The sequence below is a fragment of the Streptomyces sp. NPDC005435 genome (assembly GCF_040703155.1).
GTDB lineage: Bacteria > Actinomycetota > Actinomycetes > Streptomycetales > Streptomycetaceae > Streptomyces.
Window position 1 is genome coordinate 172,660 of sequence record NZ_JBEXEQ010000002.1, and the last position, 55,874, is coordinate 228,533.

Annotated in this window: 55 protein-coding genes and 1 riboswitch (1 of these 56 running past the window's edge); of the genes, 27 read left to right on the top strand and 28 right to left on the bottom strand. The window is 71.6% G+C overall.

The annotated features are described in order from the left end of the window. Positions 1–30: 30 nt before the first annotated feature. The 3 genes from AB0898_RS03810 to hisN form a co-directional block, all read right to left on the bottom strand. Complete coding sequence (locus tag AB0898_RS03810; protein WP_366801189.1) at positions 31–450, bottom strand: Fur family transcriptional regulator; 420 nt, start codon at positions 448–450, stop codon at positions 31–33. A 97-nt stretch (positions 451–547) separates the two neighbouring features. Further along, complete coding sequence (locus tag AB0898_RS03815; protein WP_366801190.1) at positions 548–946, bottom strand: CBS domain-containing protein; 399 nt, start codon at positions 944–946, stop codon at positions 548–550. 205 nt (positions 947–1,151) lie between these two features. After that, on the bottom strand, positions 1,152–1,952 hold the full coding sequence (hisN, locus tag AB0898_RS03820; protein ID WP_366801191.1) for a histidinol-phosphatase: 801 nt from the start codon (positions 1,950–1,952) through the stop codon (positions 1,152–1,154). Positions 1,953–2,197: 245 nt separating this feature from the next. On the opposite strand from hisN, the gene AB0898_RS03825 reads away from it, so the two are divergent. Further along, positions 2,198–2,803, top strand: coding sequence for a TetR/AcrR family transcriptional regulator (locus tag AB0898_RS03825; protein WP_366801192.1), 606 nt, complete (start codon positions 2,198–2,200; stop codon positions 2,801–2,803). Between the two features lies 1 nt (position 2,804). Here the strand turns inward: AB0898_RS03825 and AB0898_RS03830 are convergent, their stop codons facing one another. Beyond that, positions 2,805–4,502, bottom strand: a complete 1,698-nt coding sequence (locus AB0898_RS03830) for an ABC transporter family substrate-binding protein (protein ID WP_366801193.1) — start codon at positions 4,500–4,502, stop codon at positions 2,805–2,807. A 177-nt stretch (positions 4,503–4,679) separates the two neighbouring features. Here AB0898_RS03830 and AB0898_RS03835 point away from each other — a divergent pair, with 177 nt between their 5' ends. From AB0898_RS03835 to AB0898_RS03845, 3 genes are read left to right on the top strand one after another with little or no spacing between them, the layout of a single operon-like run. Next, complete coding sequence (locus AB0898_RS03835) at positions 4,680–5,663, top strand: ABC transporter permease (protein ID WP_366801194.1); 984 nt, start codon at positions 4,680–4,682, stop codon at positions 5,661–5,663. Continuing rightward, positions 5,660–6,559 (top strand): ABC transporter permease, encoded by a 900-nt coding sequence (locus AB0898_RS03840; RefSeq protein ID WP_366801195.1) that lies wholly within the window; start codon positions 5,660–5,662, stop codon positions 6,557–6,559. Before AB0898_RS03835 ends, AB0898_RS03840 begins: the two co-directional genes overlap by 4 nt. Next, on the top strand, positions 6,556–8,361 hold the full coding sequence (locus tag AB0898_RS03845; protein WP_366801196.1) for an ABC transporter ATP-binding protein: 1,806 nt from the start codon (positions 6,556–6,558) through the stop codon (positions 8,359–8,361). The genes AB0898_RS03840 and AB0898_RS03845 overlap by 4 nt, the downstream gene beginning before the upstream one ends. Positions 8,362–8,395: 34 nt before the next feature. On the opposite strand, the gene AB0898_RS03850 is transcribed toward AB0898_RS03845, so the two are convergent. From AB0898_RS03850 to AB0898_RS03865, 4 genes are all read right to left on the bottom strand, one after another. Next, positions 8,396–8,719 (bottom strand): multidrug efflux SMR transporter, encoded by a 324-nt coding sequence (locus AB0898_RS03850; protein WP_161181474.1) that lies wholly within the window; start codon positions 8,717–8,719, stop codon positions 8,396–8,398. An 84-nt stretch (positions 8,720–8,803) separates the two neighbouring features. Continuing rightward, on the bottom strand, positions 8,804–9,814 hold the full coding sequence (gene rsgA / locus AB0898_RS03855) for a ribosome small subunit-dependent GTPase A (protein WP_366801197.1): 1,011 nt from the start codon (positions 9,812–9,814) through the stop codon (positions 8,804–8,806). Between the two features lie 16 nt (positions 9,815–9,830). Then, the gene (gene aroA, locus AB0898_RS03860) at positions 9,831–11,138 is read right to left on the bottom strand and encodes a 3-phosphoshikimate 1-carboxyvinyltransferase (protein WP_366801198.1); all 1,308 of its coding nucleotides are present in this window, start codon (positions 11,136–11,138) and stop codon (positions 9,831–9,833) included. 110 nt (positions 11,139–11,248) lie between these two features. Beyond that, positions 11,249–11,965: a M50 family metallopeptidase gene (locus AB0898_RS03865; protein ID WP_366801199.1), complete on the bottom strand. Its 717-nt coding sequence runs from the start codon at positions 11,963–11,965 to the stop codon at positions 11,249–11,251. 156 nt (positions 11,966–12,121) lie between these two features. Here AB0898_RS03865 and AB0898_RS03870 point away from each other — a divergent pair, with 156 nt between their 5' ends. Then, positions 12,122–12,937, top strand: coding sequence for an SOS response-associated peptidase (locus AB0898_RS03870; RefSeq protein WP_366801200.1), 816 nt, complete (start codon positions 12,122–12,124; stop codon positions 12,935–12,937). A 40-nt stretch (positions 12,938–12,977) separates the two neighbouring features. On the opposite strand, the gene AB0898_RS03875 is transcribed toward AB0898_RS03870, so the two are convergent. Beyond that, the gene (locus AB0898_RS03875) at positions 12,978–14,201 is read right to left on the bottom strand and encodes a transposase (RefSeq protein WP_366801201.1); all 1,224 of its coding nucleotides are present in this window, start codon (positions 14,199–14,201) and stop codon (positions 12,978–12,980) included. A gap of 50 nt (positions 14,202–14,251) precedes the next feature. Here AB0898_RS03875 and AB0898_RS03880 point away from each other — a divergent pair, with 50 nt between their 5' ends. The 10 genes from AB0898_RS03880 (at position 14,252) to AB0898_RS03925 (ending at position 23,677) form a co-directional block, all read left to right on the top strand. After that, positions 14,252–14,410: an Arc family DNA-binding protein gene (locus tag AB0898_RS03880; protein WP_366801202.1), complete on the top strand. Its 159-nt coding sequence runs from the start codon at positions 14,252–14,254 to the stop codon at positions 14,408–14,410. A gap of 15 nt (positions 14,411–14,425) precedes the next feature. Further along, positions 14,426–15,052: an alpha/beta family hydrolase gene (locus tag AB0898_RS03885; protein WP_366801203.1), complete on the top strand. Its 627-nt coding sequence runs from the start codon at positions 14,426–14,428 to the stop codon at positions 15,050–15,052. Positions 15,053–15,310: 258 nt separating this feature from the next. Beyond that, the gene (locus AB0898_RS03890) at positions 15,311–16,015 is read left to right on the top strand and encodes a sigma-70 family RNA polymerase sigma factor (RefSeq protein WP_199584978.1); all 705 of its coding nucleotides are present in this window, start codon (positions 15,311–15,313) and stop codon (positions 16,013–16,015) included. Further along, positions 16,012–16,314: a mycothiol system anti-sigma-R factor gene (gene rsrA, locus AB0898_RS03895; protein ID WP_199584977.1), complete on the top strand. Its 303-nt coding sequence runs from the start codon at positions 16,012–16,014 to the stop codon at positions 16,312–16,314. The genes AB0898_RS03890 and rsrA overlap by 4 nt, the downstream gene beginning before the upstream one ends. Positions 16,315–16,467: 153 nt before the next feature. Further along, positions 16,468–17,838, top strand: a complete 1,371-nt coding sequence (locus tag AB0898_RS03900) for an HD-GYP domain-containing protein (protein ID WP_366801204.1) — start codon at positions 16,468–16,470, stop codon at positions 17,836–17,838. A 43-nt stretch (positions 17,839–17,881) separates the two neighbouring features. Continuing rightward, entirely contained in the window at positions 17,882–19,111 is a 1,230-nt protein-coding gene (locus tag AB0898_RS03905; protein WP_366801205.1) for an HD domain-containing protein, read from the top strand. Between the two features lie 111 nt (positions 19,112–19,222). Further along, on the top strand, positions 19,223–20,203 hold the full coding sequence (locus AB0898_RS03910) for a hypothetical protein (protein WP_361777295.1): 981 nt from the start codon (positions 19,223–19,225) through the stop codon (positions 20,201–20,203). 127 nt (positions 20,204–20,330) lie between these two features. Beyond that, positions 20,331–20,981, top strand: coding sequence for a peptide deformylase (gene def / locus AB0898_RS03915; RefSeq protein ID WP_366801206.1), 651 nt, complete (start codon positions 20,331–20,333; stop codon positions 20,979–20,981). Positions 20,982–21,227: 246 nt separating this feature from the next. After that, a complete protein-coding gene (gene cyc1, locus AB0898_RS03920) occupies positions 21,228–22,310 on the top strand; it encodes an epi-isozizaene synthase (protein WP_366801207.1) in 1,083 nt (360 codons plus the stop codon). Then, the gene (locus tag AB0898_RS03925) at positions 22,307–23,677 is read left to right on the top strand and encodes a cytochrome P450 (protein WP_366801208.1); all 1,371 of its coding nucleotides are present in this window, start codon (positions 22,307–22,309) and stop codon (positions 23,675–23,677) included. Before cyc1 ends, AB0898_RS03925 begins: the two co-directional genes overlap by 4 nt. 35 nt (positions 23,678–23,712) lie before the next feature. Here AB0898_RS03925 and AB0898_RS03930 read toward each other — a convergent pair whose 3' ends face one another. Then, complete coding sequence (locus tag AB0898_RS03930; protein WP_366801209.1) at positions 23,713–24,675, bottom strand: helix-turn-helix domain-containing protein; 963 nt, start codon at positions 24,673–24,675, stop codon at positions 23,713–23,715. A gap of 93 nt (positions 24,676–24,768) precedes the next feature. On the opposite strand from AB0898_RS03930, the gene AB0898_RS03935 reads away from it, so the two are divergent. Then, positions 24,769–25,029: a hypothetical protein gene (locus tag AB0898_RS03935; protein WP_366801210.1), complete on the top strand. Its 261-nt coding sequence runs from the start codon at positions 24,769–24,771 to the stop codon at positions 25,027–25,029. Here the strand turns inward: AB0898_RS03935 and AB0898_RS03940 are convergent. From AB0898_RS03940 to AB0898_RS03965, 6 genes are all read right to left on the bottom strand, one after another. Beyond that, positions 24,942–25,955 (bottom strand): ribonucleotide-diphosphate reductase subunit beta, encoded by a 1,014-nt coding sequence (locus AB0898_RS03940; RefSeq protein ID WP_366801211.1) that lies wholly within the window; start codon positions 25,953–25,955, stop codon positions 24,942–24,944. The two genes, AB0898_RS03935 and AB0898_RS03940, sit on opposite strands and share 88 nt — an antisense overlap. After that, positions 25,955–28,333, bottom strand: a complete 2,379-nt coding sequence (locus tag AB0898_RS03945) for a ribonucleoside-diphosphate reductase subunit alpha (RefSeq protein ID WP_366801212.1) — start codon at positions 28,331–28,333, stop codon at positions 25,955–25,957. Before AB0898_RS03945 ends, AB0898_RS03940 begins: the two co-directional genes overlap by 1 nt. 145 nt (positions 28,334–28,478) lie before the next feature. Next, a riboswitch (cobalamin riboswitch) is annotated at positions 28,479–28,558 on the bottom strand. Positions 28,559–28,646: 88 nt separating this feature from the next. Beyond that, positions 28,647–29,153, bottom strand: a complete 507-nt coding sequence (locus tag AB0898_RS03950; protein ID WP_366801213.1) for a GNAT family N-acetyltransferase — start codon at positions 29,151–29,153, stop codon at positions 28,647–28,649. Positions 29,154–29,232: 79 nt separating this feature from the next. Beyond that, on the bottom strand, positions 29,233–30,843 hold the full coding sequence (gene mctP, locus AB0898_RS03955) for a monocarboxylate uptake permease MctP (protein WP_366801214.1): 1,611 nt from the start codon (positions 30,841–30,843) through the stop codon (positions 29,233–29,235). Beyond that, a complete protein-coding gene (locus AB0898_RS03960) occupies positions 30,840–31,109 on the bottom strand; it encodes a DUF3311 domain-containing protein (RefSeq protein ID WP_366801215.1) in 270 nt (89 codons plus the stop codon). Before AB0898_RS03960 ends, mctP begins: the two co-directional genes overlap by 4 nt. A gap of 167 nt (positions 31,110–31,276) precedes the next feature. Next, positions 31,277–32,041, bottom strand: coding sequence for a GntR family transcriptional regulator (locus AB0898_RS03965; protein ID WP_366801216.1), 765 nt, complete (start codon positions 32,039–32,041; stop codon positions 31,277–31,279). Positions 32,042–32,450: 409 nt separating this feature from the next. On the opposite strand from AB0898_RS03965, the gene AB0898_RS03970 reads away from it, so the two are divergent. From AB0898_RS03970 to AB0898_RS03985, 4 genes are all read left to right on the top strand, one after another. Next, a complete protein-coding gene (locus tag AB0898_RS03970) occupies positions 32,451–33,731 on the top strand; it encodes an extracellular solute-binding protein (protein ID WP_366801217.1) in 1,281 nt (426 codons plus the stop codon). A gap of 338 nt (positions 33,732–34,069) precedes the next feature. After that, entirely contained in the window at positions 34,070–35,056 is a 987-nt protein-coding gene (locus AB0898_RS03975) for a sugar ABC transporter permease (RefSeq protein ID WP_366801218.1), read from the top strand. Next, positions 35,053–35,898 (top strand): carbohydrate ABC transporter permease, encoded by an 846-nt coding sequence (locus AB0898_RS03980; RefSeq protein WP_366801219.1) that lies wholly within the window; start codon positions 35,053–35,055, stop codon positions 35,896–35,898. Before AB0898_RS03975 ends, AB0898_RS03980 begins: the two co-directional genes overlap by 4 nt. Positions 35,899–35,906: 8 nt before the next feature. Continuing rightward, on the top strand, positions 35,907–37,391 hold the full coding sequence (locus AB0898_RS03985; RefSeq protein ID WP_366801220.1) for a glycoside hydrolase family 3 protein: 1,485 nt from the start codon (positions 35,907–35,909) through the stop codon (positions 37,389–37,391). A gap of 37 nt (positions 37,392–37,428) precedes the next feature. Here AB0898_RS03985 and nagB read toward each other — a convergent pair whose 3' ends face one another. Beyond that, positions 37,429–38,214, bottom strand: coding sequence for a glucosamine-6-phosphate deaminase (gene nagB, locus AB0898_RS03990; protein WP_366801221.1), 786 nt, complete (start codon positions 38,212–38,214; stop codon positions 37,429–37,431). A 598-nt stretch (positions 38,215–38,812) separates the two neighbouring features. On the opposite strand from nagB, the gene AB0898_RS03995 reads away from it, so the two are divergent. Then, the gene (locus AB0898_RS03995) at positions 38,813–40,279 is read left to right on the top strand and encodes a PAS domain-containing sensor histidine kinase (RefSeq protein WP_366801372.1); all 1,467 of its coding nucleotides are present in this window, start codon (positions 38,813–38,815) and stop codon (positions 40,277–40,279) included. Positions 40,280–40,554: 275 nt separating this feature from the next. On the opposite strand, the gene AB0898_RS04000 is transcribed toward AB0898_RS03995, so the two are convergent. Next, on the bottom strand, positions 40,555–40,812 hold the full coding sequence (locus AB0898_RS04000; RefSeq protein ID WP_003992873.1) for a WhiB family transcriptional regulator: 258 nt from the start codon (positions 40,810–40,812) through the stop codon (positions 40,555–40,557). Positions 40,813–41,139: 327 nt separating this feature from the next. Beyond that, positions 41,140–42,108 (bottom strand): diacylglycerol kinase family protein, encoded by a 969-nt coding sequence (locus AB0898_RS04005; RefSeq protein WP_366801222.1) that lies wholly within the window; start codon positions 42,106–42,108, stop codon positions 41,140–41,142. Positions 42,109–42,233: 125 nt separating this feature from the next. Between AB0898_RS04005 and AB0898_RS04010 the strand changes: the two genes are divergently transcribed. Further along, entirely contained in the window at positions 42,234–42,686 is a 453-nt protein-coding gene (locus AB0898_RS04010; RefSeq protein ID WP_366801223.1) for a hypothetical protein, read from the top strand. 119 nt (positions 42,687–42,805) lie between these two features. Here the strand turns inward: AB0898_RS04010 and AB0898_RS04015 are convergent, their stop codons facing one another. The 3 genes from AB0898_RS04015 to AB0898_RS04025 all read right to left on the bottom strand — a co-directional run bounded on the left by AB0898_RS04015 (position 42,806) and on the right by AB0898_RS04025 (position 45,014). Next, on the bottom strand, positions 42,806–43,945 hold the full coding sequence (locus AB0898_RS04015) for an RNA polymerase sigma factor SigF (RefSeq protein ID WP_366801224.1): 1,140 nt from the start codon (positions 43,943–43,945) through the stop codon (positions 42,806–42,808). Then, entirely contained in the window at positions 43,942–44,358 is a 417-nt protein-coding gene (locus AB0898_RS04020; protein WP_018544439.1) for an anti-sigma regulatory factor, read from the bottom strand. Before AB0898_RS04020 ends, AB0898_RS04015 begins: the two co-directional genes overlap by 4 nt. Positions 44,359–44,753: 395 nt before the next feature. After that, positions 44,754–45,014 (bottom strand): UBP-type zinc finger domain-containing protein, encoded by a 261-nt coding sequence (locus AB0898_RS04025; protein WP_018544440.1) that lies wholly within the window; start codon positions 45,012–45,014, stop codon positions 44,754–44,756. 62 nt (positions 45,015–45,076) lie between these two features. On the opposite strand from AB0898_RS04025, the gene AB0898_RS04030 reads away from it, so the two are divergent. After that, entirely contained in the window at positions 45,077–46,672 is a 1,596-nt protein-coding gene (locus AB0898_RS04030) for a Na+/H+ antiporter (protein WP_366801225.1), read from the top strand. A 1-nt stretch (position 46,673) separates the two neighbouring features. On the opposite strand, the gene AB0898_RS04035 is transcribed toward AB0898_RS04030, so the two are convergent. Then, positions 46,674–47,561: a pyridoxal-phosphate dependent enzyme gene (locus AB0898_RS04035; protein WP_366801226.1), complete on the bottom strand. Its 888-nt coding sequence runs from the start codon at positions 47,559–47,561 to the stop codon at positions 46,674–46,676. A 65-nt stretch (positions 47,562–47,626) separates the two neighbouring features. Then, complete coding sequence (locus AB0898_RS04040) at positions 47,627–48,220, bottom strand: N-acetylmuramoyl-L-alanine amidase (protein ID WP_366801227.1); 594 nt, start codon at positions 48,218–48,220, stop codon at positions 47,627–47,629. 334 nt (positions 48,221–48,554) lie between these two features. Between AB0898_RS04040 and AB0898_RS04045 the strand changes: the two genes are divergently transcribed. Then, a complete protein-coding gene (locus AB0898_RS04045) occupies positions 48,555–49,961 on the top strand; it encodes a family 2B encapsulin nanocompartment shell protein (protein WP_366801228.1) in 1,407 nt (468 codons plus the stop codon). A gap of 440 nt (positions 49,962–50,401) precedes the next feature. Then, entirely contained in the window at positions 50,402–51,457 is a 1,056-nt protein-coding gene (locus AB0898_RS04050) for a family 2 encapsulin nanocompartment cargo protein polyprenyl transferase (protein ID WP_366801373.1), read from the top strand. A 113-nt stretch (positions 51,458–51,570) separates the two neighbouring features. On the opposite strand, the gene AB0898_RS04055 is transcribed toward AB0898_RS04050, so the two are convergent. Next, on the bottom strand, positions 51,571–52,530 hold the full coding sequence (locus AB0898_RS04055) for a beta-ketoacyl-ACP synthase III (protein WP_366801229.1): 960 nt from the start codon (positions 52,528–52,530) through the stop codon (positions 51,571–51,573). Positions 52,531–52,622: 92 nt separating this feature from the next. On the opposite strand from AB0898_RS04055, the gene AB0898_RS04060 reads away from it, so the two are divergent. Beyond that, a complete protein-coding gene (locus AB0898_RS04060; RefSeq protein ID WP_366801230.1) occupies positions 52,623–53,234 on the top strand; it encodes a TetR/AcrR family transcriptional regulator in 612 nt (203 codons plus the stop codon). Between the two features lie 8 nt (positions 53,235–53,242). Here the strand turns inward: AB0898_RS04060 and AB0898_RS04065 are convergent, their stop codons facing one another. From AB0898_RS04065 to AB0898_RS04075, 3 genes are all read right to left on the bottom strand, one after another. Beyond that, entirely contained in the window at positions 53,243–53,446 is a 204-nt protein-coding gene (locus tag AB0898_RS04065; protein ID WP_366801231.1) for a hypothetical protein, read from the bottom strand. 138 nt (positions 53,447–53,584) lie between these two features. Continuing rightward, positions 53,585–54,133 carry an NUDIX domain-containing protein gene (locus AB0898_RS04070; protein ID WP_366801233.1) on the bottom strand — a complete coding sequence of 183 codons (549 nt, stop codon included), beginning with the start codon at positions 54,131–54,133 and terminating at the stop codon, positions 53,585–53,587. 1 nt (position 54,134) lies between these two features. Then, complete coding sequence (locus AB0898_RS04075; RefSeq protein ID WP_366801374.1) at positions 54,135–55,493, bottom strand: tetratricopeptide repeat protein; 1,359 nt, start codon at positions 55,491–55,493, stop codon at positions 54,135–54,137. 222 nt (positions 55,494–55,715) lie between these two features. On the opposite strand from AB0898_RS04075, the gene AB0898_RS04080 reads away from it, so the two are divergent. Then, a protein-coding gene (locus AB0898_RS04080; protein ID WP_366801234.1) for a hypothetical protein crosses the window boundary here: on the top strand, positions 55,716–55,874 show its 5' end (the start). The gene runs 591 nt beyond the window's last position; 159 of the gene's 750 nt are visible here — the first part of the coding sequence; the start codon lies at positions 55,716–55,718; its stop codon lies off the right edge, out of view.

Sequence of the window (55,874 nt, forward strand, 5' to 3'; positions counted from 1 at the left end):
CCCCCGAGGGGAGCGGCGGCGAAGGTGCGGTCAGGCGGCGGCCGAGCAGTCCGGGCACAGTCCCCGGTACGTCACCTCGACGTCCGAGACCGTGAAGCCGAAGCGCTCGGTGTCGGGGAGGTCGGTCAGCGGGTCGCCGGTCGGGTGTACGTCGCGGATCGCGCCGCAGCGGGCGCAGACCAGGTGATGGTGCGGACGGTGCGCGTTGGGGTCGTAGCGCTTGGCGCGGCGGTCCGTGGAGACTTCGAGGACCTCGCCGAGCGAGACCAGCTCGCCCAGCGTGTTGTAGACGGTCGCGCGGGAGATCTCCGGCAGCTTGGCCACCGCGCGCGCGTGGACCTCGTCGGCGGTCAGATGGACGTGCTCTCCGTCGAGAACCTCGGCCACGACGCGGCGCTGCGCGGTCAGGCGCCAGCCGCGTCCACGCAGCCGTTCCAGAAGGTCACTCATGGCAGCCAGCGTAACAGCCGCCTGGTCAGATCCCGAACAGGTGTGATTTTGGAACCTGAATCATCCTGGACTCGATCCAATGCGGAGAGAGCGGGGTTCAGAGGGCCGGTTCGGGCTCCCGGGCGGGTGCCCAGCAGCGGATGATGTCGCGGACCGAGACGATGCCGACGGGCTCGCCGCCGTCCAGGACGACCAGGTGCCGGAAGCCGCCGTGCGTCATGGCGCGGGCCGCCTCCCGCAGCGTCCAGCCCGGGGCGGCGAAGACGACGGCGGTGGTGGTGGCGTGCGCCTGGACGGTCTCCGTGTCGGGGTTCTGGCCGAGGCCGACGGAGTTCAGGATGTCGCGCTCGGTGAGGATGCCGGTGCCGCCGGCGTCGGGGTCGAGGACCACGGCGGCGCCGACGCGGCGCGCGGACATCAGGGCGGCTGCCTGGCGGAGGGTGTGGGCGGGGCCGACGGTGAGGACCACCGTGCTCATGGCGTCACGGACGAGCATGGGATGGAGCCACCTCCTCGGAACCCGGGCGCGAGGCGCGGATTCACGAATTCACAAGTGGGGTCGCTTCCCAGACTGCCAGGTAAAGAGGGGGTCAACAAGGGGGCGCGTGCGGCCGCCGGCGGGCGTGCGGGGCACGCCGGGCGCCGGGGCGGTCTCAGCCGTGCCGTCGACGGGCCCGGCCGCAGCGCTGGAGGGTGGCGGCTCAGTCGCGCTGGTTGAGATACCCCAGCAGCTCTTCGTGCAGCGGGCCGTTGGAGGCCGCCGCGTTGCCGCTGTGCGGCCCGTGCCTGCCGTCGAGGCCCGTGAACGTGCCGCCCGCCTCGGTGACGATGATCGCGTTGGCGGCCATGTCCCACAGGGACAGCTCCGGCTCCGCGCAGAGGTCCACGGCGCCCTCGGCCACCATCATGTACGGCCAGAAGTCGCCGTACGCGCGCGTGCGCCACACCGCCCGGGTCAGGTCCAGGAAGCCGCCGAGGCGCCCCTGGTCCTCCCAGCCGGTCAGCGAGGAGTACGCGAAGGAGGCGTCCGCGAGCCGTTCCACGCCGGAGACGTGGATGCGGGACGCGGAGGTCAGGCTGCGCCCGGTGAAGGCGCCGTGCCCCTCGGCGGCCCACCAGCGGCGCCCGAGAGCCGGGGCGGAGACCAGGCCCACGACCGGCCGGAAGCCGCCCTCGCCCGCCTCCATCAGCGAGATCAGCGTCGCCCACACGGGGACGCCGCGCACGTAGTTCTTGGTGCCGTCGATGGGGTCGATCACCCAGCGGCGCGGCCCGGTGCCCTCGACGCCGTACTCCTCGCCGAGGACCGCGTCGCGCGGGCGGGCCCGCTGGAGCTGGCCGCGCAGGATCTCCTCGGCCGCCTTGTCCGCCTCGCTCACCGGCGTCATGTCCGGCTTCGTCTCCACCTTCAGGTCGAGCGCCTTGAAGCGGGCCATGGTCGCGGCGTCGGCCGCGTCCGCGAGAACGTGGGCGAGGCGCAGGTCGTCGAGATAGTCCGGCATGTGACGAACGGTATCGGCCAGGGCCGCAACCGGGCCACATGGGGGTGCGCGCGGGTGGTGTGGGGATACCGCGCGAAGGTGTGTGCGGCCACCACAGGACGGTCCGCGCAGGTGTGCGGAGGACCAGGGGGCGCGCGGAACGGCGCGCTGTCCGAAGCGCGCCCCCTGGGGCCTCCCGGCCCCTTGACAGTGCCCCGGCGCGCGTCAAACCTGGGCGCAGAGTCGCTCGCCCCAGGGAGACGATGATGCCCGCAGCCCGGGAATCGCTGCTGGACGCCGCGTTCACCGCACTCACCCGCAGGCCGTGGTCCGCGGTGCGCATGGTCGACGTGGCCGCGTCCGCCGGGGTGTCCCGGCAGACCCTCTACAACGAGTTCGGCAGCAAGGACGGCCTGGCCAGGGCGCTGGTCCGGCGGGAGGCCGACGGCTATCTCGCCGGGGTGGAGCGGGCGCTCGCCGCGCACGCCGACCCGCACGAGCGGCTCACCGCCACCGCCGAGTGGACGGCGTCCGCCGCCCGGGACAACGTGCTGGTGCGGGCCATGCTCACCGGCTGCTGGAGCGAGCGGCTGCCCGCGCCGGTGCTGTCCGGGGTGCCGTCCTCCTCCGCCGTCCCGGCGCAGCGCCGGGCGGACGGCCCGCTGCCCTCGCCCGGCGACCTCCTGCGGATCGTGCGCGACCGGGCGGTCACCGCGCTGTCCGCGCCCGGCGCCGCCCCCGCCGACGTGGCCGAACTCGCCTTCTCCTGCGAGCTGGCGGCCCGTATCGCGCTGTCCTGCGTGGCGGTGCCGCCGGGTGCGGGCGGCATGGCGGGGCTCATCGGCGGCGCCCTGCGCGGGCGCCGGCCGTGAGCTACTTCCCGGCCTTCTTCAGCCAGCCGACCTTGGTGTAGTCGACGTCCGCGAGGCCCTCCGCGCCGTAGTTGGCGAGGTCGGAGCGTACGGCGTTGATCTGCGGCCGCTGGTACAGCTCGATGGAGTGGCCCAGCCGCCAGATCTCGGTGTCGGCCTCGTTGTACAGCCTGGCCGCCTCGGCGCGGTCGGTGCTCTGGCCCGCCTTCTTCAGCAGGGCGTCGATCTTCGGGGAGCCGACCGAGCCGAAGTTCTGGAAGAGGTTGCGGCCGCGCGGCTGCTGGAAGACCGGGGTCAGCGTGGTGAGGAAGACGGCGTCGACGTTGCGGAAGCTGGTCAGGTCGAAGTCGCCGCGGTTCACGAACCGGCTGAAGTAGTCGTTGGCCGGGACCTTCTTCAGGTTCACCTTGATCCCGGCCTGGGCCAGCTGCTGCTGCACCAGCTCGGCCTGGTCGAACTGGGCGGAGGTGCCGCCGGAGCTGAGGACGTAGTCCAGGGTGAGCTGCTTGCCGCCCTTGGTGCGCGGCCTGCCCTCGCCGTTGTCCTTCCAGCCGGCCGCGTCGAGCAGCTTGCCCGCCGCCTTCGGGTCGTAGGTCGCGTAGCCGCCCGAGGTGTCGCGGTAGCCCTGCTGGTTGGGCATGAAGAAGTGGTTGTCGAGCGGGGCCAGCCGGAAGGCGAGGTCCTTCGCGAACGCCTCGTTGACGCCCTTGCGGTCGACGGCGTGCTGGACCGCCTGGCGCACCCGCAGGTCCTTCAGCGGCCCGCGCGCGCCGTTGAGCGTGATGTGCACCTCGTCCCAGCGCGCGCCCCGCCGGATGTCCGTGTCCGGCGCCTTCACCAGCCGCTGGTAGTCCTCGGGCAGCAGCGCGTTCGCGGAGTCCAGCTCCTTGTTGAGATACGCCTCCGTGCGGGCGCTGAAGTCGATGACGCGGTTGACGATCGTGTCCAGCTTCGGCTTGTTCCCCCACCACTTGGGGTCGCGCACGAGGGTGATGGTCTGCGTGGTCCTGTCGTAGGAGCCGATCTTGAACGCGTTCCCGGTGACGGGCGCCTTCTCGGACCAGCCCTTGTTGAACTGCTTCGGGGTGCTGGTGTACTTCGCCGGGTAGAGCGGGTCGAACAGCCGCTGCCAGTCGGCGTACGGCGAGGAGAAGGTGATCTTCACCGTGTGCGCGTCGCCGCCCTGGGCCACCTTCGCGATCTGGTCGTAGCCCGAGCTGTCGGCCGCCTCGTACGCCTGGTCGTGGCCGTTGAGGGCCTGCCACTGGGCGCGGAAGTCGCGCCAGCCGAGCGGGGTGCCGTCGGACCACTTCGCCTTCGGGTTCAGCCGGTACTCGACCGTCTGCGGGGAGGTGGAGGTGACCTTCGCGGAGACCAGGAAGTCGGGGTTGGCGTGGATCGCGCCCCTGGCGTCGGAGTGGAAGAGGTGGGGCAGCACCGTGCGGGCGATCTCCTGGGCGTCGCCCTGGGCGCCGTCGACGGTGTTGATGTTGTACTGCGTGATCCACTGGGAGATCGCCAGGTTCAGCCGGCCGCCCTGTCTGATGCCGGAGAGCGGACGGGCGTTGATGTCCTGGCCGTCGGCCCGGGGCGCCGCCTTCTTGTGCGCGGCGGTGTGGTCCGGGGAGCCGCAGCCGGACACCAGCGACGCGACGGCCGCCGTGGCGGCGATCCAGGCTGCGGCGGAGGCGTGACGCATGGCGGTGTCCTTTGCGGGGTCGGCGGAATCTCCCGGACCGGGCGGCGGGGCCCGGCCGTGCCGGGCGGACCCGACGGGCAGAACGTAGAACGGCGCACGACCGCCGGGGGAGGGCTCCCGGATTTCTGACATGTTCTCTTCACGTTGCCGCAACAAGAGGACTGGACCATTTCTGACGTGCTCTCCTACCTGGCCAAACGCCTCGGCTACCACGCCGTGCTGCTGCTGGCCGCCGTCTGCCTGTCGTACGTCCTCGCCTCCCTGGCGCTCGATCCGCGCGCTGCCTACGAGGGCCGGCAGCCGCCGCTGTCCGCGAGCGCCGTGGACCACCACCTCACCGAGCTGGGCGTCAACGACCACGAGCCGCTGCGCGACCGTTTCCTGCACTGGGGCGGCCGCGCCCTGCGCGGCGACCTCGGCGAGACCATCGACGGCACCTCCGTCGACGCCGAGTTCGGGCGGCGCGTCGGGGTCAGCCTGCGGCTGCTGCTTGCGGGCACCGTCCTCGGCACGGCCACCGGGGTGCTGGCCGGGGCGTGGACGGCGGCGCGGCAGTACCGGTTCGGCGACCGCGCGCTCACCGTCGTCTCCTTCGCGCTGCTGTCCACCCCCGTCTTCCTGCTGGCGATCCTGCTGAAGACCGGCGCCATCTGGGTCAACCAGACGACCGGCACCGACCTGCGGTTCACCGGCGAAGAGACCCCCGGCCTGACCGGCGGCTTCTGGGCCGTCCTCGGCGACCGCGCCGGGCATCTGCTGCTGCCCACCCTCTCCGTCGCCCTGTTCGCCGCCGCGGGCTACAGCCGCTACCAGCGCAGCACCATGCTCGACGTGCTCGGCTCCGACTTCCTGCGCACCGCCCGCGCCAAGGGGCTCGGCCGCCGCACGGTCCTGCTCCGGCACGGGCTGCGCACCGCCCTCGTGCCCATGGCGACCTACTTCTCCTACGGCTTCCTCGCCCTGTTCACCGGCGCCGCCTTCACCGAGACGATCTTCGGCTGGCACGGCATGGGCGAGTGGTTCGTGGCGTCCATCGGCAAGAACGACGTCAACTCCGTCGTCGCCGTCAACGTGTTCGCCGCCGTCACCGTGCTCCTGTCCGGCTTCCTCGCCGACCTGCTGCACGCCGCCCTCGATCCCCGCGTACGGCAGGCCCGATGACCACCACCCTCACCCCCGTCCCCGCCCCTGCCGCGAAGGTCCCGGCGGGCCGTGCGGCCCTGGTGCTGCGCCGCTTCACACGGCACCGGGCCGCGCTCGCCGGAGCTCTCGTGCTCGCGCTGCTCTTCCTGCTCGCCTTCGCCGGGCCGTACCTCACCCCGTGGTCCTACAGCCACGTCGACTACGGCGCACTGCGCGCCGCCCCCGGCGCCGACCACTGGTGGGGCACCAACCGGATCGGCCAGGACGTGTTCGCGCAGACCGTGCGCGGGCTGCAGAAATCCCTGGTCATCGGGTTGCTGGTGGCTGTCCTGTCCACCGGGCTCGCCTCGCTGGTGGGCGCCTGCGCGGGTTACTTCGGCGGCTGGGCCGACCGGCTGCTCACCTTCGCCGTCGACCTGCTGCTCGTCTTCCCCTCCTTCCTGATCATCGCCATCGTCTCGCCCCGGCTGCGCTCCGGCGGCTGGTTCGCCTTCGTCGGACTGCTCGCCGTCTTCGGCTGGATGATCACCGCACGGGTCGTACGGTCCATGACGCTCAGCCTCAAGGAGCGCGAATTCGTGCGCGCCGCGCGGTACATGGGCGTCGGACCCTTCCGGATCATCTGGCGGCACGTCCTGCCCAACGTCGCCTCCTTCCTGATCATCGACGCCACCATCCAGGTCGGCGGCGCGGTGATGAGCGAGACCGCGCTGTCCTACTTCGGCTTCGGCGTCCAGCCGCCCGACGTGTCCCTCGGCACCCTGATCGCCTCCGGCACGGGCGCGGCCGTGACCTACCCGTGGATGTTCTTCTTCGCCGCCGGACTGCTCGTCGTCCTCGTCCTCGCGGTCAACCTCGTCGGCGACGGACTGCGCGACGCCCTGGACCCCACCACCGGGTCGGTGACCCGGTGAGCACACCCCCGCTGCTCCAACTCACCGGACTCGACGTCGACTTCGACGGCAGACCCGCCGTACGCGACGTCCACCTCACCCTCGACCGGGGCGAAGTCCTCGGCCTGGTCGGCGAGTCCGGCTCGGGGAAGTCCGCCACCGCCCTCGCGGTCCTCGGCCTCCTCCCCGGCAACGCCGTCGCGCGCGGCTCCGTACGCCTCGACGGCACCGAACTCCTCGGCGCGCCCGAGCGCGAGCTGAACGCCGTCCGGGGCCGCCGGATCGCGATGGTGTTCCAGGACCCGCTGTCCGCGTTCACCCCCGTGTACCGCGTCGGCGACCAGATCGCGGAGGCCGTCCGCGCCCACCACGACATCTCCCGCGCCCGCGCCGCCGCCCGCGCCGCCGAACTGCTCGAACTCGTCGGCATCCCCGAACCCGCCCTGCGCGCCCGGGCGTTCCCGCACGAGTTCTCCGGCGGAATGCGCCAGCGCGCCATGATCGCCATGGCCATCGCCAACGACCCCGACGTCCTCCTCGCCGACGAACCCACCACCGCCCTCGACGTCACCATCCAGGCCCAGATCCTCGACGTCCTGCGCACCGCCCAACGCGCCACCGGCGCCGCCATGCTGCTGGTCAGCCACGACCTCGGGGTCATCGCCGGCACCGCCGACCGGGTCGCCGTCATGCGGGACGGCCGCGTGGTCGAACAGGGTACCGCCGAGCAGGTCTACGGCAGCCCGCGCGAGCCCTACACCCGCGAACTGCTCGCCGCCGTACCCCGGTTGGACACCCCGCGCGTCCCCGCGCCCGCCACCGGCCAGCCCGTGCTCACGGTGCGCGGGCTCACCCGCACCTTCCCCGTCCGCACCGGCGCCGTCCTGCGCCGCCGCACCGGCACCGTCCACGCCGTCGACGGGGTCGACCTCGATCTGCGGCGCGGCCAGACCCTGGCCGTCGTGGGGGAGTCGGGCTCCGGCAAGTCGACCACCCTCTTCGAACTGCTCGAACTCGCCGCGCCCGAGGGCGGCACCGTCGAGCTGTTCGGGAAGCGGCTCGGCACCCTCACCCAGGCCGAGCGACGGGAGCTGCGACGGCGCGTCCAGGTCGTCTTCCAGGACCCGATGGCCTCGCTCGACCCCCGGATGCCGGTCGGGGACATCGTCGCCGAACCGCTGCGCGCCCAGGGCGCCGACCGGACGTCCGCCGCCCGCGCGGTACCGGAACTGCTCGCCCGCGTCGGCCTCGACCCCGGCCACGCCGACCGCTACCCGCACGAGTTCTCCGGCGGCCAGCGCCAGCGCGTCGGCATCGCCCGCGCCCTGTCCGTCGCACCCGAACTCCTGCTCCTGGACGAACCCGTCTCCGCGCTCGACGTGTCCGTCCAGGCCGAGGTGCTCGACCTGCTCCAGCGGCTGAAGGAGGAGCTGGGGCTCGCCTATCTGCTCGTCTCCCACGATCTGTCGGTCGTACGGAACATCGCGGACCGGGTCAGCGTCGTCTACCTCGGCCGCACGGTGGAGGCCGGACCCGTCGACGAGGTCTTCGCCCGGCCCCGGCACCCCTACACCCAGGCCCTGCTGTCCGCCGTACCGCTGCCCGACCCGGTGCGCGAGCGGGCACGCCGGCGCATCCTGCTCGCCGGAGACCCGCCGAGCCCCACCCGCCGCTACGACGGCTGCCGCTTCCGGGCCCGCTGCCCGCTCCAGGCCGGGCTGGAGGAGGACGAGCGCGAGCGGTGCGCGCACGAGGTGCCCCGGTTCGAGGGGGACGGCGCCGCCTGCCACTTCCCGCGCGTGCGCGAGGTGCTGCCGACGTGAGGCGGGCCCATCGGACCCAGCGGGCTCGGCGGACCTAGTGCGCCGAGCCCGACAGCTGGAGGCCGATCACCCCGGCGACGACCAGACAGATGGAGACGATCTTCAGCGTGGACACCAGGTCACCGAGGAAGACCATGCCGTAGATCGCGGTGCCCGCCGCCCCGATGCCGGTCCACACGGCGTAGGCGGGACCCACGTCCAGCTTCTTCAGGGAGAGCGTGAGCAGCCCGAAGCTGCCCAGCGCGAACGCGGCGAAGGCGATCGTCGGCCAGAGCCGGGTGAACCCGTGCGAGAGCTTCAGACACACGGCGAAGCCGGTCTCCAGAAGCCCGGCGACGATGACCAGCAGCCACGCCATGTGCTGTCCTCCCGTAGGTCCGGATCTCCGGCTCGGTGCGATTATGCACTTACCGACCCCGGACCCCGGCAAACCACACGAGGCTCAGTCGCCTTCCCTGCGCTCCCGCGTCGACAGCAGCCGGCGCAGCGAGTACAGCCGCGCCGGGTCCGCGTGACCCTCGGCCACCCATGTGTCCAGCGCGCAGTCCGGCTCGTCGTGGCCGCACGCGCGCGGACAGCCCTCGGTGCCCGGCTCCAGGTCCGGGAAGGCGTGGATCACGCGCGAGGGGTCGATGTGCGCGAGCCCGAAGGACCGTACGCCCGGGGTGTCCACGACCCAGCCCCGGCCGTCCGCCAGCGGCAGCGCGAGCGCCGAGGTCGTGGTGTGCCGGCCGCGCCCGGTCACCGCGTTGACATGACCCGTCGTACGCTGCCGGTCCTCCGGGACCAGCGCGTTGACCAGGGTCGTCTTGCCGACGCCGGAGTGCCCGACGAACGCGGTGATCCGGCCGTCCAGATGCTCGCGCACCAGCTCCGCCGCCGCCCCGCTCGCCAGCTCCTCGCGGCTGGTGACCACGTAGGGGATGTCCAGATCGCCGTACAGCTCCAGGAACTTGTCCGGCGAGGCCAGGTCCGACTTGGTCATCACCAGCAGCGGTTCCAGACCGCCGTCGAACGCGGCGACCAGACAGCGGTCGATCAGCCGGGGGCGCGGCTCGGGGTCCGCGAGGGCGGTGACGATCGCGAGCTGGTCGGCGTTGGCCACCACCACGCGCTCGTAGGGATCGTCGTCGTCGGCGGTGCGGCGCAGCACCGAGGCGCGCTCCTCGATGCGGACGATCCGCGCGAGGGTGTCCTTCGTGCCGGACAGATCGCCGACGAGCGCGACCCGGTCGCCCACCACGGCCGCCTTGCGGCCCAGTTCACGGGCCTTCATCGCGGTCACCGTGCGGCCGTCGACCAGACACGTCAGCCGGCCCCGGTCCACGGTGAGGACCATGCCCTCGGCCGCGTCCTCGTGCTTGGGGCGGATATGGGTGCGCGGGCGGTTGCCCTTGCGGTTGGGACGGGTCCGGATGTCGTCCTCGTCGGTGTGCTTGCCGTAGCGGCGCATGGTTCCAGTCCGCCCGTCAGTTCCCGAGCATCCCGGCCCACAGCTCGGGGAAGTCGGGCAGGGTCTTCGCGGTCGTCGCCACGTTCTCGATCACCACGTCCTTCACCGCCAGCCCGATGACCGCGCCGGCCGTGGCCATGCGGTGGTCCTCGTAGGTGTGGAAGACACCGCCGTGCAGCGGGCGCGGGCGGATGTGCAGACCGTCCGCCGTCTCCGTGACGTCACCGCCGAGCTCGTTGATCTCCTTGGTGAGCGCGGCCAGCCGGTCCGTCTCGTGCAGCCGGAGGTGGGCCACGCCCCGCAGGGTCGAGGGGGAGTCGGCCAGCGCGGCCACCGCGGCGATGCCGGGGGTCAGCTCGCCCACGTCACCCAGGTCCACGTCGATGCCGTGGATCGCGCCGGAACCGGTGAACACCAGCCCGTACTCGGTGAGTTCGCAGGAACCACCCATCTCGGTGAAGATCTCCCGCAGCCGGTCACCCGGCTGGGTGGTGCGCTCGGGCCAGTCCGGGATCAGCACCTTGCCGCCGGTGACCAGGGCGGCCGCCAGGAACGGCTGGGCGTTGGACAGGTCCGGCTCGACCGTCAGGTCCCGGCCGAGCAGCGCGCCCGGCGTCACCCGCCACACGTTCGGCTCGCCGCCCGACTCCGGGGTGTCCACCTGGGCGCCGACCGCGCGCAGCATGTCCACCGTCATCCGGATGTGCGGCAGCGAGGGCAGCGTCGCGCCGGTGTGGCGGACCTCCACGCCCTGGTTGAAGCGGGGCGCCGACAGCAGCAGCGCGGAGACGAACTGCGAGGACGAGGACGCGTCCACCGACACCGGGCCGCCGTCCAGCGCCCCGGCGCCGTGCACGGTCAGCGGCAGCGCGCCCCGGCCGTCGTCGTCGATCCGGGCGCCGAGCGTGCGCAGCGCGTCGATCACGCCGTGCAGCGGACGCTCGTAGGAGCGCGGGTCGCCGTCGAAGCGGACGGGACCGTCGGCCAGCGCGGCCACGGGGGGCAGGAAGCGCATCACGGTGCCCGCGTTGCCCACGTCCACCGTCGCGCCGCCGCGCAGCCCCGTCGGCAGCACCCGCCAGGCCTCCCCGGAACCGTCCGGGCCGACCCCCTCCTCGATCTCCACACCCATCGCCCGCAGCGCGCCCGCCATCAGCAGCGTGTCGCGCGACCGCAGCGGCCTGCGCAGCCACCCCGGCTCCGAGGCGAGGGCGGCGAGCACGAGGGCACGGTTGGTGACCGACTTGGACCCGGGCACATGAACCGTCGCGTCGACGGGTCCGGTCGCGTGCGGGGCGGGCCAGAGGGCGGGGATTTCGGGCATGGGCCCACTCTATAAGGCGGCCCCTGCCCGGGCGCCCGCCGTACGGGGCACCGTCCACGGGGTGGACGGGGTACGGCGCCTCCCGCGCGCCGTGCGGGCGGGCGCAGCCGTCACCGCTGCCCCAGCAGCCACCCCCCGCCCCCGATCAGCGAGCACAGCGACACCGCGTGGAAGAGGAACAGCCACAGGGCCGGCGGGACGTGGGTGAGGCGGGCGAGCTGGTCGGCGTCGGAGTCGCCGGCCTCGCCGTGGCGGCGCTTGGACTGGAGCTCGAAGGGCGGCCGGACACCGCCGAGGAGGAGGAACCAGACCACCGCGTAGGCGAAGGCGGCCTGGACCGGGGAGTCCGCCAGCCAGGAGACCAGCAGGAAGGTGCCGCCGGTCAGCACCACGGTGAGGACGCCGTAGGCGTTGCGGATCATCACCAGCATCGCCAGCAGCAGCGCCGTCGCCACCCACAGGAGCAGGGTGATGCGGCCCTCCGCGAGCAGGGCGGCGCCGCCGAGGCCCAGCAGGGACGGCGCGGTGTAGCCCGCGGCGGCCGTGAGGATCATGCCGAGGCCGTACGGCTTGCCCCGGCTGAGGGTGAGGCCGCTGGTGTCCGAATGCAGGCGAATCCCGGTCAGCTGCCGGCCCGTGACCAGCGCGACGATCCCGTGGCCACCCTCGTGCGCGATGGTGATCGCGTTGCGGGACACGCGCCACAGCCCGTGCGGCACCACCGCGACGAGCGCGGCGGCCAGCGTGACCAGGACCACCCAGAGGTCGGGCCCCGGCTGGGTGCCGATGAGCCGGTCCCAGAGTCCGGCGGCGGTGCTGACGTCCATGGCTGCGGGTGGCTCCCTCGTGGTCGTACGTGCGGGTGGTCTGTGAGACGCAGATGCGGCGGCGATCGTTCCGGACGGCGAACACGCGCCGTCGCGAGGCGCGGGATCGGGGGACTCTCCCCCGCCCTCCGGGCCGGATCTGGCACTGTGGCACGTATGTGCGGACGGTATGCGTCGAGTCGTAGGCCCGAGGATCTCGCGGGAATCTTCGAGATCCAGAAGTGGGATGCCGAGGAAACCCTCGCCCCGGACTACAACGTGGCCCCCACGAAGGAGGTCTACGCCGTCCTCGACCGCCCCCTCAAGGACGCGGACGACCGCCGTCCGGTCCGTCAGCTGCGCAGGCTCAAGTGGGGACTGGTGCCGTCCTGGGCCAAGACCCCGGAGGGCGCCGCGCGGATGATCAACGCCCGCGCGGAGACCGTGCACGAGAAGCCCGCCTTCCGCCGCGCCTTCGCCGCCCGCCGCTGCGTCCTGCCCGCCGACGGCTACTTCGAGTGGGTCACCGGCGACAAGGAACGCGAGCTGGAGGTCGAGGGCAAGAAGAAGCGGCCCCGCAAGCAGCCGTACTTCGTCCTGCCCGCCGACGGCTCGGTGTTCGCCATGGCCGGGCTGTACGAGTTCTGGCGCGACGCCACCCTGCCTCCCGACGACCCCCGCGCCTGGTGGGCCACCTGCTCGGTGATCACCACCGAGGCCGAGCGGAGCCCGCTCGCGGTCGCCCCCGCCGAAGGCCCGCAGGCGCTCGCCGACATCCACCCCCGCATGCCCCTGATGCTCACCCCCGACCGCTGGGACGCCTGGCTCGACCCCACCCGCACCGACCCCGAAGAACTCCGCCCCCTGCTCACCCCGCCCCCCGAGGGCCTGATGCGCGCCTACCCGGTCCCCACCGCCGTCAGCAACGTCCGCAACAACGGCCCGGAACTCCTGAAGGAGCTGGAGGGACCGGAGGAGGGCACACTGTTCTGATTTGACGTCCTCCCCGCCCTGAAGAGCGGGGATTCCTGGCTCAGGCTGCCTCCCGGACCAGCGGTCCGGGAGGTCCTACGCCCTCGGCACCAGCCGGGTCGAGACCAGCCCGGACGAGCATCACGCGTGCGGAGTTCTTGTCTCTGGGGGACGAGGCTCCGCAGGCGGTGCAGGTGTAGGTACGTTCCGACAGCGGGAGTGCGTGCTTGGTTCTCGCTCCGCACGACGCGCAGTCCATGGTGGTGTGCGCGGGGTGGACGAGGCGGATGTCCCGTCCATGCTTGCGGCCCATCTCGATCAGGGCCCGCTTGGTGGCACCGATCGCCGCGTCGGCGGCCTTGCGGGCCATAGTGGTCTTCGCGAGGAACTTGGGCCGGAAGTCCTCGACGGCGATCGCATCGTGGTCACGCACCACGCGCTTGGCCCATTTGCGGGCGGTGTCCTGCCGCTGCCGCGCCACCTTCTTGTGCAGCTTGGCCGTCTGCTTCTTCGCCTGCCGGTAGCCACGCGAGGGCGCCTGGCCGTTCACGGGTTTCCGGCGGGCCATCATCCGCTGGTAGCGGGCGAGGCGCTGCGCTGCGGTCTTCCCGTGCTGCGGGTGGGGAAGGTCATGAGCATCGGACGTGGTGGTGGCGGTCTCCTTCACACCCCAGTCCACGCCGAGGACGGCGCCCGTTTCCGGGAGCGGTTGGGCCGGGACGGCGACGACGAACGACGCGTACCAGTGCCCGGCCGCGTCCTGGTACACGCGCACCGAGGAGGGGGCGGTCGGGAGCTCGCGGGACCACACCACCGTCAGGACGATCCCGCCCGCCAGATGAAGGCGGCCGTCCTTCAGACGGAAACCGCGCCGTGTGTAGTTCAGCGTGGGCAGTGTCGCGCGCTTGCGCTTCATGCGGGGCATTCCCGCGCGCTGCCGCATCGGCAGCCTTGTTTTGACGTCCTTGAGCGCCTTGGCGCGGGACTTGCCGAAGTCACGGACGGTCTGCTGCTGCGGCACCGACGAGCCCTCACGCAGCCATCCCATGGCCGCGCGGGCCTCGGTCAGCATCATGTCGAGCTGTGCCGGGCCGCACGTCGTCTTCTCGGCGGCGTCCCGGTTCAGGGCGTGGACTTTGCGGGACATGGCCACGCATTCGTTCCAGACCCACCGGCAGCGTGCCCATTCGGCCCCAAGGCCGGTGCGGGCGGTCGACGACACGCGCAGGCGGTAGGTATACCGGGCGTGCCCGATGTCCCGCGCACCCTGATCCGGTGTCGTCATGGTGTCATTCTGACACTCTTCAAGAGGTGGAAATCCACTACTTTGGAGTCATGGTTGAAGAGAAGCGCATCACCCTCCGCCTGCCCGCCGACCTGCACGAGTGGCTGGTCGCTCAGGCCAAGCTCGCCCGCAGGTCCCTCAACTCCGAGATCGTGTACCGCCTGGAGGCCGGGTTCGGCAGCGCCTCGGCGGACGACCACGCGTCCTGACGGCGGAGGAACCCCGTGATCGAGATCGTCGAGACCGACATCGGGACCGCCCGGCTCACCTGGCACCGTGCGCAGGACGCGCGGTGGGTGATGGCTGTGGGGCATGGGGCGGGTGGGGGTGTTGAGGCGCGGGATCTTCGGGCGCTGGCGGGGGTGTTGCCGAGGCACGGGGTGAGCGTGGTGCTGGTGGAGCAGCCGTGGCGGGTTGCCGGGAAGAAGGTCGCGCCCGCGCCGAAGACCCTGGACGCGGGGTGGCGGGGCATCTGGCCGGCGGTGACCGGGATGGGGCTGCCGGTGATCGCCGGTGGGCGCAGTGCCGGGGCCCGGGTCGCCTGTCGTACCGCCGGCGAGCTGGGTGCCCGCGCCGTGCTGGCCCTGAGCTTCCCGCTGCATCCCCCCGGCAAGCCCGAGAAGTCCCGCGCGGACGAACTGCTCGGGGCCGGGGTGCCCACGCTCGTCGTCCAGGGCGGCAACGACCCGTTCGGGCGGCCGGAGGAGTTTCCCGAGGGCGGATTCGAGCTGGTCGCGGTGCCGGACGCCGACCATGGACTCACGGTGCCCAAGCGCTCCCCGCTCACCCAGGAAGAGGCGCTGAAGGCCGTCACCGACGGGGTCGTGCGGTGGACCGTGTCACTCGGGTGACGCCCGGGAATGCCCGGCGGCGCACCGCTGTTGTGGCGGACAGAAGCGCTGGAGCGCCGGGACCGAGACCGTCGCAGGAGAGGAAACCGCATGGGTTCGACCGCATGTCCCAGCCGTAGCAGCAACCGTGCCGACCTGGACTGGACGGTGCTGCACGCGGCCAAGGCCGCTCCCGTTCGAGCGGCGGCGGGCACGGGTCGTGTTCTATCCTCCGAATCGAGTGGGACCGGCTTCGGTCCTGCCCGGGAACTTGAGGAGGTGGGTCCGGTCACTGGGACCGACGCGGGTGCCGACAACGGCCAGGCGGAGCTGCCCGAGGGCCAGGGCGTGAGCGCGGGAGCGGCCGAGGCGCGCTCCGAGACCGGCACGGAGCGCAACGCGCGCTTCGAGCGGGACGCGCTCGAATACCTCGACCAGATGTATTCGGCCGCGCTGCGCATGACGCGCAACCCGGCCGACGCCGAGGACCTGGTGCAGGAGACGTACGCGAAGGCGTACGCGTCCTTCCACCAGTTCCGCGAGGGCACGAACCTCAAGGCGTGGCTCTACCGGATTCTCACCAACACCTTCATCAACTCGTACCGCAAGAAGCAGCGCGAACCCCAGCGCAGCGCGGCCGAGGAGATCGAGGACTGGCAGCTCGCGCGCGCCGAGTCGCACATGTCGACCGGGCTGCGCTCGGCCGAGTCGCAGGCGCTCGACCATCTGCCGGACTCCGACGTGAAGGCGGCGCTTCAGGCGATCCCCGAGGAGTTCCGCATCGCCGTCTATCTCGCGGACGTCGAGGGCTTTGCGTACAAGGAGATCGCGGACATCATGGGGACACCCATCGGTACGGTGATGTCCCGGCTGCACCGGGGCCGCCGTCAACTGCGCGGCATGCTGGAGGACTACGCCCGTGACCGCGGTCTGGTCCCGGCCGGCGCCGGAGAGTCGAACGAAGCGAAAGGCTCGGGCTCATGAGCTGCGGAGAGCCGCACGAGACGGACTGCGGTGAGGTCCTCGACCATCTGTACGAGTTCCTCGACAGTGAGATGCCGGACGTCGACCGCGACAAGTTCCAGCACCACTTCGAGGAATGCTCGCCCTGCCTGGAGAAGTACGGCCTGGAGCAGGCCGTGAAGAAGCTGGTCAAGCGGTGCTGCGGACATGACGACGTCCCCGCCGACCTGCGGGCCAAGGTCATGGGGCGGATTGAGCTGATCCGCTCCGGCCAGGCCGTCCCCGAGCACGACGTGACCGCGGTGGCGCGCGAGAGCTGAGGCCCGCACACGGCTGATGCCCGCGAGCGCGTGAGACTCACCGGAGTTTCGCCCGCTTTCACCCGAACGTGCTAATCCCCGTCTCGTAAGCCCCAGGCCCCCGGCCACCGCCCTAGGCTCCCCAGCCAGGACAGGCATGGTCGGGGAGGGCGCATGGAGGCGGTTCCGGCGAGAGCGCGGGCCTGCGTGGCCTGCGCCGCCCTACTGGCCCTGCTGTGCGTCCTGCCGCTGACCGACGGCCCGCCGGCCGGTGTCCCCCTGACCGGCGACTGGTTCGCCGGGCTCCTCGCGGCCTGGCGGGCGCCCCTGCTGCTCGCCGCCCTCTACGCGCTCTGCGACCAGATCGTGCGCCGCCGTTTCGGCGGCACCTTCTACCCCGTCCTGCTCGCCGCGGCCTTCCTGCTCACCCCGGCCGCCGCCGCGCTGGTCCCGCTGCCCGCCGCCCTGCTCTCCCCGGCCGGGCACCCGGCCGCCCCGGCCCGGCGCGTGTGGCGGGCCGCGCGCTCCTCGCTCGCCGTGTGGGCCGCCGCGGCCACCCACCGCGCGCTCGGCGGCGCCGACGCCGTGGCCCACCCCGCCTTCCCGCGCGTCCTGCTGCCCGCCGGGGCCGCCGTCCTCGCCTTCTGCCTGGTGCTCACCGTCCTCGACGGCGCGATGCAGGCCGCGGTCACGGCCGCGCCCGCCTGGGGGCGGGGCGCCCTGCGCCGCACCTGGCGGGACCCGTTCGCCCGCTCCCTCGCCCCGGTCGCCGTGCACGGTCTTGCCGGGCTGATGACGGCCGTCCTCTGGAAGAGCCCCTACGGTCCCGTCGCCGCCCTCCTCGTCCTGCTGCCGATGGGCGTCTCCTGCTGGGTGTTCGCCCAGTACCACCGCGAACGCACCGCCCACCAGGCCACCATCCGCGCCCTGGTGCAGGCCGTCGACATCAAGGACGGTTACACCCGCGGCCACAGCGAGCGCGTCGGCCAGGCCTCCGTGATGATCGCCCGCGAACTCGGCATGGACGACGACCGCGTGGAGGTCCTGCGCTTCGCCGGCATCCTGCACGACGTCGGCAAGCTCGGCGTCCCCACCCGGCTGCTGCGCAAGGACGGCCCACTCACCCCCGAGGAGCGCCGGATCATCGAGCTGCATCCCGAGTACGGCCACGAGATGGTGCGCGGCATCTCCTTCCTCGGCGAGGCCCGCGCCGCGATCCTGCACCACCATGAACGCCTCGACGGCACCGGCTACCCCTACGGTCTCGCGGGCGCCCAGATCCCCGAGTGCGCCCGGGTCGTCGCCGTCGCCGACGCCTTCGACGCGATGACCTCCACCCGCTCCTACCGCCGGGCGCGCCCCGTCGCCGTAGCCGTGGCGGAGCTGGAGCGGTGCGCGGGCGCCCAGTTCGACCCCCGCATGGTGACCGCGCTCGCCGCCGCCCTGAACCGGCACGGCTGGCGGCCCGCCGTCACCGCCGACGAACCCGCCCGGCCGCAGCCGCCGAGGCAGCGCACGCACTACCGCACGGGGGCCCACCGATGACGACGGACGCCACGACGACCGCACGCGCCCGCCGGGGCGGCCGATGACCGCCCTGCGGCTCATCCACGGCGCCGCCGCGCTCACCGCCGCCGCCGCGCTCACCGCCACCCTGTGGACCGGCGTCGAGGGGCGGGGCACCGCGCTCGCCTTCGGCGTGCTCATAGCCGTCGGCGAACTCACCCGCTGGAGCGGCCCCGAGGCCCGGCAGACCGCGCCGCTGGGCACCGCCGGATCGCTGGCCTACGCCCTCCTCGGCGCCGACGCCGGACACCCCGCGCGGCACGGCGCCGCCCAGATCGTCACCGTCGTCCTCGCCGCCACCCTGCTCGGCGGCGTCCCGCACATCTGGCGCGGCCGCACCCCCACCCTGGACCACCTCGCCCGCCGGGTCCTGACCGTCGGCTTCGCCGCCGTCTGCTTCCAGCCCCTCTACGCCCGGGGCACGTTCACCCACTGGAGCGGTCCCTCCTACGTGCTGCTGCTCGTCGCCCTCCTCGCGCTGACCGCGCTGTGCGACGCCGTGCTGGCCGCCGCCCTCGCCCACTGCCGGGCCCGCTGGCCCTTCGGACCGCTGCTGCGCGAGGAGTTGCGCGGACTGCTCGGCATCGGCTCGGCCGTGTGCGCCACCGGCGCGGTGATGGCGCTCGCGGTGGCCGTGGTCGGACTGTGGGCGCTACCGGTGTTCTGTCTGCCCCTGCTGCTCACCCAGCTCTCCGTGCGCCGGTACGCGGCCGTGCGCGCCACCTACCGGCAGACCATCGCCTCCCTCGCCCGCGCCACCGAGATCGCCGGGTACACCCCCGCCGGACACGCCCGCCGCGTCGCCACGCTCAGCCTCGCCGTCGGCCGTGACCTGGGCCTGACCGGTCCCGAGCTGACCGTCCTGGAGTACGCGGCGCTGATGCACGACATCGGCCAGCTCAGCCTGGTCGACCCGGTGCGCGCCGGGGCCACCGCGGTGCTGCCGCGCCGGGAACAGCGGCGCATCGCCCTGCTCGGCGGCGCCGTCGTACGGCAGACCGGGGTGTCCCCGGAGGTCGCCGTGGTGGTCGAGCGGCAGGCCGACCCCTACCGGGAGCAGCCGCCGGCCGCACGGATCGTGCGCGCGGTGAACGCGTACGAGGAGAAGGCGCGCGACGCCGGGCCCGAGGGACCGCTGCGCGCCCTGGAGGAACTGCGGCTCGCCACCGGCGGGGACTACGCTCCGGAGGTGGTGGAGGCGCTCGCGCGCGTCCTGTCCCGCGACTGTCTGCTCCTGCCGGTCGCCGGGTAACCGATGGGTAATGAGCGGCCGTCCCTTCGCACGTGGTTGGATGCGAGGGAGACGGTGTCCGGGGGCACAAGCCAGCCCACTGTGCGGAAATGGAACTGGCAGGCGGGAATCGTGAGGATCTTCGGCAAGGGACGGAACCGGCCCTCCGCCTCCTGGCGGCAGGCCACCGACCGGGCTTTCACCCTGATCGGTGACGGACGGTACGAGGACGCGGGCGAACTGCTGACCCGCGCCGCCGATCTCGAACCCTGGCTCGCCGAGTCCTGGTTCAACCTCGCCCTGCTGCACAAGTTCCGGCACGACTGGGAGCAGGCCCGCGCGGCCGGACTGCGCGCCGTGGCCCTCCTGGACCGCGAGACCGGCGCCCCCGACTGGTGGAACGTCGGCATCGCCGCCACCGCCCTCCAGGACTGGCCGCTGGCCCGCCGCGCCTGGCAGGCCTACGGCCTCAAGGTCCCCGGCGGTTCCGCCGTGCCCGGCGAGCCGCTCGGCATGGAGCTGGGCAGCGCGGCCGTACGGCTCTCCCCCGAAGGCGAGGCCGAGGTGGTGTGGGGCCGCAGGCTGGACCCCGCCCGGATCGAGGTGCTGTCCATCCCGCTGCCGTCCTCGGGGCGCCGCTGGGGCGAGGTCGTGCTGCACGACGGCGTCCCGCACGGTGAGCGCACCACGTCCGCCGGCCACTCCTACCCGGTCTTCGACGAGATCGAGCTGTGGGCGCCCTCGCCCGTGCCCACCTGGGTGGTCCTGCTGGAGGCGGCGACCGAGGCGGACCGGGACGCGCTGGAGCGGCTGGCCGCGGACGCGGGGTTCGCGGCGGAGGACTGGTCCTCCTCCGTGCGGCTGCTGTGCCGGATGTGCTCGGAGTCGCGGATGCCGTCGGACGAGGGCGAGGGGGAGCATCTCGATCCGCACGACCACAGTGAGCCGGGGCATCCGGGGCCGCTGGGGCACCGGACCGATGGGCGGCTCTGGGTGCCGGAGAGGGAGTGCGGGGTGGCCGCCCCGGCCTCACTTGTGCGGGGGCTGCTGGACGGGTGGGTCGCGGACAGTCCGGATTCGCGGGACTGGCGGGATCTCGAAGAGGTGTGTTGAGCTTCGCGGCCGGGTGCGGGTCTCTTGTGGTTGCTCGCGCAGTTCCCCGCGCCCCTGGGGAGTGCGATCCACGTAGGCTGTATCAGCAATCTCTCCCGTGGTTTTTTGAGGAAGGCGTACGTCGGTCATGGCTCAGCAGGACACCGATCAGCAGCACGCGGGCGTGCTCCCCGTCGACGACGAGGGCTATGTCGTCGACACGGAGGACTGCGAGGAGCGCGAGCTGGCCTGGCGCGAGCGCGGGACCTCGCGGCCGATCACGGTCGTCGGCAACCCGGTGCTGCACAAGGAGTGCGCCGACGTCACCGAGTTCGGCCCCGAGCTGGAGCAGCTGGTGGCGGACATGTTCGCCAGCCAGCGCACCGCCGAGGGCGTGGGACTCGCCGCCAACCAGATCGGCGTGGACCTGAAGGTCTTCATCTACGACTGCCCGGACGACGAGGGCGTGCGCCACACCGGCGTGATCTGCAATCCCAGGCTGGTCGAGCTGCCCGCCGCCGCGCGCCGCCTGGACGACAGCAACGAGGGCTGCCTCTCGGTGCCGACCGCGTACGCGCCGCTCGCGCGACCCGACTACGCCGAGGTCACCGGCCAGGACGAGAAGGGCAACCCGGTCAAGGTGCGCGGCACCGGCTACTTCGCCCGCTGCCTCCAGCACGAGACCGACCACCTGTACGGCTACCTGTACATCGACCGGCTGTCCAAGCGCGACCGCAAGGACGCGCTGCGGCAGATGGCCGAGAACGAGCCACGCTACCCCGTGGTCGCCAACGACTGATCGGGCTGCCGGAGCGCCCGGCGACCGTACGAGACCAGCCACGACGCCCGGCCGGGAGTGATCCCGGCCGGGCGTCGTTCATTTGTTCGCGGTAAGAATCCCGGCGACTTGGGGTGGTGAATGAAGCAAATCCGTTCCCCAGACGGTCAGTTGTGGTGCTGAATGGGGAGGGTGGGGATACGCGACGGCGCACACCCGGCACAGCAGGGAGGGGTATGCGCCCTGGCGGCTGAGAGGGGACTGTTCGTGCACGCTTTCTCACGCGACACCACATCACCGACCACGATCGCCGTACCACCGTCTCTCGCCCTTCCGTTGGTCGAGGACGCCTTTCCCCGGCAGCTCCATCCGTATTGGCCAAAGCTTCAGGAGAACACCCGCCGCTGGCTGCTGGAAAAACGCCTCATGTCCGCCGACAAGGTGCGCGAGTACGCCGACGGCCTGTGCTACACGGACCTCATGGCGGGGTACTACCTCGGCGCCCCCGACGAGGTGCTCCAGGCGATCGCCGACTACAGCGCCTGGTTCTTCGTCTGGGACGACCGGCACGACCGCGACATCGTCCACGGCCGCTCCGGCGACTGGCGGCGGCTGCGCCAACGGCTGCACACCGCGCTCGACGCGCCCGCGTCCCATCTGCACCACGGTGACGCACTGGTCGCCGGCTTCGCGGACAGCGTGCTGCGGCTCTACTCGTTCCTGCCGTCCACCTGGAACCAGCGGTTCGCCCGGCACTTCCACGAGGTGATCGAGGCGTACGACCGCGAGTTCCACAACCGGACCGAGGGGCGGGTGCCGGGGGTCGAGGAATATCTCGCGCTGCGGCGGCTCACCTTCGCCCACTGGATATGGACGGATCTGCTGGAGCCGAGCGCCGGCTGTGAACTCCCGGATTCCGTGCGGAAGAACCCGGATTACCGCCGGGCGGCGCTGCTGAGCCAGGAATTCGCCGCCTGGTACAACGACCTCTGCTCGCTGCCGAAGGAAATAGCGGGGGACGAGGTCCACAATCTCGGAATCAGTCTCGTCACACACGAGGGACTGAAACTCGAAGAGGCCGTCGACGAACTCCGGCGGCGCGTCGAGGAATGCGTCCGGGAATTCATCGAAGCGGAGCGCGACGCGCTGCTGTTCGCCGGCACTCTCGACGACGGAACCGTCCACGGCAAGGAATTGAGCGACGCCGTGCGCATGTGCGTCGGCAATATGCGCAACTGGTTCAGCACCGTCTACTGGTTCCACCACGAGTCCGGCCGCTACATGGTCGACAGCTGGGACGACCGGTCCACGCCCCCTTACGTCAACAACGAAGCGGCAGGTGAGAAATGACCGTCGAGTCCGTCAACCCCGAGACGCGCGAGACCGTGGAACTGCGTGAGCCGCCCCTCGCCGGAGGTGCCGTCCCGGTGCTCGGGCACGGCCTGAAACTGGCCCGTGACCCGCTCGCGTTCATGGCCCAGTTGCGCGACCACGGCGAGGTCGTGCGCCTCAAACTCGGCCCCAAGACGGTGTACGCCGTCACCGCTCCGGCGCTCACCGGCGCACTCGCGCTCAGCCCCGACTACAAGATCGACGGACCGGTCTGGGAGTCCCTGGAGGGACTGCTCGGCAAACAGGGTGTGGCCACCGCCAACGGCCCCGTGCACCGCCGCCAGCGGCGCACCATACAGCCCGCGTTCCGCATGGCCGCGATACCCGCCTACGGCCCGATCATGGAGGAGGAGGCCCACGCGCTGACCGAGCGCTGGCGGCCCGGCGAGCCCGTCGACGCCACCTCCGAGTCCTTCCGGGTCGCGGTGCGCATCGCGGCCCGCTGCCTGCTGCGCGGGCAGTACATGGACGAGCGCGCGGAACGGCTCAGCACCGACCTCGCCACCGTCTTCCGGGGCATGTACCGCCGTATGGTGCTGCCGCTCGGACCGCTCCACCGGCTGCCGTTCCCGGCCAACCGGGAATTCAACCGGGCCCTGGCCGATCTGCATCTCCTGGTGGACGAGATCGTCACCGAGCGGCGCGCCTCCGGACAGAAGCCGGACGATTTGCTGACGGCTTTGCTCGACGCCAAGGACGACAATGGCGAGCCCATCAGTGAGCAGGAGATCCACGACCAGGTCGTCGCGATACTGACGCCCGGAAGCGAAACCGTGGCCTCCACGATCATGTGGCTGCTCCAGATCCTCGCGGACCATCCGGAACACGCCGAGAAGGTACGCGCGGAAGTTGAATCCGTAACCGGAGGCGAGCCCGTCGGATTCGAGCATGTACGCCGGCTCACGCACACCAACAATGTCGTCGTCGAGGCGCTCCGACTGCGCCCCGCCGTATGGATATTGACCCGGCGCGCACTGACCGACACCACGCTCGGCGACTATCGCATTCCGGAGGGTGCGGACATCATCTACAGCCCCTACGCCATTCAGCGCGACCACCGCTCCTACGTGCGCCATCTCGACTTCGACCCCGACCGGTGGCTGCCCGAGCGGGCCGCCGAGGTGCCGAAGTACGCGATGAGCCCGTTCAGCGTCGGCAACCGCAAGTGCCCGAGCGACCACTTCTCCATGGCCCAGCTGAGCCTGATCGTGGCGGCCGTCTCGGCGAAGTACCGCTTCCGGCAGGTGAGCGGGTCCGACGACGCCACCCGCGTGGGCATCACCCTGCGGCCCAACCAGCTGCTGGTCGAGCCCGTCGAGTGGTGAGAGCCGAGGGGTGACAGGCGCGAACCGGCGTACGCTCAGGCGGCCTTCGGGCCCCGGAACGTGCGCCGGTACGCCGCCGGGGTCGTGCCCAGCGCCCTGACGAACTGGTGGCGCAGCGCGGCCGCGGTGCCGAACCCGGTGCGCCAGGCGATCGAGTCCATGGTCTCGTCGGTGCCCTCCAGCAACCGCTGGGCGAGCAGCACCCGTTGGCGCAGGATCCAGCGGTACGGCGTGGTCCCGGTCTCCTGCTGGAAGCGGCGGGCGAAGGTGCGCGGGGCCATGTGGGCGCGGGCGGCGAGCTGTTCGACGGTGACCTCCTCGTCGAGGTGCTCCTCCATCCACGCCAGCACCTCGCCCATGGTGTCGCAGGGCCCCTTGGGCAGCGGCCGCTCGATGTACTGGGCCTGGCCGCCGTCGCGGTGCGGGGGGACCACCATCCGGCGGGCGATCTTGTTGGCGACCTCCGGGCCCTGCTCCTTGCGCACGATGTGCAGACAGGCGTCGATCCCCGCGGCCGTGCCCGCCGAGGTGATCAGCGGGCCCTCGTCCACGTAGAGCACGTCGGGCTCGACGGTGACCCGGGGATGGCGCCGGGTGAGCTGGTCGGCGTGGCGCCAGTGCACCGCGCAGCGCCGGCCGTCCAGGAGACCGGCGGCGGCCAGCACGAAGACGCCCGAGCACACGCTCAGCACCCGGGTGCCGCGCGCGACGGCGCGGCGCAGGGCGTCGAGCAGCTCGGGCGGGTAGTCGCGCTCGGCGTAGGTCTCGCCGGCCGGGACGGCGATCAGGTCGGCCTCCTCCAGCCGCTCCAGGCCGTGCGGGGTGGAGACGGTGAAGCCGCAGTGGGTGGAGAGGGTCGGGCCCTCCGCCGAGACCACGGCGAAGTCGTAGACCGGCAGACCCTCCTCGCTGCGGTCGACGCCGAACACCTCGCACACCACGCCGAGCTCGAAGGGGTGGACCCCGTCGAGCAGTACGGCCGCCACGTTCTTCAGCATGGGGCCAGTGTGCCGCGCGGCTGGCAGGAAATCGAGGGTGCGCGGCAGTCCTGCCAGTGCCGGTCAGGAGTCAAACGCAGGACAGTGGTGTCCATGAACGGAAACCAGATCGAAGGTCTCATCGGAATGGTCGCCACCCTCGGCATCCTGGTCCTCCTGGCCCTTCCCTCGGTGCTCGGCACGCTGCGCGACAGGCGCGTCGACCGGCAGATCGGGAAGGCCCAGGAGGACCGGGGACACCAGGAGGCGTCCGTGAGGGGTCAGGCTCAGAAGTCCTCGTCCAGGTCCACGGTGCCCTCCACCGCGACCTGGTACGCCGACGGGCGGCGCTCGAAGAAGTTCGTCAGCTCCTGAACACCCTGGAGCTCCATGAAGGAGAACGGGTTCTCCGAGCCGTACACCGGGGCGAAGCCCAGACGCGTGAGGCGCTGGTCGGCGACGCACTCCAGGTACTGCCGCATCGACTCGGTGTTCATGCCCGGCAGGCCCTCACCGCACAGGTCGCGGCCGAACTGCAGCTCGGCCGCGACGGCCTCGCGGATCATGTCCGTGACCTGCTGCTCCAGCTGGTCGTCGAACAGCTCCGGCTCCTCCTTGCGGACGGTGTCGACCACGTCGAAGGCGAAGGACATGTGCATCGTCTCGTCGCGGAACACCCAGTTGGTGCCGGTCGCGAGGCCGTGCAGCAGACCCCGGCTGCGGAACCAGTAGACGTACGCGAAGGCGCCGTAGAAGAACAGGCCCTCGATGCACGCCGCGAAGCAGATCAGGTTCAGCAGGAACTTGCGGCGGTCCGCCTTGGACTCCAGACGGTCCAGCTTGTCCACCGAGTCGATCCACTTGAAGCAGAACTCGGCCTTCTCGCGGATGGAGGGGATGTTCTCCACCGCCGCGAACGCGTCCGCGCGGTCCTGCGGGTCGGGCAGGTAGGTGTCGAGCAGCGTCAGATAGAACTGGACGTGCACGGCCTCCTCGAACAGCTGACGGCTCAGGTACAGCCGCGCCTCGGGGGAGTTGATGTGCTTGTACAGCGTCAGCACCAGGTTGTTCGCCACGATCGAGTCACCCGTGGCGAAGAACGCCACCAGGCGGCCGATCAGGTGCTGCTCCTCGGGGGAGAGCTTCGCCAGGTCGGCGACGTCCGAGTGGAGGTCGACCTCCTCGACGGTCCAGGTGTTCTTGATCGCGTCCCGGTAGCGCTCGTAGAAGTCCGGGTAGCGCATGGGGCGGAGAGTCAGCTCGAAGCCGGGGTCGAGCAGGTTCTTCGTTTCGTTGGACATTACTGGCAGGCCTCGCAGGACTCGGGGTTTTCCAGGGAGCAGGCGACGGCGTCGGGGTCGGCCGCCTGCTGGACGGGGATGGTCTTGGCCGGCTGCGCCTGGCCCTGGGCGGCACGGGCGATCCGGGTCGCCGGGCGCGAGCGCAGGTAGTACGTGGTCTTCAGACCCGACTTCCAGGCGTAGGAGTACATCGAGGAGAGCTTGCCGATGGTCGGCGTCTCCAGGAACAGGTTCAGCGACTGCGCCTGGTCCAGGAACGGGGTCCGCGCGGCGGCCATGTCGATCAGGCCGCGCTGCGGGATCTCCCACGCGGTGCGGTACAGCGCCCGCACGTCCTCGGGGATCCAGACGAAGTCCTGCACCGAGCCGTTGGCCTCGCGCAGCGCCTCACGGGTGCGGGCGTCCCACACGCCGAGGTCCTTCAGCTCCTGCACCAGGTAGGAGTTGACCTGGAGGAACTCGCCCGAGAGCGTCTCGCGCTTGAACAGGTTGGACACCTGCGGCTCGATGCACTCGTAGACGCCCGCGATGGAGGCGATGGTGGCGGTCGGGGCGATGGCCAGCAGCAGCGAGTTGCGCATGCCGGTGGCGGCGATCCGCTCCCGCAGGGCGGCCCAGCGCTCCGGCCAGGTCAGCTCGACGCCGTAGTGGTCGGGGTGCAGCACGCCCTGGGCGGTACGGGTCTGCTCCCAGGCCGGCAGCGGGCCGCTGCGCTCGGCCAGGTCGGCGGACGCCTCGTAGGCGGCCAGCATGATCCGCTCGGCGATCTTCGTGGAGAGCGCCTTCGCCTCGGGGGAGTCGAAGGGCACGCGCAGCTTGAAGAAGACGTCCTGGAGGCCCATCGCGCCGAGGCCCACCGGACGCCACTTGGCGTTGGAGCGGCCCGCCTGCTCGGTCGGGTAGAAGTTGATGTCCACGACCCGGTCGAGGAAGGTCACGGCCGTGCGGACGGTCTCGTCCAGGCGCGCCCAGTCGATGTCGCCGTCCACCACGAAGGCGCCCAGGTTCACCGAACCGAGGTTGCAGACCGCGGTCTCGCCGTCGTCGGTGACCTCCAGAATCTCCGTGCAGAGGTTGGAGGAGTGGACCACGTTGCCCGGCAGCGCCGTCTGGTTGGCGGTGCGGTTGGCGGCGTCCTTGAAGGTCATCCAGCCGTTGCCGGTCTGCGCGAGGGTGCGCATCATGCGGCCGTACAGCTCACGGGCCGGCATGGTCTTCTTCGCCAGACCCGACGCCTCGGCCTTGCGGTAGGCGGCGTCGAACTCCTCGCCCCACAGGTCGACCAGCTCGGGCACGTCCGCCGGGGAGAACAGCGACCACTGCTCGTCGGCGTTGACCCGGCGCATGAACTCGTCCGGGATCCAGTGCGCGAGGTTCAGGTTGTGCGTACGGCGCGCGTCCTCACCGGTGTTGTCGCGCAGCTCCAGGAACTCCTCGATGTCGGAGTGCCAGGTCTCCAGGTACACCGCGGCCGCGCCCTTGCGCCGCCCGCCCTGGTTCACCGCGGCCACCGAGGCGTCCAGCGTCTTCAGGAACGGCACGATGCCGTTGGAGTGCCCGTTGGTGCCCCGGATCAGCGAACCCCGGCTGCGGATGCGGGAGTAGGACAGACCGATGCCGCCGGCGTGCTTGGAGAGGCGGGCCACCTGGTGGTAGCGGTCGTAGATGGAGTCCAGCTCGTCCAGCGGGGAGTCCAGCAGGTAGCAGGACGACATCTGGGGGTGCCGGGTACCGGAGTTGAACAGCGTGGGGGAGGACGGCAGGTAGTCCAGGCGGCTCATCAGGCCGTAGAGCGCGGCCACTTCATCCACGGCGGGGGCGCTGTCGTTCTCCGCCAGACCGCTGGCCACGCGCAGCATGAAGTGCTGCGGGGTCTCGATCACCTTGCGGGTGATGGGGTGGCGCAGCAGGTAGCGGCTGTGCAGGGTGCGCAGGCCGAAGTAGCCGAAGCGGTCGTCGGCGCCGGTGTCGATCAGCGCGTCGAGACGGGCGGCGTGCAGCGCGACGAAGTCGGCCGTACGGTCGGCGACCAGGCCCTCGCGGTGGCCCACGGTCACCGACTCGGTGAAGCAGGTCACGCCCTGCGAGGCGGCCTCGGCGCGGATGGAGAGCGTGAGCAGCCGGGCGGCCAGCCGCGAGTAGGCGGGGTCCTCGGAGATCAGACCGGCGGCGGCCTCGGTCGCCAGCTCGCGCAGCTCGGCCTCGTCGGCCTTCGCCGAGCGGCCGCGCAGCGCGGCGGCGGCGACCCGTCCGGGGTCGGCGTCGGGAAGGTCCGCGGTCAGCTCGGTCAGGGTCCGCAGCAGCACTGCTCCGGGACCGTCGTTCTCCACCCGGTTCACCGGGGTGGCTGAAGCCGGGTCGGACGGCGCGATGGTCACGTGGGGCTCTCCCTCGCTGGGCACGGGGGCCGGGCGGAGGGCAGGGGAGGGCACGAGCGCGCACGCGTCGCGTCCACCAGCCCACTCCGCGAGGCCCGGACGTCTTCGGGGCACCCGGACCGGACGGCCGGGCGCGCTGTCGGCAGGTCCTCGGACTGAAGCGGGCGTGCACAAAGCACGCGAGTACACCGTTGCGGGACAGTTCCGGATTCGCACCGGATTCCCCTGCGACGACAGCGAGGATGAGCATACATCTAGTGCCGTGCTGTCGCGTCACCCCCAGATGTTGTGTCTGTCGTGTGTCGCGGTGATCTCAGAGCGTGAACTCGTAGGTAAGCAGGGCGATCTCCGGCAGGCCGGGCAGGGGGTTCCAGTCCCGCTCGGGTGTGCGAACAAAACCGAGGCGCGCGTAGATCCGATGGGCGGTGCGCATCGTCGGCTGGGTCGACAGCACGACCCGTACACACCCCTCCACGGCCCGCGCGCGCTCCACACAGGCCCGTACGAGCGCTTCCCCGGCTCCCTGCCCCCGGCCCGCGTGCCCGACCGCCAGCATCCGGATCTCCGCCTCGCCCTCACCGGCGATGTCGGCCATCGGACCGCCGGACGGGACGAACGTCACACCGCCCAGCAGCACCCCGTCCCGCACCGCCACCAGCACCTCGGCGGCGCCCGCCCGTTTCGCCACGTCCCGCAGCTCCGCCAGATACGCGTCGCCCTCCCCGAAGTCGAGGAGCCCGTCCTGGAGGTATGCCCGTGCGGTGATCTCGCCCAGCTCCGTGTACTCGTCGGGGCGGGCCGGCCGGATGAGGAAGTCCATACCGGGAGTGTGGACGACAGCGGGCCGCCGGCGCTCTCGCATTACCGGCGGCCCGCAAGGGAGTCGAGCGATTCTGGGACTAGTGCGCGCTTCCTGCCGTGGCGGGCGGCAGCTCGACCTCGACGCCCGCGTCGCCCGCGTCCGCCGTGTAGTCCCCGGGCCGGGTCTCGTCCACGCCCTCGGGGGCCTTCAGAGCCTTCAGGACGAAGGTTCCGACCACGGTGACCACGACGTTCAGCACGAAGGCCGTCAGGCCGATGTAGCCGATCTCACCGATGCCCGGGATCTCCTTGGCCGAGCCGCCGAAGTGCGCCTGCGTCGGCGAGGCGACCCCGTACGCGGCGAGCGTGCCGTAGACCATGCCGACCGCCCAGCCGGCGAGCAGCGCCCAGCGGTGGAACCAGCGGGTGAACAGACCGCCGACCAGCGCCGGGAAGGTCTGGAGGATCCAGATGCCGCCCAGGAGCTGGAAGTTGATCGCCACCGTCTTGTCCATGGTGAGGACGAACGCCAGCGCACCCACCTTCACCAGCAGCGACACCAGCTTGGAGACCTGCGCCTCCTGCTTGGGGGTCGCGTCCGGTTTGATGAAGTCCTTGTAGATGTTCCGGGTGAACAGATTCGCGGCCGCGATCGACATGATGGCCGCCGGGACCAGCGCGCCGATGCCGATCGCCGCGAAGGCCACGCCCGCGAACCAGCTCGGGAACATGTCCTCGAACAGCTGCGGGATCGCCAGCTGCCCGTTGGCCACCTTCACCCCGGCCGCGATCGCCATGAAGCCGAGCAGCGCGAGCAGGCCCAGCATCAGGGAGTACAGCGGCAGGATCGTGGTGTTGCGGCGGATCACGTCACGGCTCTTGGACGACAGGGTCGCCGTGATCGAGTGCGGGTACATGAACAGCGCGAGCGCCGAGCCGAGTGCCAGCGTGGCGTACGTCCACTGGCCCGCCGGGGCCGGGACCAGGCCGCCCGCGCCCGCCGTCGTGAACTTCTTGTCGGCGGCCGCGAAGATGTGGTCGAAGCCGCCCAGCTTGATCGGGATGTAGATGATCGCCACCGCGATGACGAGGTAGATCAGCCCGTCCTTCACGAACGCGATCAGCGCCGGGGCGCGCAGGCCCGAGGAGTAGGTGTAGGCCGCGAGCACACCGAAGGCGATCAGCAGCGGCAGGTCCTTCACGAACCAGTTGGTGTTCTCGCCGCCGCCCACGCCCATCACGTCCAGGACGGCCTGGATGCCGACCAGCTGGAGCGCGATGTACGGCATGGTCGCCAGGATGCCGGTGACGGCCACCGCGAGCGAAAGACCCTTCGAGCCGAACCGCCCGCGCACGAAGTCCGAGGTGGTGACGTACCCGTGGCGGTGCGAGACCGACCACAGGCGGGGCAGGAAGGTGAAGATCAGCGGGTACACCAGGATCGTGTACGGCACCGCGAAGAACCCGGCGGCACCGGCCGCGTAGATCGCCGCGGGCACGGCGACGAAGGTGTACGCCGTGTAGAGGTCGCCGCCCAGCAGGAACCAGGTGACCCAGGTGCCGAACGAGCGGCCGCCCAGGCCCCATTCGTCCAGCGAGTGCTCGTTCTCGGCCTTGCGCCAGCGCGCGGCCAGGAAGCCCATGACCGTGACGGCCAGGAAGAAGAAGACGAAGACGCCGAGCGCCACGCCGTTGACGCCGTCCTTCACTTGGACGCACCCCCGCTCTGAGCCGCGGCCTTGCGGGCGCGCTGGTCACGCTGCCACAGCTGGTACGCCAGCACGGTGAGCGAGGTCGAGACCAGCACCCACAGCATCTGGTACCAGTAGAAGAACGGGATGCCGATGAACGCCGGGTCCGTCTTCGCGAACGAGCCGACCCACAGCATCGCGACGAACGGCGCGAGAAGACACAGGCCGATGACGACGCGCACCGGTGTCACCACCGGAGGCCTCACTTCGGGTGATTCGGACATGCCACCGCTCCGTCCCCTCGTTGATCAGCGTTGATCACTGCGTAATGCGCTGGCAATTTAGGTGACGGCAGGCGGGAGCGGAACCCCTCGTCCGTGTATTGATATGCCGCTGTGAGGTGCGGGGATCGGTGGGAGCGCCGCAGGTCAGTCCCGGGACGGCGGAATTCTCAGTCCATCGGCCGCTTGAGCCGGGCCACGAACTTGTAGCGGTCGCCCCGGTAGACCGAGCGCACCCACTCCACCGGGTTGCCCTCGCGGTCCAGGGAGTGGCGGGACAGCATCAGCATGGGCAGGCCCACGTCGGTGCCGAGCAGGCCGGCCTCGCGCGGGGTGGCCAGCGAGGTCTCGATGGTCTCCTCGGCCTCGGCGAGATGGACGTCGTAGACCTCGGCGAGCGCGGTGTAGAGCGAGGTGTACTTCACCAGCGAACGGCGCAGCGCGGGAAAGCGCTTGGCGGAGAGATGGGTGGTCTCTATGGCCATCGGCTCGGCGTTGGCCATGCGCAGCCGCTCGATGCGCAGCACACGCCCGCCCGCGGCGATGTCCAGCAGCCCGGCGAGCCGGTCGTCGGCCGTGACGTACCCGATGTCGAGGAGCTGCGAGGTCGGCTCCAGGCCCTGGGCGCGCATGTCCTCGGTGTACGAGGTCAGTTGGAGCGCCTGGGAGACCTTGGGCTTGGCGACGAAGGTGCCCTTGCCCTGGATGCGCTCCAGGCGTCCCTCGACGACCAGTTCCTGGAGGGCCTGGCGGACGGTGGTGCGGGAGGTGTCGAACTCGGCGGCGAGCGTGCGCTCGGGCGGGACCGGGGTGCCGGGGGGAAGCGTCTCCGTCATGTCCAGCAGATGCTTCTTCAGGCGGTAGTACTTGGGCACGCGCGCGGTACGGACGGTCGCGCCGGCCTCGTTCTCCGCCCTGCTGACATCGGTGCTCATGCTCTGCCTTCCCGGCTCCGGACGCCGAAAGCGACCGACGTCCATCGGCCACGGCCCACATCGTGGCACGGCTGCGCGCGACCGGTACCGGCCCGCACGCTCCGTGACCTCCCTGTATACCGCCGCTACTTCTGCTGGTCTAGTCCACACCGCGTTTCACGCCAGTGGTCCACCGGAACTGGTCCGTCCGATCTGTCGCTTGAGCAATGAAAGGTCCCTGCATATCTCGGTCGCATCACGGACGCCCGTGGCCCGCAGGAACACCCTTGACATGCTCATTGGCGTGGGTCAGGCTCCCGGTGCTGGTCTACACCATTGGTCCAGTTCCCGGTCCCACGGATGGTTCGGCGCGCAGCCGTGCATCGAGGGGGTGGCAGGGGGGTGGGTGGCGTCCCTTGAGGAGGGTGGCGTGAAGCGCAGACTGACAGCCGCGATCGGCATCGCGGGCATGATCGTCTCTGTCGCGGCGTGCGGGAGCGGGAGCGACGGCAAGGGCAAGGGGGCGGCGGACGCCAAGGAGCTGACCGTCTGGCTCACCGTCGACGCGCAGAACAACTGGCCCGAGCTGGTGAAGGCCGCCGACGCGGCCGTCGTCAAGAAGCACCCCGGCCTGAAGATCAAGCACGAGTACTACGGCTGGCCGGACAAGAACACCAAGCTCGACGCCGTCCTCGCCACCGACAAGGCCCCCGACGTGGTCGAGATGGGCAACACCGAGATGCTCGGCTACACGGTCAAGGGCGCCTTCGCCCCCCTCGACCCGGCCAAGTTCACCAACTCCGGCGCGTGGCTCGACGGCCTGAAGTCCTCGGTCACCTACGACGGCAAGACCTACGGCGTGCCGTACTACGCGGGCGGCCGGGTGGCCAACTGGCGCAAGGACGTGGCCGCTTCCGTCGGCGTCAAGACGCCCCCGAAGACGTACAGCGAGCTCACCGCCGACCTGGACAAGATCCAGAAGAAGAAGGGCGCCACGTTCAACGCCTGGTACCAGCCCACCCGTGACTGGTACGCCGCCATGTCCTTCGTCTACGACGCGGGCGGCGCCATCGCCAAGGAGAGCGGCGGCCAGTGGAAGGCGAGCCTGTCCTCGCCGGAGTCGGTCAAGGGCCTGACCGAGTTCAAGAAGGTCGTCGACAAGTACATGCACGGCGACAAGACCAAGGACGAGTCCGACCGCTACATCGTCTACGGCCAGGGCAAGTCGGCCATGATCTTCGGTGCCGCCTGGGAGGGCGCGACCGCCGCCGACCCGAAGAACGACAAGACCGGCAAGCTCAAGGACAACCTCGAGAACTTCGTGATGCCCGGTCCGTCCGGCAAGAACATGCCGGTCTTCCTCGGCGGCTCCGACCTCGCCGTCCCGGTCAAGTCCAAGGCCCAGGCGCTGGCCGCCGAGTGGATCAACGCGTTCACCGGACCCGCGGGCCAGAAGGGCCTGATGGCCAAGGGCAACCTGCCCAACAACAAGACCGACCTCGCCACCCTGAAGGACGACCCGGCGACCGCCGTGCCGGCCACCGCGGCCGAGTCCAGCTGGTTCGTGCCGATGGCGCCCGGCTGGGGCCAGGTCGAGAAGGCGCAGATCCTGCCGACCCTGCTGCAGAACATCGGCACCGGCAAGCAGACGCCGCAGGCCGCCGCGAAGCAGGCCGACGCCGCCATCGACAAGGTCATCAACACCAAGTAGCCCGAGCGCGGAGCACACCGGCCCCGGACGCGACCGGGGCCGGTGCCCGCGTACTTCCCGCCCGGGGACCGGCGGCCGGCCGCGCGGGCCGCCGCGTGGCCGTCCGCGCAGGACCGGGAGCCACACGGCGCGGCCCGCGCAGGACCGGAGCCACACCGCGTGGTCGCCCACGCATCACCCAAGATCCACGGCGTGGCCGTCCACGCAGAACCCGAGACCCACGGCGCGGCCGTCCACGCAGAACCCGAGACCCACGGCGTGGCCGTCCACGTAAAGCCCGAGACCCACCGCGCGGCCGCCGCCCGCGTACGACCACAGGGACCGCTGAGGAGCGCGCGATGAGTGCCGCAGACACGACCACCCCGGCCAAGGTGCCGCCACCGCGCCGGGAACCGCCACCGGCCGCGTCGGACGGAACACGCCGGCCCGGCGCGAAGGGCGGCGCGGCCACGCCCTGGCTGCTGCTCGCGCCCTGTCTGCTGATCCTCGCCCTCGTCATGGGCTACCCGCTCGCCCGCCTGGTCACCCTGTCCTTCCAGAAGTTCGGGCAGTCCCAGCTCTGGGGCTTCCAGCCGCCGGAGCCGGCGGGCCTGGCCAACTTCTCGGCGGTGCTCGGGGACGGCGAGTTCTGGCAGGTCGTCCTGCGCACCCTGATCTTCGCGGCCGGCTCGGTGATCGTCACCATGGTGCTCGGCATGCTGATCGCCCTGCTGCTCCAGCGCGTCTCCGGCTGGGTCCGCACCCTGGTCAACATCGCCCTGGTGGCGAGCTGGGGCATGCCCGTCATCGTCGCCACCACCGTCTTCAAGTGGCTCTTCGACTCCGACTACGGCATCCTCAACGCCCTGTTCAGCCGGCTGCCCGGGGTCGATCTCGTCGGCCACAACTGGTTCGCGAGCGGCCCCGAGGGGCTCGCGGTCATCATGCTCCTGGTGGTCTGGGGCGCGGTGCCCTTCGTGACCATCACGCTCAGCGCCGGACTCACCCAGGTCCCCGAGGAGCTGGAGGAGGCGGCCCGGCTCGACGGCGCGGGTGCCTGGGGCGTCTTCCGCCATGTCACCGTGCCGATCCTCAAGCCGGTCGTCGTCATGCTCACCACCCTGTCGGTCATCTGGGACATGGGCGTCTTCCCGCAGGTCTTCGTGATGCGCGGCGGCCACCCCGAGCCCGAGTTCCAGCTGCTGACCACCTACTCCTTCGACCGCGCCTTCGTGGTCAACGACTACGCGCAGGGCTCGGCCATCGCCGTCGTCACCATCCTGCTGATGCTCGCCGTGGTCGCCGTCTACATGCGCCAGATGCTGAAGATAGGAGAGGTCGAATGAGCGCGGCTTCCCACGCCCCCCGCCGCCGCACGGCCCGGTTCGGCTGGAACGTCCTCGGCCTCCTCGTCTTCGCGACCGCCGGCTTCCCCGTCTACTGGATGCTCGACACGGCCATCAAGCCGGCCAAGGACGCCATCGACCCCGACCCCAGCCTGCTGCCCACGGGGTTCACCCTGGACAACTTCCGCCGCGCGCTGGACATCGCGGACTTCTGGGGCCCGGTCGGCCGCAGCCTCCTGGTGTCCCTGTCCGTCGTCCTGATCGGCCTCGTCGTCGGGACCCTCGCCGCGCTCGCCATCTCCCGGTTCGCCTTCCGTGGCCGCAAGGTCGTCATCGTCGGCATCCTCGCGGTGCAGATGGTCCCGCTCGTCGCGATGATCATCCCGGTGTTCCTGCTGCTCAACGACCTGGGCCAGTACGACAAGCTGCCCGGCCTGGTCATCACGTACCTGACCTTCATCCTGCCGTTCACGGTGTGGACCCTGCGCGGCTTCATCGTCAACATCCCGCGCGAGCTGGAGGAGGCCGCCATGGTGGACGGCTGCTCGCGCACCGGCGCCTTCCTGCGCGTCGTCTTCCCGCTGCTGGCCCCCGGCATGGTCGCCACCTCGGTCTACGGCTTCATCCAGGCCTGGAACGAGTACCTCTACGCCCTGATGCTGCTCAGCCAGGAGCACCAGACGGCCACCGTGTGGCTCGGCAACTTCACCACCAAGCACGGCACCGAATACGCCCCGATGATGGCCGGCGCCACCATGATGGCCGTGCCGATCGTCGTCCTGTTCCTGTTGGTCCAGCGCAAGATGGCCGCGGGTCTGACCGCGGGCGCCGTGAAGGGATAACGCCACCGATGACGACACTCGCCCGCGGCAGCGACACCCTCACCCGGGACGCGCTGACCGTCCTCCAGCCCGGCTTCACCGGCACCACCGCCCCCGACTGGCTGCTGCGCCGCCTCGGTGAAGGCCTCGCCTCGGTCGGCCTGTTCGGCCGCAACATCACCTCGCCCGAGCAACTCGCCGCGCTCACCGCGCAGTTGCGTACCGAACGGCCCGACGTCCTGGTCGCCATCGACGAGGAGGGCGGTGACGTCACCCGCCTGGAGGCCCGCAGCGGCTCCTCCTTCCCCGGCAACCACGCCCTCGGCGCGGTGGACGACACGGAGCTGACCCGCGCGGTTGCCCGGGAGCTGGGCCGCCGCCTGGCCGACTGCGGGGTCCACCTCAACTGGGCGCCCTCCGCCGACGTCAACTCCAACCCCGCCAACCCGGTCATCGGCGTCCGCTCCTTCGGCGCCGGCACCGAACTGGTCGCCCGGCACACCGCCGCGTACGTGGAGGGCCTCCAGTCCGCCGGGGTCGCCGCCTGCACCAAGCACTTCCCCGGGCACGGCGACACCGCCGTGGACTCCCACCACGCGCTGCCCCGCATCGACGTGGACGCGGACACCCTGGACCACCGCGACCTCGCCCCCTTCCGGGCGGCGATCGAGGCGGGCACGCGCGCGGTGATGAGCGCCCACATCCTCGTCCCGGCGCTGGACCCGGACCGCCCGGCGACCCTCTCCCGGGCGATCCTCACGGACCTGCTGCGCGGCACGCTCGGCTACGAGGGGCTGATCGTCACCGACGGCATGGAGATGCGCGCCATCTCCGCCGGCTACGGCATCGAGCGCGGCAGCGTCCTCGCCGTCGCGGCCGGCGCCGACGCGATCTGCGTGGGCGGCGGACTCGCGGACGACGAGACGGTACGACGGCTGCGGGACGCCCTGGTGACGGCGGTGCGCTCCGGTGACCTCCCCGAGGAGCGGCTCGCGGACGCCGCCCGCCGGGTGCGCGAACTGGCCGCCTGGGCCACCGCCGCGGCCGGCACCGCCACCGCGCCCGACCCCGAGGTGGGGCTGCGCGCGGCCCGCCGGGCCCTGCGGGTGACCGGCGGCGCGGACTTCACCCCGCTCACCGAGGCGCCGTACGTCGCCGCGTTCACGCCCGTCGCCAACATCGCGGTCGGCGCCGAGACCCCCTGGGGCGTCGGCGCCGAACTGGCCCGCCTGCTGCCGGGCACCCGCACCGGCGGCTTCTCCGGCGAGAAGGCGGGCGAGGAGGCGCTCGCGGCGGCGGGGCAGCGCCGGATCGTCGCCGTGGTCCGCGACGAACACCGTCACCCCTGGATGCCCGCCGCCCTCGACACCCTCCTCACCGCCCGCCCCGACACGATCGTGGTGGAAATGGGCGTCCCCCAGGCCCCCGCCCGCGGCGCTTTGCACATCGCGACCCACGGCGCGGCCCGGGTGTGCGGGCAGGCGGCGGCGGAGGTGATCACGGGGGCGGTCTGAGCCGGAGCCTCTGCCCGGGGCCGAGAGGCCCCGTGGGTCAGATGCCCTGCCAGGCCGGTTTGTGGGCGTAGGTGTGGCGGAAGTAGTCGGCCAGCTTCAGCTTGGACGCGGCCGCCTCGTCGGCGACCACCGTGGCGTGCGGGTGCAGCTGGAGCGCGGAGGCCGGGCACACGGCCGCGACCGGGCCCTCGACGGTCGCGGCCACCGCGTCCGCCTTGCCCTCGCCGGTCGCGAGCAGCACCAGGTGCCGGGCCTCCAGGATGGTGCCGATGCCCTGGGTGATGACGTGGTGCGGGACCTGCTCGATGTCGCCGTCGAAGAAGCGCGCGTTGTCGACGCGGGTCTGCTCGGTCAGCGTCTTGATCCGGGTGCGCGAGGCGAGCGAGGAGCACGGCTCGTTGAACCCGATGTGCCCGTCCGTGCCGATCCCGAGCAGCTGGAGGTCCACCCCGCCGGCCTCGGCGAGCGAGCGGTCGTACGCCTCGCACGCCGCCCGGAGGTCCTCGGCCGTGCCGTCGGGGCCCAGGAAGGCGTCCATTGGGATGCCGAGCGGTTCGAGGACCTCGCGGCGCAGCACCGAGCGGTAGGACTCGGGATGGTCGGCGGGCAGCCCCACGTACTCGTCGAGCTGGGCGATCCGGGCGCGCGAGGTGTCCGCGGCACCGGAGCGCACCTTGGCGGTCAGCGCCTGGTAGACGGGCAGCGGGGTGGAGCCGGTGGCCACGCCGAGCAGGGCGTCGGGCTTGCGCCGCAGCAGCTGGGCCATGGCCTCGGCTATCAGCTCGCCGCCCGCCGCGGCGTCCGGAACGATGACAACTTCCACGCTGGGCCTGCCGTTCTGAAGAGGGCTGGGGATGGGGGAGCGCGCGCCGCGCGTCGCCATGTGGTTTAGACCAATCTAGCAGAGGGGCCCTTTCCCGGACCGGCTCCACGAGGAGGACCGCGCGGCGGCACTGGGTGCCCCTCCCGCGCCCCCCTGTGCACCCGCGTGGCGTAAATCGCCCCCGCCGACCGCTCCCCTGAGGGGCGCCCCCGGGCTAGGCTGCGTGGCATCGGGTGCCACCTGGCCCCGCCGTCCGTCGTTCATGCCCTCGTCCCCGTTACGCGGCGCAATCCGCGCTGCTCCATGCATGGACATGCCAGCGTGGTCTAGTCCACAATGCAGGCAACGAACACCGCAGGGCGAACAGCTGAAAAAGCCTCCGTCCTCCCCGCACAGGAGGACGGATCGAGGAACCGGTGCTCTCTGCCCTGACTGCCCCGGCTCCTCGGCCTTCGGCCGACCGGGACCGCACACCCCACGGCCGATGATGCTCCGGGCTGCGGTGCCGGGAGGGTTGAGGGTCCCTCTCAGGCGCCGCGGCCCGCGGGTGTTTTCCGGCCGGTCCGAGTGCCCCGGTACGCTCGCACTCGTGCCCTCCATGAACGAACTGGTCCGCCAGCACACCGCCCTCGGCGACTCCGACCTCGAGTGGCTTCACCTGCTGGTATCGGAGTGGCAGCTGCTCTCCGACCTCTCCTTCGCCGACCTGGTCCTGTGGGTGCCCACCGAGGACGGCACCCGGTACGTCTCGGTGGCGCAAATGCGCCCCAACACCGGCCCGACCTCCTACCAGGACGACATGGTCGGCCACCTCGTGCCGCGCGGCCGGCGCCCCCTGCTGGACGCGGCGCTGGACGAGGGCCGCATCGTGCGCGAGGGCGACCCCGAGTGGCGCGAGGAGGTCCCCGTACGGGTCGAGTCCATCCCCGTGCGCCGCAACGGCCGCGTCCTCGGGGTGATCGCCCGCAACACCAACCTGCTCACCGTGCGCACCCCGAGCCGTCTGGAGCTGACCTACCTCCAGAGCGCCTCCGACCTCGCGCAGATGATCGCGGCCGGCACCTTCCCCTTCCCCGACCAGCACGTGGACATGGACGCGTCCCCCCGCGCGGGCGACGGCCTGATCCGGGTGGACGCGGACGGCATCGTCCAGTACGCCTCCCCGAACGCGCTCTCCGCGTACCACCGCCTCGGCCTCGCCGCCGACCTCGTCGGCCACCACCTCGGCACCACCACCGCCGAACTCGCCCCCACCCGGGGCCCGGTGGACGAGGCGCTGGCCAAGGTGGCCAGCGGCTGGGCGCCCCGCGAGTTCGAGATCGAGGCCCACGACGGGGTCATCCAGTTCCGGACGATCCCGCTCAAGCCCAAGGGCACCCGCATCGGTTCCCTGGTGCTCTGCCGCGACGTGACCGAACTGCGGCGCCGCGAACGGGAATTGATCACCAAGGACGCGACCATCCGGGAGATCCACCACCGGGTGAAGAACAACCTCCAGACCGTGGCCGCCCTGTTGCGGCTCCAGGCCCGGCGCATCGACTCCGAGCGCGGCCGGGAAGCCCTGGAGGAGGCGGTACGCCGGGTCGGCTCGATCGCCATCGTGCACGAGACGCTCTCCCAGAACCTGGACGAGCGCGTGGAGTTCGACGAGATCGCCGACCGCGTGCTCGCCATGGTCGCCGAGATCTCGCCCGGCCGCGTCACGGGCCGGCGCAGCGGACGCTTCGGCGTGCTCGACGCCGAGGTGGCCACCCCGCTGTCGATGGTCCTCACCGAGATCCTGCAGAACGCCCTGGAGCACGGCTTCCGCGAGGGCGACACCGGAACCGTCGAGGTCTCCGCGGTCCGCGGCGGCACCACCAAGGAGGGCCGCCTCCTCGTCACCGTCCAGGACGACGGCGTGGGCCTCCCCGAGGGCTTCGACCCGCGCACCGCGGGCAACCTCGGCCTCCAGATCGTACGGACGCTGGTGGAGGGCGAGTTGTGCGGCACCTTCGACATGGTGCCGGGCCCTGAGCGCGGGACGCGGGTGATCCTGGACATCCCGGTGCGGCCGCAGCGGTAGGGGAGCACGGGCCGGGGTTCTCCGGCCCGTTCGTCCGGCCCGTCCATCTCCGCCCGGCGCGGCCCGACTTGGCGCGGGACAGCGAAAAGCCCCGGACCACTGGGTGGTCCGAGGCTGGTGCTCGTTGCTGCTGCCCCTCGGTGGGGGCACCCCCCGCCCGGCCGGAGCCGGGACCTGGAGGAGCATCGGGGAACTGCGCGCTGCGGCTCGGGGGCGGGAGAAGCGCACGTGGTGTGCGCGCCGCCAAGCTCAGGCTGTCAGCAGGGGTGGGAGTGTCAGGCGGAGGCCTGACGAGCCCGGTTGCGGGCGGCGCGGCGCTTCATGGCGCGGCGCTCGTCCTCGCTGAGACCACCCCAGACGCCGGAGTCCTGACCGGACTCGAGCGCCCACTGCAGACACTGCTCGATAACGGGGCAGCGACGGCAGACGGCCTTGGCTTCCTCGATCTGCAGCAGCGCAGGACCGGTGTTGCCGATGGGGAAGAAGAGCTCGGGGTCTTCCTCGCGGCAAACGGCGTTGTGACGCCAGTCCATGGCTGCTACCTCTCCTTGGTACGTGCAGGTATTACGTGCAAGTTGCTTGTGAATGTGAACGCTTTCACGAGTCCCCCAACAAGTGAAGGGCCGACTGCCGAGTTGTCCCGGTGTGGTCCTGTGATTGAAGGGAGATCGGTGATCAGTGGACGCCGATGTCGCGGGCTGTCCCGACCGCCACGTAGAGACTCGCAAACCTCGGCGGCGGATACAACCCCTTCCGGAAGATTTTTTTTGATTCCTCGGTGTCGACTAGGTCACAGCCGTACTTCCATGGGGTGGACCCTGGCCTAAACGTTCGAGTGAAAGGACTTTTGCCTGTTCCGCTCACACAATCACACGCAGTGCACGGCGAACGCCTGTGAACGTCACGCTGGTCCGCAGCCCCAGGTGGTCACCGTCCATCTGAAGGGGCAGAGGGACCTTCGAATGCAAGGTGAAGCGGTCCAGATCGTGCAGGGAAAAAGCGTGTCTTCCCTGGGGTCCACGCTCGGGGGACGAAGTGAGCAACTGGGTCGCATACCGGGCAACGGCGGCTGTGGACAAGCGACTTAGGCCGAGTACGTCGAGGCCTTTATCGAACGACGCCTTAGGCGACGTGTACATCGGGCGATTGCCGAGATAGGTCCAGGGGGACGTGTTCGAGACTATGGCGACAACCAGGTCCGTCACCGGGTCCGCGCCCGGCCGCTCCAGCTCGATCGTGCCGTGCCGGCGGTTGGGCTCACCGAGGAACTGCCGTACCACCTGGCGCACGTAAAGGGCGTGCGTGGACTTCCGGCCGCGCTCCCGCTCCCGCTCGACCCGGCCGACCACGCCCGCGTCGAAGCCGAGCCCGGCGTTGAAGGTGAACCAGCGGTCCGGCACCGCCTCGTCGGCCGTGCCCGGCGTCCCGGAGGTCAGACCGAGCCCGACCACCCGCTCCCGGCGCTCGCGCAGCGCGTCGAGCAGGGCGCCGGTCGCCTCGACCGGATCGTTGGGCAGCCCGAGCGCGCGGGCGAAGACATTGGTGGAACCGCCGGGCACCACGGCCAGGCCGGGCAGCCGCTCCAGGTCGGGACCGGCGTGCAGCAGGCCGTTGACCACCTCGTTCACCGTGCCGTCGCCGCCGAGGGCCACGACCATGTCGACGTCGTCACTCTCCGCAGCCGACCGGGCCAGATCGCGCGCGTGGCCGCGGTACTCGGTGGTGACCGCCTCCAGCTTCATCTCGCTCGCCAGCGCGTGGATCAGCACATCGCGTCTGCGTGCGCTGGTGGTGGTTGCCGCCGGATTGACCACGAGAAGTGCACGCATGACTGGCAGCGTACCTACTGGGGGGTATCGGGCCCAGGGCGAGTTGAGGATCGGGTAAGAGAAGACGGCGTGAGCCTCGCCACGCACCGCCCGGCGCCCCTCGGGCACGGGGCTACCCTTCTCGGGTGAGCAGTGAGCAGACTTCCGCCCCGGAGACCGCCGGGGACACGGCCGCCCCCGGACCCCGCCCGCGCCGGCTGACCTGGGCGGCCGCGCTGGCCGCCGTGGAGGGCGCCGGACTGGTGATCGCGGCCGTGTGGATCCTGGTGCTCGGCCTCACCGGCACCCCGGACGACCGGCAGCAGGCCGTCACCGGCGGGATCACGCTGGCGGTGCTCGCGCTGCTGCCGCTGCTGGCCGCGCGGGGACTGTTCCTCATGCGCCGCTGGAGCCGGGGCCCCGCCGTCATCACCCAGATCCTGGCCCTGCCGGTCGCCTACAACCTGCTCAAGGCCGACAGCATGGCCATCCCGGCCGGCATCGTCCTCGCGGCGGTGGCCGTGGCCTCCCTGGTCCTCCTGGTCAACCCGGCCACGGCCCAGGCCCTCGGCATCAAGGGGCCGGGCCGCGCGGGCTGAGGCCCGCCCCTGCGGCCGTACGCGCGAAGCCCCCGCCTCGGCGGGGGCTTCGTGTTTCCTGCGGACGTTTCCCTGCGGACGTTTCCTGCGGGCGCTTGCTGTCGGCGTTTCCCGGAGGGCTACTCCTCCACCAGCAGCTTCTCCCGCAGCTGCGCCAGCGTGCGGGCCAGCAGCCGCGAGACGTGCATCTGCGAGATGCCGACCTCCTGCGCGATCTGCGACTGGGTCATGTTCCCGAAGAAGCGGAGCAGCAGGATGCGCTTCTCCCGGGGCGGCAGGTCCTCCAGGAGCGGCTTGAGCGACTCCCGGTACTCCACGCCCTCCAGCGCCTCGTCCTCGGCGCCGAGCGTGTCCGCGACCGCCGGGGACTCGTCGTCGGTGTCGGGGACGTCCAGGGACAGCGTGGAGTAGGCGTTGGCCGACTCCAGGCCCTCCAGGACCTCCTCCTCGGAGATGGCCAGCTTCTCGGCCAGCTCGTGCACCGTGGGGGAGCGGCCGTGCAGCTGGGACAGCTCCGCGGTCGCCGTGGTCAGCGCGAGCCGCAGCTCCTGGAGGCGGCGCGGCACCCGGACCGCCCAGCCCTTGTCCCGGAAGTGCCGCTTGATCTCGCCGACGACCGTCGGGGTGGCGTACGTGGAGAACTCGACGCCGCGCTCCGGGTCGAACCGGTCCACGGACTTGATCAGGCCGATGGTGGCGACCTGGGTGAGGTCGTCCAGCGGCTCGCCGCGGTTGCGGAAGCGGCGCGCCAGGTGCTCGACGAGCGGCAGATGCATCCGGACCAGCCGGTTGCGCAGTTCCGCGTACTCCGGGGTGCCGTCCTTCAGGCCGCGCAGCTCGATGAAGAGCGCACGGGCGCCGCTGCGGTCGTGCGGGTCGTGCGGTGCCGCGCGTACGGCCTCCGTCGTGCCGCCCGGCGCCGCGTCCTCGGCGTGTCGCTCGTGCTCGCTCATCGTCCCGCCCGTCGCCCTTCCCCGAGCCCTCGCCCCGGCGCGGGCGGCGGTGCCGCCGCTGCCGCGCTGCCCCAAGGGCGCGCTCCGCACGGTCCCCTCGCCGACGGCCCGCGCGGAGTCGTCCTCCGGGTGGGGTCTGGCCTGCTCGGGAATGCCGTCGATGCCGTCGGCCATGTGCCGGGGTACGTCCGCCGGGCTCTGCCTCGGGTTCCCGGCCTCGTCCGGGCGGGGAGCACCCGTCTCCCCGGCCGGCAGCCGCTTTGTGCCGCGCTCTTCGTCCCGCACCGGACCGTCCCCGTTCCTCACGCCGGGCCGGGGCCCGCGCCGCGTTGTTTGTACAGGCTGATCGACACGGTTCGGTCCTCGTCCACGGCGGACGAGACCTTGCCCGCCAGAGCCGAGAGAACGGTCCAGGCGAACGTGTCCCGTGACGGGGCGTGGCCGTCCGTCGTCGGCGCCGACACCGTGACTTCCAGCGAGTCGTCGACGAGCCGGAAGACACAGCTCAGCACGGACCCCGGCACGGCCTGCTGCAGGAGGATCGCGCAGGCCTCGTCGACCGCGATGCGCAGGTCCTCGATCTCGTCCAGGGTGAAGTCCAAACGGGCCGCGAGACCGGCCGTGGCCGTCCGCAGCACCGACAGGTAGGCACCCGCGGCCGGCAGACGGACTTCCACGAAGTCCTGGTTCGCCGTGGGCTCGCCTGCGATCTGGGACACCCTCACCTCCATGGTGGTACAAGCTTTACGGGGCCGAGGGTCGCCCCCCGGCGTAACGCGTTGGTGGTTCCGCGGTGACGCTATCGCGCCCGGAACGTTCCTGTCCCCATGACCCCGACCCCCTGGCGTCACTCACAGTAAAACTCTGAATACGCTCCGTGTCTAGGGGGTTTGCGGGTCCAAATGGGAAGAGCGCGCGCCGGGTTGACGTACCCAGGCGTCGGGCGGTCGAACCGTCCGAGGCGGGGGCGGCTCTCACACACGCGGCCACATCACGAAACGCATGGTCACGGGTACATCGCCGCGAGCACATGCCCGCGCGGGCACATGATCGTACGAGCGTGTGGCCGCATGAGTGCGTGATCGCACGAGCGCGTGACCGTACGGGCCGGTCGTCATACGAGTACATGATCGACGAAGCACCACCGCCAGTCCTCGCCCGGTTCGTAGGTGCGCATCACGGGATGACCCGAGTCCGCGTGGTGCTTGGTCGCGTGCCGGTTCGGCGAGGAGTCGCAGCAGCCGATGTGGCCACAGGTCAGGCAGATCCGCAGCTGCACCGGGTCCGTCCCGTCCGCCAGGCACTCCAGGCACGTCTCGCTGAGCGGTCCGGGTTCCGGGAGCGGCAGCGCGTCGACGTGCGTGCACTGTTTCATGATTGCCAGATTACGTCGGGTGCGCGGATGACCGCGCGGAAAAACGAGGGCGGGCGAGGACCATGGACGTGTTGCCGCTGCTGTTGCTGGTGGCGGGCAGCGCCGCGGTCGCCGGCGCGGCCCGGCGCACCCCCGTACCGGCACCGCTGCTGCTGGTCGCCGTCGGCCTCGCCGCCTCGTACATCCCCGGGGTGCCCGACTACACCCTCGAACCCGAGGTCGTCCTGCCGCTGCTGCTGCCCCCGCTGCTGTACACCTCCGCGACCGACAGCTCCTACCTGGACCTGCGCGCCCAGGTACGGCCGGTCGCCCTGCTCTCGGTCGGCTACGTCCTCTTCGCGACCGTGGCCGTCGGCTGGGCCGCGCATCTGATCGTCCCCGGGCTGCCGCTGACCGCCGCCCTGGTCCTCGGCGCGGTCGTGGCGCCGCCCGACGCGGTCGCGGCCACCGCCGTCGCCCGCCGGGTCGGCCTGCCGTCCCGGATCACCACGATTCTCCAGGGCGAGTCCCTGCTGAACGACGCCACCGCCATCACCGCCTACAAGGTGGCCCTCGCCGCCGCCATCGGGGAGGGCGCCACCTGGTCCGGCGGGGTGGAGGAGTTCCTGCTCGCCGCCGTCGGCGGGGTCGGCGTCGGCCTGGTCCTCATGGCCCCGCTGCACTGGCTGCGCACCCATCTGAAGGAACCCCTCCTCCAGAACACGCTCTCCCTGCTCATCCCCTTCGTCGCCTACGGCGTCGCCGAGCAGCTGCACGCCTCCGGGGTGCTCGCGGTCGTGGTCGTCGCGCTCTATCTCGGCCACCGCGCGTGGGAGGTCGACTTCGCCACCCGCCTCCAGGAGGAGGCCGTGTGGAAGATGGTCGCCTTCATCCTGGAGTCCGCCGTCTTCGCCCTGATCGGACTCCAGCTGCACGGCGTCCTCAGGGGACTCGGCGCGTACGAGGCCGCGGCCGCCGCCGGATACGCCGTCGCCCTCTTCGCGGTCGTCGTCCTGGCCCGGTTCATCTGGGTCTACCCGGCGGCCTTCCTGCCCCGCGCCCTCTCCGCGCGCGTACGCACCCGTGAGGAGAACCCCACCTGGCGCGGCGTCCTGGTCACCGGCTGGGCCGGGATGCGCGGTGTGGTCTCGCTCGCCATCGCCTTCTCCATCCCGGTCACCGTCCATGGCGGCGAGCCCTTCCCGCAGCGCAACCTGATCCTCTTCCTCACCTTCACGACCGTCATCGGCACCCTCGTCATCCAGGGGCTGTCGCTGCCGCCGCTGATCCGCCTCCTGAAGTTCCCCGGGCGCGACCAGCAGGCCGAGACCCTGGCCGAGGCCAACGCCCAGGCGCAGGCGTCGCTCGCCGCCGAGTCCCGGCTCGACGCCCTCCTGTCCGACGAGCGCAACACCCTGCCCGCCCCGCTCGCCGACCGGCTGCGCGCCGTCCTGGAGCGCCGCCGCAACGCCGTCTGGGAACGGCTCGGCCAGGTCAACCCGGTCACCGGCGAATCCGTCGACGACACCTACCGCAGGCTCTCCCGCGAGATGATCAGCGCCGAGCGCGAGGTCTTCGTCCGGCTGCGCGACCACCGCTACATCGACGACGAGATGCTGCGGGCGCTGCTGCGCCGGCTCGACCTGGAGGAGGCGGCGGCCTACCGGGAGGCGGGGTAGGTCACTGGTTCTCCAGGGGGCGCCCGGTGATCACCGCCGCGACCGTCGTCCCGCGCGGGAAGGCGCCCTCCTCGGCGAGCGTGGTGAGCGCGAACAGCAACTTGGCGACATACAGCCGCTCCACGGGCAGTCCATGGAGCCTCTCGAACTCCTCGGCGAACGCCTCCAGCTCCGGTGTCGTCCGCGCGTAACCGCCGCAGTGGAAGCGGTCGTCCAGCGACCAGGAGCCCCTGCGGGCGCCGTACGCGCGCTCCTGGAGGGCGCGTATCTCCTCCTCCATGAAGCCGCCTTTGAGCACCGGGATGCCGAGCGCCCGCTGGCCTGGCGCGAGCCCCGCCGCCAGCCCGGCCAGCGTGCCGCCCGTACCGCAGGCCACCGCGACCACGTCGGCCTTGCCGCGCAGCTCCGCGCCGAGCGCCTCGCAGCCGCGTACCGCCTCGGCGTTGCTGCCGCCCTCCGGGACGACGTACGCCCCCTCGGCGCCCGCCGCGCGCAGGATCGCCGCCAGGGTCTCCGGCTCGTCCTTGCGGCGGTACGACGTCCTGTCCACGAAGCGCAGCCGCATCCCGTCGGCCGCGCAGCGCGCCAGCGAGGGGTTGAGCGGGCGGTCCGCCAGCTCCTGGCCGCGCACCACCCCGGTCGTGGCGAAGCCGAGCAGCCGGCCCGCCGCCGCGGTGGCCCGCAGATGGTTGGAGTAGGCCCCGCCGAAGGTGACCAGCTCCCGGCCGCCCGCCGCCTCGACGTTCGGCATCAGCTTGCGCCACTTGTTGCCGGTCAACTCCGGGTGGATCAGGTCGTCCCGCTTGAGCAGGAGGCGTACGCCATGCCGGGAGAAACGGTTGTCCTGGATCTCTGCGAGGGGGGAGGGCAGGGCGGGGGCGAGGGTCACGGGGTCATTGTCGCGCGGGACGGGCCGCGCGGCGGCCGGGGCCGCCCCCGGTGGCCGCCGGCCGGTCAGCCCTTCAGCTGCTCCTTGATCCGCGCCCGCAGCCACTTCATCGTGAAGCCGCGCGGGTCCACCTTGCCCGGCTGCCACTCCAGGTGGCCGATGACCGACCGTTCCGTCCAGCCGTGATGGCGGCAGACGGCCGCGGCGGCCCGCACGATCGCGTCCAGCTGGTCCTCCGGCCAGGGGTCCTTCCCGTCGCCGAGGTTCTCGCACTCGAAGCCGTAGAAGTACCGGTTGCCGTCGGTGTTCGCCTCGTTGTCCGGCGGCAGCCCCTTCTCCGCGATCACCGCGCGCAGCACGTCGTCGTCGCCGAGGCCCGCGTGGTTCGTACGGCCGTAGCCGACCAGGTGGACCTTGCCGTCCTTGGTGATGACGCCGTGGCAGAGCGGTCCGGGCAGGTCGTCGTGGCCGGTGCGGCACAGCTCCACGGTGCGTTCGCTGCCGCTGGTCGCGGTGTGGTGGATCACCACGCCGTGGACCGGGCCCCACGGCCCCTTGTGGTTGCGGCTGTGGTGCCGCCAGCCGTCGACGCCGACGACCGTGAGCCCCTCCCGCTTGAGGGCGTCCAGAAACGCGCTCGCGGACATGGGTGAGGACATGACCGCCTCCTTCGTGCTCCGTGCCGTACGGGGCCGCGGGAAACGGCCCGTTCTTATCGGTGCTTCTACCGATGTCCGGGGTCGGGAGCACATCGTTCGCACGGTGTGCGAGCCGATCCGGACACGTTGGTGCGGCGGCGGGGGAGAACCGGCGCGGCCCGGCTGCCGGCCGACCCGCGAGCTGGACAAAGTCGCTCCATTTGCCCAGAAGTCGCATGATCCATTCCCCTTCTTTCGGGTAATGGCGCGGGCACACTCCGTGATGGAAAGCTCGGTCCCGGGACCGGCGCCCCGCGAGATCGGGCACCGGGCATACATGGGAGGGCATTTCCTTATGTCGGTAGGCGAAGAGGTCCGCACGGAGCAGGCCAAGCCGCAGCAGTCTCTCGGCACGGCCGCGGCGCGGAACCTGGCCACCACCACCAAGTCCGCACCGCAGATGCAGGAGATCAGCTCCCGCTGGCTGCTGCGCGGTCTGCCCTGGGTCGACGTGAAGGGCGGGGCGTACCGGGTCAACCGGCGGCTGACGTACACCGTCGGGGACGGCCGCGTCACCTTCGTGAAGACGGGCGACCAGGTCGAGGTCATCCCGGCCGAGCTGGGTGAGCTGCCCGCCCTGCGCGACTACGAGGACGAGGAGGTGCTGACCGAGCTGGCCCGCCGCTGCCGCCAGCGGGACTTCGCGCCCGGCGAGGTGATCGCCTCCTTCGGCAGCCAGTCCGACGAGGTGTATCTGCTGGCCCACGGCAGGGTCGAGAAGATCGGCACGGGCCCGTACGGCGACGACGCGGTGCTCGGCGTCCTCGCCGACGGCGCCTACTTCGGCGAGCAGTCCCTGCTCGACCCGGACGCCATCTGGGAGTACACCGCCCGCGCGGACACCGCCTGCACGGTGCTCATCCTCACCCGCCAGGACTTCGAGCAGGTCGCCGAGCGCGCCGACTCGCTGCGCGGCCACCTCCAGCAGCTGCGCGCGATCCCGGACCAGCGGACCAACAAGTACGGCGAGAAGGAGGTCGCGCTCGCCGCCGGCCACTCCGGCGAGCCGGACATCCCGCACACCTTCGTGGACTACGAGGCCCGCCCGCGCGAGTACGAACTCAGCATCGCCCAGACCGTGCTGCGCATCCACACCCGCGTCGCCGACCTCTACAACCAGCCGATGAACCAGACCGAGCAGCAGCTGCGGCTCACGGTCGAGGCGCTGAAGGAGCGCCAGGAGCACGAGCTGGTCAACAACCGGGAGTTCGGCCTCCTGCACGCCTGCGAGTACGACCAGCGCATCCAGCCGCACGACGGCGTCCCCGGCCCGGACGACTTGGACGAGCTGCTCAGCCGCCGCCGGGGAACCAAGTTCCTGCTCGCCCACCCGCGCGCCATCGCCGCGATCGGACGCGAGCTGAACAAGCGCGGACTGGTCCCGGAGACCATCGACGTCGGCGGCAACCGCATCCCCACCTGGCGCGGTGTGCCGATCTACCCGTGCAACAAGATCCCGGTCACCGAGGCCCGTACGACCTCGATCATCGCCCTGCGCACCGGCGAGGCCGAGCAGGGTGTCATCGGCCTGCGCCAGTCCGGCATCCCGGACGAGATCGAGCCGAGCCTGTCCGTCCGCTTCATGGGCATCAACGAGCAGGCCGTCATCAACTACCTGGTCACCGCCTACTACTCGGCGGCCGTCCTGGTGCCGGACGCGCTCGGCGTACTGGAGAACGTCGAGATCGGCCGGTGGCGGTGACCTCGCGCCACCGCGCTCCCGGGTTCCCGCCCCGCCGGGCGGGAACCCCTTCGGGGGGGAGGGCCCGCCCGGCGCCGTGCCGGACGGGGTCACGCGTTCGCACGTCGGGAGGGGGAGCCATGACCGAGTTCATGACACAGGCGGAGCAGCGTCCGCCGGGCACGAGGAGGGCCGGTACGGGGAGGGCGGGCGCGGGGAGTGCGGTCACGCCGCCGCGCCCGCCGGGACAGCGGGAGCCGGTCGAGGACACCGGGGCGCTCGACGGGCGGGGGCCGGCGGGGGATGCCGGGACGCTCGATGAGCGGGGAGCGGCGGAGGGCGCCGGATTCCTTGACGGGCGGGAGGCGGCGGAAGTCGCCGCGTCGCCTGGGGGGACGGGTGCGACGGAGGTCGGCGGGCCGGGTGCGGCGGAGGCCGCCAGGTCGGCCGGCGGGCCGGGGGTGGCGGAGGAGGAGGCCGGCGCGGCGGACGGGCAGGAGGCGACCGTTCTGCTGGAGCGGACCCGGGAGCTGGTGGACCCGGAGCTGCGCGCCGCGATCGAGTCGCTGCCCGCGCCCCTGCGCCGTATCGCGCTCTACCACTTCGGCTGGCAGCACGCGGACGGCAGCCCGGCGGCGGGCAACGCGGGCAAGGCGATCCGCCCCGCCCTCGTCCTCGCGGCGGCGTCCGCGCTGGGCGGCCCGTCCGCCCGGGAGGCGGCGGTGCGAGCCGCCGCGGCGGTCGAACTGGTCCACAACTTCACGCTGTTGCACGACGACGTGATGGACCGCGACACCACCCGCCGGCACCGCCCCACCGCTTGGACCGTCTTCGGCGACGCCGACGCGATCCTCGCCGGGGACGCCCTCCAGGCCCTCGCCCTGCGCCTGCTCGCCGACGACCCGCACCCGGCGGCCGGACCGGCGGCGGCCCGCCTCGCGGAGTGCGTCATCGAACTGTGCGCGGGCCAGCACACGGACACGGCCCTGGAGCAACGCGCGCCCACCGAGGTCGGGTTGGCCGAGGTGCTCACCATGGCCGAGGCGAAGACCGGCGCCCTGCTCGGCTGCGCCTGCGCCCTCGGCGCGCTGTACGCGGGCGCGGACCCCGCCGAGGTGGCGGCGCTGGACGGCTTCGGCCGGCAGGCGGGCCTCGCCTTCCAGCTGATCGACGACGTGATCGGCATATGGGGCGACCCGAGGCGTACCGGCAAGCCGGCCGGCGCGGATCTCGTCGTCCGCAAGAAGTCCCTGCCGGTCGTCGCCGCGCTCACCTCGGGCACCCCGGCGGCCGCCGAACTGGCCACGCTGTACGCCCGCCCGTACGCCGACGACGACGGCGAGATCGCCCGTACGGCCCTGGCCGTGGAACAGGCGGGCGGCCGCGACTGGGCCCAGGCCGAGGCCGCCGACCGCATGGCGCGCGCCGTGCAGGAGCTGTCCCGCGCCGTACCCACCCCGGAGACGGCGGGCGGCCTGCTGGCCCTGGCGGAATTCGTGACCCGCCGGACCAGCTGACCCCTCCGTCCCCCTGCTCCGGAGCCCCCGAGCCCGTGCGGCCCCTGACCCCGCACGGTCGTCGGGGGCTCCGGTGCCGTATCCGCGGCTCAGGTGTCGTACCGGTGCCGTACTTACGGGCAGGTGACGACCTGTCCGGCCCAGGACAGCCCGCCGCCGAACGCGAGCAGCAACACCGGGCCGCCGCTCGGGAGTTCACCGCGCTCGGTGAGCTTGGACAGGGCGAGCGGCACGGAGGCGGCGGACGTGTTGCCGGACTCCACGACGTCCTGGGCGATCACCACGCTGTCGGGCAGGCCGAGTTGGCGCAGGACGGCGTCGATGATCCGCAGGTTCGCCTGATGGGTGACCACACCGGCCAGGTCGGACAGGGCGATCCCGGACCGCGCGCAGGCCTCGCGGGCGATGGCGGGGAGTTCGGTCGTGGCCCAGCGGAAGACGGTCTGGCCGTCCTGGGCGAAGCGCGGGTGCCAGTCGCCGGTCAGCCGTACGGCGTCGCCCCGCGTGGGGTCGGAGCCCCAGGTGACCGGCCCGATGCCGGCCTCCTCGGCGACGCTCAGCACGGCGGCGCCCGCGCCGTCCCCGAGCAGGACGCAGGTGCGGCGGTCGGTCCAGTCGGTGACGTCGGACATCTTCTCGACGCCGATGACCAGGGCGTTCCTGGCGGCGCCCGCGCGCAGGGAGTGGTCGGCGCAGGCGAGCGCGGTGCAGAACCCGGCGCAGCCGTTGTTGAGGTCGAAGGCGACGGGGGAGGGCAGTCCGAGCCGCCCGGCGACCTGGGCGGCGATGGAGGGGCACCGGTCGATCGCGCTGCACGTCGCCACGGTGATCATCCCGATGTCGGCCGGCTGGAGTCCCGACGCGGCCAGCGCGTTGCTCGCGGCGGCGGTGGCCATGTCGGTCACCGACTCGTCCTCGGCGGCGATGCGGCGGGTGGCGATGCCGGTACGGCGCCGGATCCACTCGTCGTTCGTGTCGACCATGGTGGCCAGGTCGTCGTTGGTCAGGACGCGTGCGGGCTGGTGGTGACCCAGCGCGGTGATGCGGCTTCCCGGCGCGGCGGTGACGGGCACAGGTGATCTCCTCGGCTCGGCGTCGATGACGACGGAATATAGCAACCGACCGATCGGAAGTTAAATGGGGGCGGCTCGCTACGATGGCTGTCATGAGCCCTCGCAAGTCCGCCGCCGAAGCCCGCCGCACCCGGCAGCGCATCGTTCAGCGCGGTATCGCCCTCGCCTCGGTCGACGGCCTCGAAGGGCTCACCATCGGCCGCCTCGCCGCCGACCTGTCGATGAGCAAGGCGGGCGTGCTCGGCCACTTCGGCACGAAGGAAGCCCTCCAGCTGGCGACCTTGGAGGGCGCGGCCGCGGAGTTCTCCCGCCTGGTCTGGGAACCCGCCGCCGCCGAGCCCCCGGGCCTGCTCCGCCTCCGCACGATCTGCGAGGCCTGGATCACCTACCTCGAAACCGCCCGCGACATCTTCCCCGGCGGCTGCTTCTTCACCACGGCCTCGGTCGAGTTCGACGCCCGCACCGGGCCCGTCCGCAACACCGTCGCCCGCCTCTCCCTCCTCTGGCGCCGCCGCCTCGCCACGGAGATCCGCGCGGCGACGGCCTCCGGCGACCTCCCCCCGGACACCGACCCCGACCAGCTCGTCTACGAACTGATCGGCCTCTACCTCGCCCTCAACCAGGAGATACAGCTCTTCGCCCACCCGGCGGCGGGCACCCGGACCCGCCGGGCACTGGACCGGCTGCTGGGCCCCCGCGCCTGAACGCGCGCCTACGCGCCGGCCCAGCCGGCGGTGTTGGAGTACGACTCGTAGCTGTAGCGGGTGCCGCGGTCCCAGTCGACGCCGGTGAGGTGCTCGTACGCGCTGTCGGGCACGTAGAGCAGCGCCTCCGCCCAGACGAGGTCCTCGACGTACGGCCCGAACAGCCGCGGATCCCGAAGAACCCTCCGGTACTCCTCCCGGCCCGCCGCCACGACCGCCGCCCCACCAGCGCCGCGGCCAGCCCCTCACCCTCCGGGTCCGGCACAGCGGGCCTGCACGCTTCGATCAGCTGCCAGAAGGCGTCTTCGTCCATGCCGGAGAGAATGCCGCAAGGGTCTGACGCCCCCCGGTCAGCCGCCGAGGGCTTCCCCCCAACCACCGAGCGAGACCTGCGGGCCTCCCGCGAGATACCGACGGAGGGCACCGGCCGTGGTGTCCACGAACTCTTCGGGCAGCGCATCGGCGTCGACCCACCGGACTTGGCCGTGCTTGCGCGGTTCGCGGTTCTCGGGTTCGCCGGCCCATTCGTGGGCGGCGAAAACGACCGTGAGGAAGCCGTTGGGCGCCTCCACGCCCCACGCCCCGTGGATGATGTGGGCGACCTTGAGGGACTCGGGCTTCACGGTGAGGCCGGTCTCTTCGTAGAGCTCGCGGACCGCCGTCTCCGTGATGGGCTCGCCCGGCTCGCTCTTGCCGACCGGGAGGTCCCACATGCCCTGGGCGAACTTGGCGTTCTCGCCGCGCTGGAGGAGGACGACGCGGTTGGCGGCCTTGTCGTGGACGATGACGGCCGCGACGAGCAGGGTCATGGATCCGAACGCCGGCTTGAGGGCCTTCGGCTGAGCGTCGGTTGTCGGCTGAACCACGGTCATCCCTTCGTCAGGCGGGTTGTTGGGCATGTTAGGCGAGGGCCTCGCGGGCTCGGTGAGCGAGATCGGCGGCGCCGGGAACGCGGCGGCGTTGGTAGACCGCGAGGGTGGAGCGGATTGAGGTGATCGCCTTCCGAGTCCGTTCGGAGGTCATGCCCGCCATGAGGGCCAGGGCTTGGGACCATGCGGCGACCGCTTCGTCGGCGCGGGCCTGCGCGGCGAGGCTGTCGCCGAGGTCGGCGTGAGTGAGGGCGTGGACGCGTTTGTACTTCTCCGGGTCCCAGCGGACCAGGGCGTCCCGGTGTTGCTGCTCGGTTCCCTTATGGTCGGCGAGGTCGGTGAGCGTGCGGGCGGTATGACTTGCCACGGTGCCGATGGCGGGGCCGCTCACGCGTGAATAGCCGGGCTGAGGGCCGCAATCCCGTAGGAGCGCGTCTTGGGCGGCGAGGAGAGCACGCGCGGCCAAGGGGCGCTCGTTGACGGCCGCGTACGCGCGGGCGTGGGTGATGTGGAGCAGGGCCTCGGTCTGGCTGTCGACATGGCCGAGGCCGCGTCGCAGCGCTCCCTCGACCAAGTCGACGCAGTGGTGAGGCTGTTTGAGGCTCAGGGCCTGGTGGGCGAGGGCGCGCATCATCCAGGCGGCGTGGCCGTGGGGGTCGGCTTCGCAGGCGAGTTGGTAGCCAACCTGGTAGTAGCGCTGGGCGGCGCCCTCTTGACCCAGGTCGTGGTGCTTCCATCCCGCGAGGTAAGCGAGTTCGGCGACCGCTCCGAACGCGGTCCGACGTAAGGCTTCGCTGGGGAATCGGCTCCGAAGCATGGGGGCGGCGGTGTCGGCGAGGTACGCGGCGACCGTGGTCAGGCCGTGACCGCCCCCGAGGCGCTCGTCGGCCGCGCTGAAGGCCGCGGTGATCTGCCGTACGACATCCACGTCCTCCGGGCCGACCACGGACGTGCCGGTGCGGACGCGGAGCATACGGGCGGTGGCCTGGTGGTCGTAGCCGAGCGGCATCGTGACGCCGGCGACGGTGAAGGCCGCGATGGCAAGGAAGCGGTGGCGCTCGACATCGGCGCGGCCCAGGTCGGTGACTGCAAGGACGGGGTCGGCTTCCGTCGGCTCCCCGGCAGCGTCATCGGCACTCAGGCCGATCTCGGCCTGAGTGATCACACGTTCCGTTCGGCGGGACAGCGCCTCGGCCAGGTACTGGCCTGCCCGGCCCGAGGGCGTCCGGATGCCGTTCACCCAGTGCGAGATGGCCGACTTGTTGGTCTGGAGGATCTCGCCGTTCTCGGCGGCGATACGCCGCACGTCCCTTGAGAGGGCTTCGTAGGTGCAGCCAGCCGCGTCGATGGCTTCACGCAGGAGGGAGTTGGGTTCTCTCTGCGCCGCCACGATCGCCTCCACTTCGGGGCTGTAAACCGCGTATACCGCTTCAACAGGCTTCCACCGTACCCACTGAGCGTGACCATCGGTTCACTAATCATCAGCCGCCCGGAACGGCACGACCTCGATCTGGGCTTCCCCTTGGTCCGGGCGGCTTCTCGAAGTTCCGTACACCTCAATCGGGTTCGGGCATCGCTGTGCCCGGTTCCGCCGAACAGAGACGGAGACACGGTGACCACCATCGACACCACGGCCATCACGGTCGAGCTGCCCGAGGCGTTCGACCCGCGCTGGAGCCGCCTGCCCGGCATCCAGGTCGACGGCCGACGCATCACGATCGACCCCGCCGAGTACTTCTTCCGCTTCGAGTCGAACACGTGGCTCGTCGCC

Coding starts and splice junctions, on each gene's coding strand:
- AB0898_RS03810 (WP_366801189.1), bottom strand. CDS start 450: ATGAGTGACCTTCTGGAACGGCTGCGTGGACGCGGCTGGCGCCTGACC.
- AB0898_RS03815 (WP_366801190.1), bottom strand. CDS start 946: ATGCTCGTCCGTGACGCCATGAGCACGGTGGTCCTCACCGTCGGCCCC.
- hisN (WP_366801191.1), bottom strand. CDS start 1,952: ATGCCGGACTATCTCGACGACCTGCGCCTCGCCCACGTTCTCGCGGAC.
- AB0898_RS03825 (WP_366801192.1), top strand. CDS start 2,198: ATGCCCGCAGCCCGGGAATCGCTGCTGGACGCCGCGTTCACCGCACTC.
- AB0898_RS03830 (WP_366801193.1), bottom strand. CDS start 4,502: ATGCGTCACGCCTCCGCCGCAGCCTGGATCGCCGCCACGGCGGCCGTC.
- AB0898_RS03840 (WP_366801195.1), top strand. CDS start 5,660: ATGACCACCACCCTCACCCCCGTCCCCGCCCCTGCCGCGAAGGTCCCG.
- AB0898_RS03850 (WP_161181474.1), bottom strand. CDS start 8,719: ATGGCGTGGCTGCTGGTCATCGTCGCCGGGCTTCTGGAGACCGGCTTC.
- rsgA (WP_366801197.1), bottom strand. CDS start 9,814: ATGCGCCGCTACGGCAAGCACACCGACGAGGACGACATCCGGACCCGT.
- aroA (WP_366801198.1), bottom strand. CDS start 11,138: ATGCCCGAAATCCCCGCCCTCTGGCCCGCCCCGCACGCGACCGGACCC.
- AB0898_RS03865 (WP_366801199.1), bottom strand. CDS start 11,965: ATGGACGTCAGCACCGCCGCCGGACTCTGGGACCGGCTCATCGGCACC.
- AB0898_RS03870 (WP_366801200.1), top strand. CDS start 12,122: ATGTGCGGACGGTATGCGTCGAGTCGTAGGCCCGAGGATCTCGCGGGA.
- AB0898_RS03875 (WP_366801201.1), bottom strand. CDS start 14,201: ATGACGACACCGGATCAGGGTGCGCGGGACATCGGGCACGCCCGGTAT.
- AB0898_RS03880 (WP_366801202.1), top strand. CDS start 14,252: ATGGTTGAAGAGAAGCGCATCACCCTCCGCCTGCCCGCCGACCTGCAC.
- rsrA (WP_199584977.1), top strand. CDS start 16,012: ATGAGCTGCGGAGAGCCGCACGAGACGGACTGCGGTGAGGTCCTCGAC.
- AB0898_RS03900 (WP_366801204.1), top strand. CDS start 16,468: ATGGAGGCGGTTCCGGCGAGAGCGCGGGCCTGCGTGGCCTGCGCCGCC.
- AB0898_RS03905 (WP_366801205.1), top strand. CDS start 17,882: ATGACCGCCCTGCGGCTCATCCACGGCGCCGCCGCGCTCACCGCCGCC.
- def (WP_366801206.1), top strand. CDS start 20,331: ATGGCTCAGCAGGACACCGATCAGCAGCACGCGGGCGTGCTCCCCGTC.
- AB0898_RS03925 (WP_366801208.1), top strand. CDS start 22,307: ATGACCGTCGAGTCCGTCAACCCCGAGACGCGCGAGACCGTGGAACTG.
- AB0898_RS03930 (WP_366801209.1), bottom strand. CDS start 24,675: ATGCTGAAGAACGTGGCGGCCGTACTGCTCGACGGGGTCCACCCCTTC.
- AB0898_RS03935 (WP_366801210.1), top strand. CDS start 24,769: ATGAACGGAAACCAGATCGAAGGTCTCATCGGAATGGTCGCCACCCTC.
- AB0898_RS03940 (WP_366801211.1), bottom strand. CDS start 25,955: ATGTCCAACGAAACGAAGAACCTGCTCGACCCCGGCTTCGAGCTGACT.
- AB0898_RS03950 (WP_366801213.1), bottom strand. CDS start 29,153: ATGGACTTCCTCATCCGGCCGGCCCGCCCCGACGAGTACACGGAGCTG.
- AB0898_RS03960 (WP_366801215.1), bottom strand. CDS start 31,109: ATGTCCGAATCACCCGAAGTGAGGCCTCCGGTGGTGACACCGGTGCGC.
- AB0898_RS03965 (WP_366801216.1), bottom strand. CDS start 32,041: ATGAGCACCGATGTCAGCAGGGCGGAGAACGAGGCCGGCGCGACCGTC.
- AB0898_RS03975 (WP_366801218.1), top strand. CDS start 34,070: ATGAGTGCCGCAGACACGACCACCCCGGCCAAGGTGCCGCCACCGCGC.
- AB0898_RS03980 (WP_366801219.1), top strand. CDS start 35,053: ATGAGCGCGGCTTCCCACGCCCCCCGCCGCCGCACGGCCCGGTTCGGC.
- AB0898_RS03985 (WP_366801220.1), top strand. CDS start 35,907: ATGACGACACTCGCCCGCGGCAGCGACACCCTCACCCGGGACGCGCTG.
- AB0898_RS03995 (WP_366801372.1), top strand. CDS start 38,813: ATGAACGAACTGGTCCGCCAGCACACCGCCCTCGGCGACTCCGACCTC.
- AB0898_RS04000 (WP_003992873.1), bottom strand. CDS start 40,812: ATGGACTGGCGTCACAACGCCGTTTGCCGCGAGGAAGACCCCGAGCTC.
- AB0898_RS04005 (WP_366801222.1), bottom strand. CDS start 42,108: ATGCGTGCACTTCTCGTGGTCAATCCGGCGGCAACCACCACCAGCGCA.
- AB0898_RS04025 (WP_018544440.1), bottom strand. CDS start 45,014: ATGAAACAGTGCACGCACGTCGACGCGCTGCCGCTCCCGGAACCCGGA.
- AB0898_RS04030 (WP_366801225.1), top strand. CDS start 45,077: ATGGACGTGTTGCCGCTGCTGTTGCTGGTGGCGGGCAGCGCCGCGGTC.
- AB0898_RS04040 (WP_366801227.1), bottom strand. CDS start 48,220: ATGTCCTCACCCATGTCCGCGAGCGCGTTTCTGGACGCCCTCAAGCGG.
- AB0898_RS04045 (WP_366801228.1), top strand. CDS start 48,555: ATGTCGGTAGGCGAAGAGGTCCGCACGGAGCAGGCCAAGCCGCAGCAG.
- AB0898_RS04060 (WP_366801230.1), top strand. CDS start 52,623: ATGAGCCCTCGCAAGTCCGCCGCCGAAGCCCGCCGCACCCGGCAGCGC.
- AB0898_RS04070 (WP_366801233.1), bottom strand. CDS start 54,133: ATGCCCAACAACCCGCCTGACGAAGGGATGACCGTGGTTCAGCCGACA.